Below are 55,672 nucleotides of genomic sequence, written 5' to 3'. Positions count from 1 at the left end.
GCCCGGCTGGCACCGGCTGGGACAGGACAACCGGGCCTTCCTCGACACGCTTTATGCGCGACTGGAGGCGAGCTATCCGCAGGCCGGGCAGCCTTTTTACGCGGTGCGGCTATGGACCAATCTCACCTGGCAGCCGGCCTATCTGGCGGTGATCGCGGTGCACCTGCATGGCGCGCTGCCCGAAGTGTCGCAGCTCTCGCAAGCGCTGCACAACATCTATGTCGATGATTATCGCCTGGAGCCGGGGCCGCAATATCGGGCCGATATTGAAGCGATGATCGCGCGGGCGGGACCGGAATTACGCGCCCATGCCGATGCGGTCTTTGCCGAGATCAATGCGCTGACCAAGCTCAAGCGGGTTCCGGCGCTGCAATTGCTCGCCGAGCGAATGCTGACCCTGATGGTGCGTTTGCAGCATTTCAAGCCGCAGACCAGCCTTGCCGAGCAGCAATATTTCTGTGGCCTATGGCTGGAGGCCATGGGGCTGACCGGCCAGGGCGGACTCGAAACGATCGAGCTGCCCGATGGAAGGCAGACGGCCATCGTGGCGCGCAAGGGCTGCTGCCTCGACTACCTGGCCACGCCCGGCAGTTACTGCGCCTCCTGCCCCAAACAGAAAAAACCGGTGCGCATCGCCCGGCAGCGGGACAATGCCTGGGCGGAACTGGAGATGCTGGAGGGAGAGAGCGGTTCAGCCTAGCTCGAACCGCCTCCCCCGCCGGGGAGAGCTGAGGCCCCGCGCTATTCGGCCGCCTGTTTTTCCCGTTCGGTCCGCTGGTCGGTGATCGCCAGGGGTTCGTCGGCATCATCCTTCTTGCGGCGAATGCGCAGGCGCTTGATGCGGCGGCTGTCGGCAGCGAGAATCTCGAATTCGAAGCCGTCGAGCCCCTTGACCCGTTCGCCGCGCTTGGGCACGTGGCCGGCCAGCACGAAAACCAGGCCGCCAATGGTGTCGACATCCTCGCCGGATTCACCGGGGTCGAAATCCGGGCCGACCATGGCGCGGACGTCGTCGAGTTCGGCCCGGGCATTGGCGACGAAAAGATCGTCCCCGACCTTGCGGATCAGCGCCGCGGCGGTGACGTCGTGCTCGTCCTCGATCTCGCCGACCACCGCTTCGAGCAGGTCCTCGATGGTGACCAGGCCATCGGTGCCGCCATATTCGTCGACCACGATGGCCATGTGGGTGCGGCTGGCGCGCATCTGCTGCAGGAGGTCGGCCGCCGGCATGAAGGTGGGCACGAACATGGCCGGGCGGGTAATGCCCAGCTTGCCCAGCTTCTGGCGCAAAGCGGCGGAGAGCAGCTTGACCGGAACGTCCTTTTCCGGATCGTTGACCGGCTCGGTGATCTTGGCCAGCGCGTCCTTGATGTGGATGAAGCCCTTGATGTCGTCGAGCCCGTCATCATAGACCGGCAGGCGCGAATGGCCGACCTGGCGGAACTTGGCCAGGAGCGTGCCGAGATTGATGTCGGACTGCACCGCCTGGATGTCGGACCGCTCGACCATGACGTCGTCGACCGACACCTGGGACAATTTCAGCACGTTTTGCAGGATGACGCGCTCGCTCTCGGAGAAATCCCCCGGCTCGGCGCTGCCGTTTTCTTCCAGCGCCTCTTGCAGATCGTCGCGCAGGGACACCGTCCGCAAGGTCATCAGGCCCTTGAGGCGGCTCCACAGGCTCGGCCCCCGCGATGACGCGGGGGCGGGACTAGAGGGAGGTTCGGGGTTTTCGGCCACCCTTGGGGCCATGGAATCGCTGTCGCTCATTCATCTCGCGCCGCAAACGCGCGGCTCTGTTGTCCAATGGGACGAAAATGCTCCGCCATGATGGGAGTTCCCGGCGGAATTCAATCGGCATAGGGATCGTCTATCCCCAACCTTGCCAATATCTGGGTTTCAAGACCCTCCATTTGAAGGGCCTGGTCTTCCTCGAGATGATCATAACCCAGAATATGGAGAAATCCATGCACGACGAGGTGGGTGAAATGATCATCGAGGCTCTTGCCAAGTTCGGCGGCCTCGCGCTCGAGGGTTTCGTGGGCCAGCGTGATGTCGCCGAGCAGCCCCATGACTGGGCCGAAGGGCTCGATCTGGGGAAAGCTCAGCACATTGGTGGCCGAATCCTTGCCGCGCCATTGCCCGTTAAGCTGGCGCTGCTCCTCGTCGTCGGTGAGCAGCACCGAAATTTCGGCGACGCCCCTGACCTTGGCATTGGCGCCCGCCAAAGCCGCCAGCACCGCCTTTTCCGCCAAAGCGTCGAAACGATCGGGCCAGCCCGCCGCATTGCGGATGACGGCGATTTCCAGCGGCAGCTTGGTCAGTTGGCACTTCCTTCGGCGGCATGCTGCCGGGCGAGACGGCGGGCCGTATCCTGCTCATAGGCCCGCACGATCCGCCCCACAAGGGCGTGGCGCACCACGTCCTTGTCGCCGAAGCGCAGGACATGCACACCCTCGACGCCATCGAGCAGATTGACCGCTTCCACCAGCCCCGATTTCTCGCCGCGCGGCAGATCGACCTGGGTGGGGTCGCCGGTGACGATCATCTTGGAATTCTCGCCCAGGCGGGTGAGGAACATCTTCATCTGCATGGAGGTGGTGTTCTGCGCCTCGTCGAGGATGACCACGGCATTGGCCAGGGTCCGGCCGCGCATGAAGGCGAGCGGGGCGACCTCGATAATGCCCGAGGTGATGCAGCGCTCGACATTTTCCGGCTTCATCATGTCGTAAAGCGCGTCATAGAGCGGGCGCAGATAGGGATCGACCTTTTCCTTCATATCGCCGGGCAGAAAGCCCAGGCGCTCGCCGGCCTCGACCGCCGGGCGGCTGAGGATGATGCGGTTGATGTCGCCGCGTTCGAGGAGCGAGGCGGCATGGGCCACCGCCAGATAGGTCTTGCCGGTGCCGGCCGGACCGATGCCGAAAACCAGCTCGCTCCGCTCCATGGCCCGCATATAGGCGTCCTGGGCCGGGGTGCGGGCGACAATGGTGGATTTGCGCGTGGCGATCCGGGCCATGCGCACCTTGCCCTTGCGCTCCAGCGTCGGCAGGGTCAGCTGGCTGTCCTCGGTCTCGATCATGCGGATCACCGCATCGACATCGGCGATGTCCATGGCGCGGCCTTCTTCCAGCCCCGCATAGAGCGATTCCAGCACCCGCCGCGCCTGATCGACCTTGCTGGCCGCGCCCTTGAGCAGCACGTGATTGCCGCGCGGCGTGGCGGTGACGGCAAGCCGCTGCTCGATAAGCGCAAGGTTCTGATCGAAATCGCCATAGAGCTGGGCAGCCAGGCGATTGTCTTCAAAGGCGAGTTCGAGTTGCGATGCGAGGGCGTTATCGGCGGTCGGTGGCAAGTGCCTGCTCAAACTTTCTCGGCTCCCGAAGGGACGCGCGGACTGCGCTGTCTATGCGAAACGAGGCTAGGATGATTTGGGTTCGTTGTCTGTAGATATTTTGTGACACTCCGCCCCGGCGCCAAGCACGAGGTCCATGGGCAGGCGGCCGGCATTGGCGTCAGGCCGCCACCGCCTGTTTCAGCCGTCCGACCAGCGAATTGGTGCTCGTCCCGATGATCTCGACCTCGTGGATGGCGCCGATCAGCTCATTGGGGCCATCGAGATGCACGGCCTGCAAATAAGGCGAGCGGCCGCCGACCTGGCCCGGCATGCGGCCGACGCGCTCGATCAGCACCGGCAGAGTCTTGCCAACACAGGAAGCGTGGAAAGCGGTGGTCTGCGCATTGACCAGTTCCTGCAATCGATGAAGCCGCTCGGTCTTGACCTCTTCGGCGACCTGATTGGCAAGGTTGGCGCCGGGCGTACCGGGGCGGGTCGAATATTTGAAGGAATAGGCCGAGGCATAGCCGGTTTCGCGGATGATGGTCAGCGTATCCTCGAAATCCTGGTCGGTTTCGCCGGGAAAGCCGACGATGAAATCGCCTGACAGCGCCATGTCGGGCCGCGCCTGCTTGATGCGCTCGATCAGCGTCAGATATTCGGCGCTGGTATGCTTGCGGTTCATGGCTTTCAGAATGCGGTCGGAACCGGACTGCACCGGCAGGTGCAGATAGGGCATGAGCAGAGGCAGGTCGCGATGGGCGGCGATCAGGGCCTCGTCCATGTCGCGGGGATGGCTGGTCGTGTAGCGCAGCCGTTCCAGCCCGGCGATCTCGGCGAGTAGATAGGCCAGCTCGCCCAGGCCGACGCTGCGGCCGGCGGCATCCCGGCCGTGATAGGCGTTGACGTTCTGCCCGAGCAGGGTGATTTCCTTGACCCCGGCATCGACCAGCCGGCGCGCTTCATCCAGCACCTGGGAGACCGGGCGGCTGACCTCGGCGCCGCGGGTATAGGGCACGACGCAAAACGAGCAGAACTTGTCGCAGCCTTCCTGGACGGTGAGGAAAGCGGTGAGCCCGCGGGCCAGGATAACCTCTTTTTTGGCCGCCGGCAGATGGGCGAATTTGTCCTCTTCGGGAAAATCGGTATCGATCACCGGTTTCTTCAGGCTGGGATGCATGTGCCGCTGGCCCTCGGCCCGGGCCAGCATGTCGGGCAGGCGGTGATAGGCCTGCGGGCCGAAGACCAGATCGACCACCGGCGCGCGGCGGGCGATTTCCTCGCCCTCCGCCTGAGCCACGCAGCCGGCGACCCCGATCATCATGTCGCCGCCCAGGGCGCGGCGCTCGCCCTGCAATTCCTTGAGCCGCCCCAGTTCAGAAAACACCTTTTCCGAGGCCTTTTCGCGGATATGGCAGGTATTGAGCAGGACCAGATCGGCCTCGGCGACATCCTGGGTCGGCATATAGCCGTGCGGAGCCAGGGCATCGGCCATGCGGTCGCTGTCATAGACGTTCATCTGACAGCCATAGGTCTTGATGAACACGCGCTTGGGCGGGGTGAGAGGCGGAGTTTCCATTTCGGTCATGGCGGCTTATTTACCAGACGCAAAGCCGTGATGCTATTCCCTGCAACCACGATCCTTCTTGTGTGTTGTACGACACTGGAGGATCTAGACCATGTCTGAGCATAAAACCAAAGCCTCGGATGCCGCCGCGGCCATGCGCGGCGGAAAAAAGCCGGGGCCGAGGGACGCCCCGGTGCAGGTGCGCCCCGCCGGACCCGAGGGAATGGCCGAGCGGCCGGAAAAATGGGATGACATCGACGAAGCGGTAGACGAAAGTTTCCCGGCAAGCGACGCCAGCGCCAAATATTGATTGGCGAAAGGGCCGTACCGCGAAGGGATTGGGGCATGGCGGACACGAAGGTCCGAGACGAGAACACGCTTCACGTGACGGATCGTTCGCGCCCGGTCGCCTTCTATCTCATCGCGCTGATGCTGGCGATCCTGATCCCGGCCTTCGCGGTCACGCTGGTGCTGCTCAACCGCACCAACGACGCCCAGCAGGACGTGTTGCGCGGCCTGACCCAGACAACGGTGCAGGCCATGGGCCATTCGGTGGACCGCGAGATTGCCGGCATGGCCACCACATTGCGGGTGCTGTCCACCTCCGCTTTCCTGCGCAATGGCGATCTGTCGGAATTCAACGACCGGGCCGTGCTGGCCCTGGCCGGCACCGGCGCCTATCTCCTCGCGGTGGACGGGGAAATGCGGCAATTGCTCAATACCCGGGTCGCCTATGGCAGCGAGCTCAGCCTGACCTCGGACCCGGAAACCGTCGCCCTGGCGCTGGAGCGCGGCGCGCCTACCATTTCGGGCCTGTTTTTCGGGCAGACCGCGCGCAGCTATGTGTTCAATGTCTGGCTGCCGGTGGAGGATAGTGGCGAGGTGAAGGCGATCGCCCTGACGCAGAACGCCCGCAATCTGGTACCGGCGCTGCAATCGCGGCAATTGCCGTCCGGCTGGCATGCCGCCCTTATCGATCGAAGCAATATGGTGCTGGCCGCCACCCCGGATACCGGCCTCGATATCGGTGAAACGCTGCCGCTGCGCCAATTGCAGCAGACCGGCACCGGCGAGTGGACCGAGGAGGATTTCGACGGCGAGGCGGTGGTAACGGCCGAATGGCGCTCGAATCTTACCGGCTGGCGCATCGTTGCCTGGGCCGCGGCATCCCAGGTGCAGAAGCCCCTGCAGGAATCGCTGCTGCAATTGGCCGCCTGGGGACTGATGATCGCCCTTGCGGCATCGGCGGTGTCCTTCCTGATCGCCCAGCGCATCGGCCGCTCGGTCAAGGGATTGCAGCTGGACGCCGCCCGCATGGGCCGCGGGGAGGCGGTCTATCCGCGCTCCTACCCGGTCCTCGAAATCGCCGAAGTCTCCAAGGCGCTGGCCGAAGCCTCCGAGCAGCGGCAGATCGCCGAGCGCGATATCCGCTTCCTCATGCGCGAATTGGCGCATCGCTCCAAGAACCAGATGGCGGTGATCGCGGCCATGGCCAAGCAGACGGCACGCGGCGCCACCGACGTGCCCTCCTATGCCCAGGCACTCGAGCACCGCATCATGGGACTGGCGCGTTCCACCGACCTGCTGCTGGCTCATGGTCGCGCCGGCGTCATGCTGCGCGACCTGATCGCGGAGCAGCTGGCGCCTTTCCGCCCTCCCGACGAGCGGGACCGGATCGAGGGGCCGGACCTGCGCATCAATCCGCAGGGCGCGCAGATTCTGGGCATGGCGCTGCATGAACTGGCCACCAATGCCACCCGTTTCGGCGCCTTTGCCGATCCGCAAGGCCGGCTGGCGCTGACCTGGACAACCCACCAGGACGAGTTGGAAATACGCTGGCGCGAGACGCTGGGCGGCAAGCTGGTGGACAGCAACCGCTCCGGCTTCGGCACTATCGTGCTCCGCACCATGGTGGGCGGGGCGCTGGGCGCGCAAGTGGACCGCACCGTCCACGACGATGGCGTCGAATGGGTTTTTATCGTGCCGCTGACGGCGCTCGATCCGGCCTTCGCCGCTCCCCGGCCGGACGAGCAGGTCCCGAATCAATAAATTCTGGCTTTCGCGGCGGGTTTGCCCTATAGCAGCGCCTGCTGGCAGGCCGGGCCTTTCCCGTTCCTGCCCGCCTTACATGGCCCCACCTGGACGACATCCCGGCTGGGGCGGCCAACATCCTCGTTTTCGAAAGGATATGCCCGATGTCGATTACTGCGGAACGCAAGACCGAACTCATCCAGGAATATGCGACCAAGGCCAATGATACCGGCTCGCCGGAAGTCCAGGTCGCCATCCTGTCCGAACGGATTGCCAACCTCACCGAGCACTTCAAGGACCACAACAAGGACAACCATTCCCGCCGTGGTCTGCTGAAGCTGGTTTCGACCCGCCGCAGCCTGCTCGACTACCTCAAGAAGGTGGACGAGAACCGCTACAAGGTGCTGATCGAAAAGCTCGGCCTGCGTCGTTAGGACGTCAAAGTTTCCGGCGCGGGAGAGCCTCTTCCGCGCCGGTTGCCCTTTTTGGGGGCAGCCATGGGCCGGCGGCGCCGGAGCATGGCAGGATTATCGGCCTCTTCCGCGGCGGAGAGGCTCATTGTCTTGTCCATGTTCTGTCCCGCCACAGATGCAACCGTGCCTGATTTTGAGCCGGCGCGCACATGGGGTGCGAGGCCGTGTGCGGGCACACCGGACGAGTTCGTGGGGCCCTGCCCTGCCCGCGTTCCTGCTCCTCCGGCAGAATGGAAAGACGAAATACATGTCGATCAAGTTTGATCATCACAAGGTCGAGCTCAATTGGGGCGGCCAGCCGCTGACCCTCGAAACCGGCAAGATCGCCCGCCAGGCCGACGGCGCCGTGCTCGCCACGCTGGGCGAGACCGTCGTGCTGGCCACCGTGGTCAGCGCCAAGACCGCCAAGCCGGGCCAGGACTTTTTCCCGCTGACCGTCAATTACCAGGAAAAATACTTCGCCGCCGGCAAGATTCCGGGCGGCTATTTCAAGCGCGAAGGCCGCCCGAGCGAGAACGAGACCCTGGTCTCGCGCCTCATCGACCGCCCGATCCGCCCGCTATTTCCCGATGGCTACAAGAACGAGACCCAGGTGGTCATCACCGTTCTCCAGCACGACATGGAGAATAATCCCGACGTGCTCTCCATGGTCGCGGCCTCGGCGGCCCTGACCATTTCCGGCGTACCCTTCATGGGCCCGATCGGCGCGGCCCGCGTCGGCTATGTCGATGGCGAATATGTCTTGAACCTGCCGGTCGACCGCCGTTCCGACAGCAAGCTCGACCTAGTCATGGCCGGCACCCAGGACGCGGTGCTGATGGTTGAATCGGAAGCGCAAGAGCTGTCCGAGGACGTGATGCTGGGCGCCGTGATGTTCGGCCACAAGGCATCGGCCCAGGTGATCGAAGCGATCATCCAACTGGCCGAGCTGGCCGCCAAGGAGCCGCGCGAATTTGCCGCCCCGGACCTCTCGGCGCTGGAAACCGAAGTGCTGGCAATTGCCGAAGCCGATCTGCGCGCCGCCTATCAGAACACCGAAAAGGCCGCCCGCTACGCTGCGGTCGATGCCGCCAATGCCAGGGTCAAGGAAGCCTTTGCCGCCAAGATCGAAGCCGGCGAAATCTCCAAGGAAGACCTCGGCGAGGTGGTGCACAGCCTCCAGGCCAAGATCGTGCGCTGGAATATCCTGGATACCGGCAACCGTATCGACGGCCGCGATCTGAAGACCGTGCGCCCGATCACCTCGGAAGTCGGCGTGCTGCCGCGCACCCATGGCTCGGCCATCTTCACCCGCGGCGAGACCCAGGCGCTGGTCGTCGCCACGCTGGGCACCGGCGAGGACGAGCAGTTCATCGACTCGCTCGAAGGCACCCGCAAGGAAAACTTCCTGCTGCACTACAACTTCCCGCCCTATTCGGTCGGTGAAGCCGGACGCATGGGCTCGCCCGGGCGCCGCGAGATCGGCCATGGCAAGCTCGCCTGGCGCGCCATCAACCCGATCCGGCCCTCGATCGAGGAATTCCCCTATACGATCCGCATCGTCTCCGAGATCACCGAATCCAACGGTTCGTCCTCGATGGCGACGGTCTGCGGCACCAGCCTGGCGCTGATGGATGCCGGTGTGCCGATGAAGCGGCCGGTGGCCGGCATCGCCATGGGGCTGATCCTGGAAGGCGAGAAATTCGCCGTTCTGTCGGACATCCTGGGCGATGAAGATCACCTGGGCGACATGGACTTCAAGGTGGCCGGCACCGAAGCGGGCGTTACCAGCCTGCAGATGGACATCAAGATCGCCGGCATCACCGAGGAGATCATGAAGATCGCCCTGGCGCAGGCCAAGGATGGCCGTATCCATATCCTGGGCGAGATGGCCAAGGCGCTGTCGACGTCGCGCGGCGAAGTGGGCGAGTTCGCTCCCCGCATCGAGACCCTCAAGATCCCCACCGACAAGATCCGCGAAGTGATCGGCACCGGCGGCAAGATCATCCGCGAAATCGTCGAAAAGACCGGCGCCAAGGTCAATATCGAGGATGACGGCACGGTGAAGGTCTCGTCCTCGGACGGTTCGCAGATCGAGGCCGCCATCAAGTGGATCCGCTCGATCACCGACGAGCCGGAAGTGGGAGCCATCTATCAGGGCACTGTGGTCAAGACCGCCGATTTCGGCGCCTTCGTGAACTTCTTCGGCGCCAAGGATGGCCTGGTCCACATTTCTCAGCTGGCCGACCAGCGCGTCGCCAAGACCACCGACGTGGTCAATGAGGGCGACAAGGTCTGGGTCAAGCTCCTGGGCTTCGACGAGCGGGGCAAGGTTCGCCTGTCGATGAAAGTGCTGGACCAAGCGACCGGCAAGGAAATCACCAAGGAAGACGGCGCCGAATAAGGCAGCCGCCTACGACAGATTTGAGAAGGCCGGGTTCGCCCGGCCTTTTCTTTGCCCGGCAAAGCAGCTGTCGCTATTTTACCACAGTCCAGGCGGCGATCAAATTGTGGCGAGGAACTGCCGCATTCGCGCCACGTTAAGGATGACAAGCGTATCCAGGAAGCAGCTGCGCGGCAGAAACTGCGTCCGGCTTCCCTAAATGCCTGCCCCGAGGTTCCTGTATTGATTTCCCGCCGCCTGTTCCTGCTTGGCATTTCCGCCACCGCATTGTCGGCCTGTTCCACCACGCGGCGGCCCGCCGTGCAGGAACCGGTCATCGATCCCTATTATCTGCGCATGTATGGCGCCGTGCCCGGCGAGCCCTATATGGTCGCCGCCATGGACCTGCGGTACGTCGATCCGCAATGGTGGCGCCAGGAAGTGCCCTATTTCACCAATGAGCGTCCCGGCACTATCGTGGTCGATACGCCGGCGCATTATCTCTACCTGGTCATGGAGAACAACCGCGCGCTGCGCTACGGCATCGGGGTGGGCAAGGACGAGGCCCTGGTATTCCGCGGCGACGCCACGATCGGCCGCAAGGCGCACTGGCCGCGCTGGACGCCAACCCGGTCGATGATCGCCCGCGAGCCGGACCGCTATGGCCCCTATGCCGGCGGCATGCCGCCCGGCCCGGAAAATCCGCTTGGCCCGCGCGCCCTCTATCTTTACAAGAATGGTGCCGACACGCTGTTCCGCATCCATGGCACCACCGAACCCTATACGATCGGCACCAATGTTTCCTCGGGCTGTATCCGCCTGATGAACCAGGACATCATCGACCTCTATGCCCGCGTGCCCATCGGCGCCCGCGTCACGGTGATCAACTAAGGCCCGATTTCTTATTGCCGGCGGCGGACCATACCGTAGTCACCCGCTTCCGGCATCAAAAAGGCCCGTTCCGCAAGGAGCGGGCCTTTTCATTGACCTGGCAGGGCCGGCGACGGTTTCCCGGCGCTTCATCCTTCGGCAGGCTCAGGATGCGACAGGCTCAGGATGAGGCCGGCAAACAGAAAGGGGCGCGGCTCATGCCGCGCCCCTTGCCGATTTCGTCCCGCCAAGACCTTACAGCGTCCGCTGCACCGTCTCGACGCGGAAGCATTCGATGACGTCGCCGGCGCGGATGTCTTCGTAATTCTCGAAGGCCATGCCGCATTCCTGGCCCATCTGAACGTCCTTGACCTCGTCCTTGAAGCGCTTGAGCGTCTTGAGCTTGCCTTCGTGGATGACAACGTTGTCGCGCAGCAAGCGCACCCCGGCGCCGCGTTCGACAATGCCTTCGGTGACCCGGCAGCCGGCGACCCTGCCGACCTTGGTGATCTGGAAGACTTCGAGGATTTCGGCGTAACCGATAAAGGTTTCGCGGCGTTCGGGCGCCAGCAGGCCGCTCATCGCACCCTTCACGTCCTCGATGAGGTCGTAAATGATGTTGTAATAGCGGATTTCGATGCCGTCGCGATTGGCCAGTTCGGCCGCCTGCTTGTTGGCGCGGACATTGAAGCCGATGATGATGGCGTCGCTGGCCGAGGCCAGGGTCACATCGGATTCAGTGATGCCGCCGACGCCTGAGAACAGGATCTGGGCCGAGACTTCATCGGTCGAGAGCTTGTTGAGCGAAGCCACGATCGCTTCCACCGAACCCTGCACGTCACCCTTGATGATCAGCGGGAACTTGGAGATGCCTGAGGCCTTGAGCTGATTCATCATCTGCTCGAGGCTGGTGGCGCCGCCGCCAGCGGTCTTCTCGCGGATGGCGCGCTGGCGATATTCGGTGACCTCACGGGCCCGCGCATCGGACTCGACCACCGAGAAGCGGTCGCCCGCGCTCGGCACACCATTGAAGCCGAGCACCTCCACCGGCACGGAAGGGCCGGCTTCCTTGACCTGATCGCCCTTGTCGTTGATCAGGGCGCGAACCCTGGCGAATTCGGTGCCGGCGACGAGAATGTCGCCGATGGCCAGCGTGCCACGCTGCACCAGAACCGTGGCCACCGGGCCGCGGCCGCGATCGAGCTTGGCTTCGATGACCAGACCCTCGGCACGCCCGTCGCGGGCGACCTTGAGCTCGAGCACTTCGGCCTGCAGCAGGATGGTTTCGAGCAATTTGTCGAGACCTTCGCCGGTCTTGGCCGAGACCTCGACGTCGAGCACGTCGCCGCCCATGGTTTCCACGAACACTTCGTGCTGCAGCAATTCGGTGCGGACCTTCTGCGGATCGGCAGCAGGCTTGTCCATCTTGGTGATGGCCACGATGATCGGAACCCCGGCCGCCTTGGCATGCTTGATGGATTCGATGGTCTGCGGCATGACGCTGTCGTCGGAGGCCACCACCAGAACCGCGATATCGGTCGCCTGGGCACCGCGCGCACGCATGGCGGTGAACGCCTCGTGGCCCGGAGTGTCGAGGAAGGTGATCTTGGCCCCGTTCCGCTCAACCTGATAGGCGCCGATATGCTGGGTGATGCCACCGGCTTCGCCGGACACCACATTGGCATTGCGGATGGCGTCGAGCAGGCTGGTCTTGCCGTGGTCGACGTGCCCCATAATGGTCACCACCGGGGCGCGATCGGTCAGGTCCTCGGCCTTGTCGTCGGCCGGCAGGTCAAAGAGGCCCGCCTCGACGTCGGCTTCGGAGACGCGCTTGACCGTATGGCCCAGTTCCGTGGCGATCAATTCGGCGGTATCGGCGTCGAGCACATCGTTGATCGTCGCCATCTGGCCCTGCTGCATCAGCATCTTGATGACGGTGACCGAGCGCTCGGCCATGCGGTTGGCCAATTCCTGCACCGTGATGGCTTCGGGAATGGTCACTTCACGGCTGAGCTTGGGTGCATCCTGCTGACTGCGGCCCATCTTCTTGTCACGGCGGCGGCGCATGGCCGCCAGCGAGGGACCGCGATCCCGATCGTTTTCGGTGGTCGCGCTAGAAACTGTGAGGCGGCCACGGGCATTGGTGTCCTGACCCGAACGACGGGTCGGGCGCTCGGGCTGGGCGCGACTGGCGCGGCGCGCATTTTCCAGTTCCGCCGCAGTGGTCGGACGGTGCTGGGGCGCGCCGGTGCGAATCTTGCGGCCATCGGCCTCGCTGGGCGGGGCCGGCGGCATATTGCCGATCGGCGCCATGCCGGTGCCGGGACGGCGCTCGCCAGCCGGGCGGCCGGCAGTTCCAGCAGGACGGCGTTCGCCGGCCGGGCGGGCGCCGGCGGCGGGACGCTCGCCCTCGCCGGGGCGGCCGGTGGGGCGCTCATTGCGCTGCGGGCGGGGCGGCTGGCCGGGCCGGCCGGCCACGGTGCGCACACTGGTCGGGCCAGGATTGCGCTGGCTGGCCGGCACGAATTCCTCGCGCGGCGCCTCGGGCTCGGCCTCGCGGAACGTCGCTGCCTCGGCGCGGTGCGCCTCTTCGGCCTGGCGGCGTTCTTCTTCCTGACGCGCGGCTTCCTCGCGGATCTGCCGGCGGCGATTGTCTTCTTCGATGCGGCGCGCCTCTTCAGCGGCGAAGCGCTGGCTGTCCTCGGCCTGGCGGGCGCCGGCCAGGGCCAGAGCCTGACGCCGCGCCTCGGCTTCGGCCGCGCTCAAGCCGAGCGGCGCCCGGTTCTGCTGCTGCATCGGCCGGCCCTGACCGGGGCGACCGCCCTGGCCGGAACCCGGACCACCGGGACGTCCGCCGCCGCCTGCGCCCATATTGGGCTTGGGCACGATGCGGGTGCGCTTTTCCACGACCACCGTCGAGCGCGACGGTCCGCGCGACATCCCGCCGGGGCGGTTGCCCAGGCCAGCGCCGCCCTTGAGGGTCAGCGTCTTCTTGGCGCCGGTGTCGTCGGTGCGCTTGTCGTCGTTATCAGCCATACTTCCTATCGTCTTTCGTCCTGATCCGCGGGCAAAAGCACACCGGACGCCGCATTGCGGTCGGTGCACCCTTCCATCGGTTGGGCGCTGTATCGGGCCAGTCTCATGGCCTTGTCCACCGCCGATTGGGCTGCCGCCCCAGTCGTCAGGGCAGCATGTATCACATTTTCCAGTCCAAGTGCCAAATCCATTTCAGCACTTTGGAGCAATTCGAAATGCGGCAGGTCCGGGCCGGGGAGGCCGGCCTCGCGCCGCGCATGGTTGAGGGCCCGCAAGGAGCCCAGCATCTTGTTGCGTCCGTCCTCGGCCGCATCCTTCGCCGTCAGCAGCGCGATGGCCTGCCCGCTTTGCAGTACGCCCTTGACCTTGGTGGCGCCGGTGACGAACTGGCCGGCCTTGCGCGCCATGCCCAAAGCCGACAGCAGCCTTTGCCTGAGCCGCAATTCGGTCAGTTCGGCCAGATCTTCCGCCACCGTTACCGGCCCCTTGAGGCTGCGGGCGAAAGCCTTTTTCCTCACCGCCTCGGAAACCGCCTCATGGCTCAGCGTGATCCAGACGCCGCGCCCTCCGGCGCGAGCCTCGACATCGGGCACCAGCACGTCGTCCGGGCCGACGGCGAAGCGCACCAATGCCTCGACCGGCTTTTCAGTCCGGGTCAAGGCACAAGTCCTTATCATGTCCACGCGCCGGGCCAAAGCCGGGTGCTCCCAGAAGGCGGTCCTTAGACCGCCTCCTCCTCGGAATAGCCCTCTTCGCCCTCATCGGCGTGGGGCAGGTCCTCGGCGCTGATCCAGCCAGCCCTGATGCGGGCCTGCATGATCATGTCCTCGGCTTCCTCGCGGGAAACGGGGAAATCCTTGAAGGCGCCGTCATAGCGCTTGGTCTCGCCATCCTTACGTTCGGTCCAGCCGACCAGATCGTCGGCAGCGCAGCCGGCAAAATCCTCGACATTCTTGATGTCGTCACGGCCCAGGGCTGCCAGCATGGCGGCATTGAGCCCGGCAATCTCGTACAATTCATCGGAGACGCCGAGCGCGATGCGCTCCTCGTCGAACTTGCGGTCAATCTCGGCCAGATATTCGGCGGCGCGATTCTGGATTTCGGCGGCGGTCTCCTCGTCGAAGCCCTCGATCGAGGCGATTTCATTGCTCTCGATATAGGCCAGTTCCTCGACCGAGGAGAAGCCTTCCGAAGCCAATAGCTGGGCAACCATCTCGTCGACGTCAAGGGCCTGCATGAACAGGCTGGAGCGTTCGGTGAATTCCTTCTGCCGGCGTTCGCTTTCTTCCTGCTCGGTCAGAATGTCGATATCCCAGCCGATGAGCTGACTGGCGAGGCGCACATTCTGGCCGCGGCGGCCGATGGCCAGCGACAATTGCTCGTCGGGCACCACCACTTCGATGCGCTCGGCCTGCTCGTCCAGCACCACCTTGGCGACATCGGCCGGCTGCAACGCCGAAACCACGAGATCGGCAATGGAATCGGTCCAGGGAATGATGTCGATCTTTTCGCCCTGCAATTCGGCGACGACCGCCTGGACGCGAGAGCCGCGCATACCAACGCAGGCGCCGACCGGATCGATCGAGCTGTCATTGGACGTCACGGCGATCTTGGCGCGACTGCCCGGATCGCGGGCGATCGAGCGGATGGTGATGACGCCGTCATAGATTTCCGGCACTTCCTGCATGAACAGCTTGGCCATGAATTGCGGATGGGTGCGGCTGAGGAAGATCTGCGGGCCGCGCTGTTCGCGGCGCACGTCGTAGATATAGGCGCGGACGCGGTCGCCATAGCGGAACATTTCGCGCGGGATCAGTTCGTCGCGACGAATAATGGCTTCGCCCCGGCCCAGATCGACGATGACATTGCCATATTCGACGCGCTTGACCGAGCCATTGACGATCTCGCCGACGCGGCCGGTATATTCCTCGAACATGCGGTCGCGCTCGGCATCGCGCACCTTCTGCACGATGACCTGCTTGGCCGACTGGGCGGCGATGCGGCCGAATTCCATCGGCGGCAGCGGCTCGGTGAGGAAGTCGCCGACCTTGGCCTGGGGCGACTTGACCTGAGCGAATTGGAGATTGACCTGGCGGGACGGCTCTTCGACCTCGTCGACGATTTCCAGCAGGCGCCACATGCGGGTTTCGCCGGAGCGCGGATTGATCTCGACCTTGATCTCGGTCTCGGCGCCATAGCGGCCCTTGGCGGCCTTTTCCATGGCATCCTGCATCGCCTCGATCACCACCATGCGGTCGATGGACTTTTCGCGGGCGACGGCGTCGGCAATCTGCAACAGCTCAAGGCGGTTCGCGCTAACGGCCATTATCTTGTCTCCTTGGGAGCAATCGTTTCCGCCGCATCCTCGACCGTTCCGGTCTCCGGCTCGTCGGATGGGGAGATGTTTTCGTCGTCATTTTCGGCGCCGGCATATTCGACCGTTTCGGTCTCGTCGTCGTCGATTCTATGCAGCTCCTGGTCGGCGCGGGCCATATCCATGAGCTTGTCGGTCATGACCAGCTTGGCTTCGGCGATATTGACGAAGCCGAGCTTGTGGTCGGGGTCGGCGCCGCCCGGAGCATCAGGTAGGCGAATGGTGACGCCCTCGTCGTCCACGGCGGCGATATCGCCCCGGAAACGTTTGCGACCATTGATCATGTCCGCCAGTTCCACCTTGGCCTCGTGGCCGATATAGCGCTCGTAATCGCGCTTGCGCACCAATGGCCGGTCAATGCCGGGGGACGAGACTTCCAGGTGATATTCGCGGTCGATCGGATCTTCCACGTCCAGCGCCGGAGACAGGTCCTTGGACAGGGCCTCGCAATCGGTGATGGTGAAGCGGCCATGGGCGTCTTCGGCCATGATCTGCAAGGTGCAACCATTCTCCGGGGTGACCTTCACCCGCACCAGCGCAAAACCCAGATCATTGGCCACCGGCTCGACAATGCGGGCGATGCGGGCTTCGAGGCCCGTTTCCTTGATATAGCGCTTTTCCGCGAGATCAAAAGCCATGAGGTCCAGATAAACAAAAAGAGCGGGGGCCGGTCAGGGCACCCACTCTCGACATGAGAGCAATGATGTTGGCGTTCATATAGCGCCATGGCGCGGGAAAAGCAAGGGAAGAGCGGCCGCGCTACTTCTCCCAGGTCACATTGCCGACATCGGCGCCCGCCGCTTCCAGCAGGCCGCGTATGTCGCCGACCATCGCATCGGGACCGCAGAGATAGAAATTCCGTTGCAGGTCGGGGACATGGCGCCGGGTGAAATCGGCATCGATCCGTTCCTGCAGCAGCCGGGAGCGGGAATCGCCGGTGACGGTCCAGAGCACGTCCAGTCCGTCCATGGCCTCGAATTCGTCGCGCAGGATGATGTCCTTTTCGGTGCGGTTGGAGACAATGAGGCGATTACCCTTGAGCTTCCCGGTCGCCTGAAGCTGGCGCAGGATGGCGATGAACGGGGTCACCCCGGCGCCGCCGGCGATGAAGGTGCCCGGCCCCTTATACTGGATCGTCCCCCAGACGTCGCGCAGAATCAGCCCGTCACCGGGGCCCAGCGACCAGAGTTCGTTGGTGACGCCGGAATGGTCGAAATAGCTCTTGATGGTGAATTCGAGCCATTCGGCACCGGGCAGGCAGGTGAAGGTGAACGGGTGCTTCTCGTCCCGCCAGCCCTCGCGGTCGATACTGACTTCGGTAGCCTGGCCGGGTGAGAAATTGTAGCCTTTGGGCCGTTCGACCCGATAATGGCGGACATTGTGGGTGACGGGGATGGTGTCGAGAATCCTGACGCTGATCTGCATGACGAATGTTCCTTTTCGCCAATCAACGAGGGGCCGGGCAGCCGGTTGCATGGAGCGGATTCGCACAGTGCTTACAGTTTCCACAAGGAAACCAAGTGTCCTCGAACGCTGTTGATTTCCTCGGTCAAACCCTTGGACCGCCCCAGACGATTTCAAGTCCAAAAAAGCAATTAAGCGGCCTTGCAGCTTGGCCTGGGCGGGAGCATTTGCCTGTCATCACCACAAACAGAAAGGCTCCTCTCATGATCAAGAATAGTGTTGTCGCCCTGGTTACAGCTGCCGCCCTGGCCGGCATCGCCGTGCCCGCCATGGCCGAAGCCGCGCCGCTGTCCCCGCCGGCGCCGGTCGAAAGCGAAACAAGCTCTTTCAACGCCGATTATGTGCTCTATCAGCTGCAATCGCAGGGCGTGAACGCCAGTTCGGTTGAGCAATGGGGTTCCTATGTCCGCGCCTTCGTCACCGAAGATGGCCGCCAGGTCATGCGTCTTTTCGATGCCGATACGCTGAACCCGGCCAATATCTGACCGGACGAACCCGGCGCCGCCAGCCATGGCGGCGCCTGAACCTAGAACAGCGCGCTTTCATCGCTGTCGAAGCGCTGCCTGGCCGCTTCCACCGCAGGCCGATTACGCCGGGCGAAATTCTGCCAATCCTCGGCCAGGGCTAGCAATTCCCGGCCCAGATCGGTGAGATCATATTCAACGCGGGGCGGAATGGTCGCATAGGCCCGGCGCGAAACGAAGCCATTGCGCTCCAGTTCCCGCAGCGTCTGGCTCAACGATTTCTGCGGCACGCCCCCCATATTGCGGCGCAGTTCGTTGAACCGCATCGTGCCTTGGCGCAGCTGCACGATCACCACCAGCATCCACTTGCTCGGCCGCACCACGAGCAGGTCATTTTCGGGGGCGGACATGAGGCTTCTCCGGCAGGCATAAAGGTCGCATATGGGTCGCCTCTGCCCCAGGTCCAGAGAGGGGGCAACTTAAACCTTGTTAAGGTTGCGCCTCGGCCACACTGCGCTCGAAACGGAAATAGAAGCTGGTCATTCGCCCTTCACGGCGCGCCTTCTGCTCGTAGCGGGTCGGCTGCCAGCCCGGATAAGGCAGGTGCCAGCTGCCCGGCGCGTCCGGATTGAACGCGAATTCGGGAGCCCGCACGATATGGGCCAGGGTCCAGTTGGCGTAATCCTCGATATCGGTGGCGAAGTAAAACAGGCCGCCGGGCCGGATTACCCGCGCCAGCTCCGCCAGCGTGGTGGGTGAAACAAAGCGCCTTTTATGGTGGCGCGTCTTGGGCCAGGGATCGGGATAGAGCAGATAGACCGCGTCGATGGAGCCAGCGGGCAGAACGGTCAGCAGCTTCAGCGCATCGTCGGTGAAGAGCCGCACATTGGCCAGCGCGCCCGCCTCGATGGCCCCGACCATCTTGCCGATGCCGCCGGTAAAGACCTCGCAGCCGATAAAGCCGGTTTCCGGTTCTTCCGCCGCCTTGCGCGCCAGATGCTCGCCACCGCCATAGCCGATCTCGATGACGAAGCGCCGGGCATCGGGAAACAGCGTTTTCGGATCGAGTTCGCCCTCGAGCCTGATCTCCACCTGCGGCAGCAGATCGTCCACCAGGGCCCGCTGTCCGCCATGCAGCGTCTTGCCGGAGCGGCGCCCGAAAAAGGCGCGCGGCTCGCCGGAGCGGGTTTTGGGAAGTTCGTGGTCGGACATTGTCATCTGCTCGAAAAGATAAGGGCCTCTCCCCCGCTTTTGCGGAAAAGAGGCCCTCGGTCAATCGGCTTGTCGATCAGGCCACGGCGGCCTTGAGCGCCTTCACCAGATCGGTCTTTTCCCACGAGAACGAGCCGTCGCGGCCCGCCTTGCGGCCGAAATGGCCATAGGCGGCGGTCTTGGCATAGATGGGCTTGTTGAGATCGAGATGGGTGCGGATGCCGCGCGGCGTCAGGTCCATGACCTGGGCCAGGGCCGTTTCGAGCCGCGTTTCGTCCACTTTGCCGGTGCCGTGCAGGTCGACATAGATCGAGAGCGGCTCGGCGACGCCGATGGCGTAGGACAGCTGGATGGTGGCGCGATCGGCCAGGCCCGCGGCAACCACGTTCTTGGCGAGATAGCGCGCCGCATAGGCGGCCGAGCGGTCGACCTTGGTGGGATCCTTGCCCGAAAAAGCGCCGCCGCCATGCGGGGCCGCGCCGCCATAGGTGTCGACGATGATCTTGCGGCCGGTCATGCCGGCATCGCCATCGGGGCCGCCGACGACGAATTTTCCGGTTGGATTGACATGCCAGACCGTATCGCCGTCGATCCAGCTCTCGGGCAGCGCGGCGCGAATATAGGGCTCGACGATTTTCCGCACATCGGCGGAGGTCAGGCTTTCATCCAGATGCTGGGTGGACAGCACGATCTGGGTCACGCCCACCGGCTTGCCGTCCTCATAGCGCACCGTCACCTGGCTCTTGGCATCGGGACCAAGCACGGCGGCCGGGCCCTGGCCCGACTTGCGGGCCTCGGTCAGGGCCTCGAGGATCTTGTGGGCGTAATAAATCGGCGCAGGCAGCAATTCGGGAGTCTCGCGGCTGGCATAGCCGAACATAATGCCCTGGTCGCCGGCGCCGACATCCTTATTGCCGCTTTCATCCACGCCCTGGGCGATATCGGCCGATTGGCCATGCAGCAGCACGTCGATCCTGGCGGTCTTCCAGTGAAAGCCCGATTGTTCATAGCCGATGGCCCTGATCGCCTTGCGGGCGGCCGATTTGAACCTGGACGGATTGACCACCGGAGCGCCGGCAGCATCGGTAACGATCTTGCCGTCCTTGCCCTTCTTGAGCAGAGTTTCGGGCACGCGCACTTCCCCGGCGATGATGACCCGATTGGTGGTGGCCAGCGTTTCGCAGGCAATGCGCACCTGGCCCGGGTCCATGCCGGTCTTCTTGGCTTCCTTGAAAACTAGGTCGACGATCTCGTCGGATATGCGGTCGCAGACTTTATCAGGATGACCTTCGGAAACCGATTCCGAAGTGAACAGATAGGAGGATCGGGCCACGTTAAACCTCTTTGCAAGTGGCGAGGGCGCACGCGGTAGTGCGCGTGTGGAGACACTTTCCCCACACTTTCAGGCCCGTTTCTCGCAGGTCCATTCCAGGAAAGCAAGGGCCATATAAAGAAGGCTTTATATCGAAGCCGGGGCAACGCCGGCGGTGCCCCGGCAATTCCGGCCGCGGAGACGGGACGCCTTTCCTTGGCTCTCGCTCTGTGCCAAGGAAAGGCTGGATATCATTGCTGGACGAGATTATGGCCATCAGAGTGCATCGCGGCGACCTGCCCGATCTTTCCAATTACGGTCGCGAAGTGGCGATCGATACCGAGACCATGGGCCTGCACCCCCATCGCGACCGGCTCTGCGTGGTGCAACTTTCGCCCGGCGACGGCAGCGCTGACGTGGTGCAGATTCCCCAGGATGCGATCGAGGCGCCCAATCTGGTGAAGCTGCTCTCCGATCCCGGCGTGACCAAGATTTTCCATTATGCCCGCTTCGACGTGGCGGTGTTGCAGCACCGTTTCGGGGTGGTGACCGGCCCGGTCTATTGCACCAAGATCGCGTCCAAGCTGGTGCGCACCTATACCGACCGCCACGGCCTCAAGGACCTGGCGCGCGAGCTTCTCAATGTCGACATGTCCAAGCAGCAGCAGAGCTCGGACTGGGGGGCGGAGAAGCTGAGCGATGCCCAGCTCGACTATGCCGCTTCGGACGTTCTCTACCTGCACGACCTCAAGCGCCATCTCGACCGCATGCTGGCGCGGGAGGGGCGGACCGAACTGGCCCGGTCCTGCTTCGAATTCCTCAAGACGCGTTGCGCGCTGGACCTGCTGGGCTGGGAAGAAACCGACATTTTCGCCCATAGCTGAGCCGGATCATCCCCATGGCAGGCGCGACGGCACAATTGCAGATGTACCAGCGCCTCGCGCGGCGCAACCGGTTCGTCGCCATGCTGCGCCTCGGCATTCCGGCCATGGGCCTCGTGGTGCTGGCCGGGCTGATGGTGCAGATCTATCTCGCCAGCTTTACCGGACGGTTCGGGGTGGGGCGCATCGAAGTGACGCCGGAAACCATCATCGTCGACGCGCCCGAATATGCCGGCATATTGTCCGACGGCTCGGCTTATAGGGTGTGGGCGGAAACGGCACAGGCGCACCGGGCGCGCACCGATCTCATCGCTCTCAGCGGCGCGCATCTGGTCATCGACCGGGTGGACGGGGTGCAATTGCAGATCGATGCCGCAGCGGCGCAGCTGGACATGGCTGGTCAGATCACCACCATACCGGAACTGGCCGATATTGCCGATTCCACCGGCATGACCGGAACGCTCACCGATTCGGTGTTCGACTGGGAGGCACAGACGCTCAATACCAAGGGCGCCGTCAGCATCGACAATGCCGATGGCTCCACCGTTCGGGCCGAAGGCTTGGTCTATGACGCCGAAGCCGTGGTCTGGACTTTTTCGCGCGCCGTCGTCACCCTGCCCATCGCGACCGGAGAAAAATCCATTTCCGGTCCAGGAGATTGAGCCCATGCGCCTAATGCGGCCCGTTTTTGCCCTTCTCGCCGTCCTGCTGCTGACGCCTGGCGCGCAGGCGCAGCGGCTGGTGGAAATCACCTCGGATCTGTTCGTCATGAACGAGGCGGCGCGCGAAGCCGTGTTTACCGGCAATGTCGTGGTGGTCCATCCCAGTGTCACGGTGTGGGCGCCCAGAGTCGTGGCCACCTATGGCGACGGCGGCACCAGCGATATCCGCACCTTCGAGGCGCTGGGCGGCGAGGTGCGCCTGAAGACCCCGGACCAGGATGCAATCGGCGACCATGCCGTTTTCACCCCCGCCGACCAGCTTTTGCGCCTGACCGGCAATGTGAAGGTCACCAATGCCAGCGGCGTCGTCGATGCCAGCGAATTGGTCGTGAACCTTGAGACCAATATCTCGACCTTCACCAGCCCCGATGGCGGGCGCGTGACCGGTATCTTCAACTCGCAATGAGCGCCGAACCCGCCCGTCCACGCATCGATCAGAAAGGCTGGCTGGTGGCGCATGGCCTGGCCAAGAGCTTCGGCAAGCGCGCCGTGGTCCGCGACGTGTCGCTGGCGGTGCGGCGCGGCGAGGCGGTTGGCCTGCTTGGGCCCAATGGCGCCGGCAAGACCACGGTCTTCACCATGATCATGGGCCTGGTCAAACCCGATGCCGGCAAGATCCTGCTCGATGGACAGGTGATCACCCATCTGCCGCTGTTCCAGCGCGGGCAGTTGGGCATCGGCTACCTGCCGCAGGAGCCCTCCATCTTTCGCGGGCTGACCGTCAGAGGCAATATCATGGCGGTGCTGGAAAATGCGGTGAGCGGGCGCGCGGAGCGCAAGCGAAAGCTGCAATCGCTGCTGGAAGAATTCTCCATCACCCACCTGGCCAAATCCAACGCGCTGGCCCTGTCCGGCGGCGAACGCCGCCGCGTCGAGATCGCCCGGGCACTGGCCGCCGACCCCGCCTTCATGCTGCTCGACGAACCCTTTGCCGGCGTCGACCCGATCGCCGTGGCCGAGGTGAAAGGACTGGTGCGGCAATTGACCCAGCGCGGCATCGGTGTGCTGGTCACCGACCATGCCGTGCGCGAGACCCTGGGCCTGGTGGACCGGGCCTATCTCATCCATGGCGGCAAGGTGATGATCCAGGGCCGGCCCGAAACCATCTCCGCCGACCCGGAGGCGCGGCGCGTCTATCTGGGTGAGAGTTTTTCGATCTAGGCTGGCGCCGGGCAATTGGCACGAAACTTGCTCAAAACTTGCTGTCGATCGCGAAGCGGGGCATGGTACGCGCGGAAAGCAGCCGGAAACGGCTGGAAATTCGCACCAGAGACCGACGCATGGCGCTGACGCCGCGGCTGGAATTCCGCCAGTCCCAAAGCCTGACATTGACGCCGCAATTGATGCAGTCGATCCGGCTGCTGCAATTGAGCCATCTCGAACTCAACGATTTCGTCGACGCCGAATTGCTGCGCAATCCGCTGCTCGAGCGCGAAGAAGGCGGCGGAGAGGATGGCGGGCCGGCCGAGGCACCCGAACGGCAGACGGAAATGAGCGCCTATGAGGACACCTATACCTCCGGCGAGCGCGTCAAGGATGCCGACGAGATCGCCGAAAGCTATGACACGGCAGTGGAGAACGTCTTTCCCGATGCCATTGCCCAGGATCTGGGCCAGAGTGGCGGACCAGACCGCAATGGCCGTTTCGAGGCCGGCGAAGCCCCCGATATCGACCAGTTCGTCGCCAGCCGCCCGCACCTTGCCGATCATCTCGAAGCCCAGGCCAATATGCTGCTGCGCATGCAGGCCGACCGGCTGATCGCCCGGCATCTGATCGACGGGCTCAACGAGGCGGGTTACCTCGTTGTTGAAACCAGCGCCGTGGCCGAATTGCTCGGGGCCGAAATCGAGGATGTCGAAGCGGTGCTCGCGGTGTTGCAGACCTGCGAGCCGGCCGGTCTCTTTGCCCGCAATGTCGCCGAATGCCTGGCCATGCAATTGCGCGAGCGCGACCGGCTGGACCCGATGATGCAGCGGCTGATCGACAATCTGCATCTGTTGGCCGAGCACAATATGCCGGCGCTGCTGAAAGTGCTGGGCTGTGACCGCGAGGACCTGGCGGACATGCTGGCCGAATTGCGCCGGCTCGATCCCAGGCCGGGCTTCGCCTTCGACAGCGCCCCGGTCGAAGCGGTGGTGCCCGATGTCTTCGTGCGGCCCGGCCCCGATGGCGGCTGGCAGGTCGAACTCAATTCCGACGTGCTGCCGCGGGTGCTGGTGAATCGGGTCTATTATGCGACGGTGACCAGGAAGACGCGCAATGGGGCCGAGAAGACATTCCTTTCCGACTGCCTCGCCAATGCCAACTGGCTGACCAAGAGCCTCGACCAGCGGGCCCAGACCATCACCAAGGTCGCCGCCGAGATCGTGCGCCAGCAGGATGGCTTCCTCACCCATGGCGTGGCACATCTCAAACCCATGACGCTCAAAATGATCGCCGAGGCGATCGAGATGCATGAATCCACCGTGTCACGGGTGACGGCGCAGAAATACCTGGCCACGCCGCGCGGCCTGTTCGAGATGAAGTATTTCTTCACCACCGCCATCGCATCCTCCGATGGCGGCAGCGATCATTCGGCCGAAGCGGTGCGCCACCGCATCAGGCAATTGATCGATGCGGAGCCGGCCAACGCCATCCTCTCCGACGACAATATCGCCGAATTGCTGCGCCAGGAGCAGGGCATCGAACTGGCCCGCCGCACCGTGGCCAAATATCGCGAGGGCATGAATATCCCCTCTTCGGTGATCCGGCGGCGGCAGAAGAAGGATCTGGCCGCGCTCGCGTGACTCTCCGGACAATCCGGTCCCGCCAACCCCTTTCCTGGCTTAAGAAGCGCCCTCCACCGGGCTTCGGCAGAGCGCACCGGCCAAGATGCACAAGCGCTTGATCGGCGGAAGGCAATGGGGTTAACCTGCCATCATTGCCCACAAATTCTCGCGCTGGCCATGACCTCGCCTGCAAAACGGTTCGTGCACGAACAGCTCTCGCGGGCCGGCATCATTGTCGGCTCTTCCAATGCCGATGTAACGATCACCGACGAGCGGCTCTATGAGCGCATCCTGCGCCAAGGCACGCTGGGCCTGGGTGAAAGTTACATGGATGGCTGGTGGGAGGCCGAGCGGCTCGATGCCTTCCTCTTCAAACTCGCCAAGGCCCGCATCCAGGACGCCTTTCCGCGCGACCTGCCGCTGCTCTGGAGCATTTTGCGGGCGCGGCTTTTCAATCTCCAGCGCCTCAGGGCCCGCGAAGTGGGCGAAAAGCATTACGATATCGGCAACGATCTCTATAGCGCCATGCTGGACAGGCGGATGGTCTATTCCTGCGGCTATTGGGCCGAAGCCACCACGCTCGACGCAGCGCAGGAAGCCAAGCTCGACCTTATCTGCCGCAAGATCGGGCTGCGGCCGGGCATGAAAGTGCTCGATATCGGTTCGGGCTGGGGCGGATTTCTGCAATTCGCCGCCGAGCGCTACGGCATTTTGGGACTTGGGGTTACCGTCAGCCAGGAACAGGCGGCACTGGCCAATCAGCGCAGCAACGGCCTGCCCATCGAAACCCGGGTGATGGATTATGCCGCTCTGGAGGGCCAGTTCGACCGCATCGTCTCCATCGGCATGTTCGAACATGTGGGCTACAAGAATTATCGGTTTTACCTGGAGAAGGTGCGCCGGCTCCTCAAGCCCGAGGGATTGTTCCTGCTGCATTCGATCGGCGGCAATCATTCCAGCACGCATGGCGATCCCTGGGCAGAAAAATATATTTTTCCCAATGGGATGCTGCCCTCCATCGCGCAGATCGGCGCGGCCATGGAAGGCCTGTTCGTCATGGAGGACTGGCACAATTTCGGCGCCGATTATGATCGGACCCTGCTGGCCTGGCGGGACAATTTCGATGCGGCCTGGCCGACGCTTTCGACCCAATATGACGAACGCTTTCGCCGCATGTGGCGCTTTTATCTCTCGGTGTTCGCGGCTCTGTTCCGGGCGCGGCAGATCAATCTCTGGCAGATCGTGCTGTCGCCCGAAGGCGTTGCTGGCGGCTATAGGCGGGTGAGTTGAGCACAGGCCGGGATTCACGTGAAACCTTCGGCCAGCCGAAGCGTGACTCGCCCCATCCCGGCCAGACCCCGGCGGGCGTCAAAAGATCGAGCGGCGCAATGGCAGCTTGATCGGGTGCGCAAATCCCCCTTCGAGATCGGACCAGAAGCGGCCGCGCAGCACTTCGGGGAAAATGTGACCCTCCGGGAGCGCCTTGCGCGAGAACCAGCCCGCTTCGCTGATCGCCTCGCCCTCGGCTGGATTGGCGCTGACATCGATCGATCCAGAGAGGTAGTCGGCGAGGAACCAGAATTTGACGATCCGCCCCCAATCGTCGACCAATTCATCGATATAGGCCATTGGCCCCGTTCGCACACGAATGCCGGCCTCCTCGAAAGTCTCCCGCTCGGCGGCTTCGCGCAGTTCCTCGGCACCCTCCGCGCCGCCGCCGGGACCCGCCCAGAAATCATGGATGCCGGGCCGGCAATGGCGCACCAACAGGATATTGCCCTCCCGCAAGGTCAGGGCGCCGGCGGAAATGCGGTGTTTCACGAGGGTTCTCCGGCTCTGTCAGGCGGCACCGAATCTGAGCCTGTAGCTCAGGGCTTCGGCTATATGCGGGCGCGCCACTTTATCGGACCCGGCAAGGTCGGCAAGGGTGCGCGCGACTTTCAGGACGCGATGATAGGCGCGGGCCGAAAGATTGAACCGTTCGGCCGCTTGCAGCAGGAGGACCTGGCTTTCGCGATCCGGCTCGACCAGCTTTTCGATCAGCGCGGCCCCCGCCGTGGCATTGGTCGATATATCGGGATGACCGGCATCGGCGAAGCGGCGACGCTGGCATTCGCGGGCGGCGGCGACGCGCCTGGCCACGGAGGCCGAGGATTCGGCAGGGGCCGCAGGCGCGATCATGTCGGTGGCCGAAACCGCCGGCAGATCGACACGGATATCGATGCGATCCAAAAAGGGGCCGGAAATGCGCCCCTGATAGTCGGTGACGCAGGCAGCGCCGCGCCGGCAGACATGGCCCGGCGTGCCCGCCATGCCGCATTTGCAGGGATTCATCGCCGCGACCAGTTGGAAGCGGCTGGGATAGGAGACGCGCGCATTGGCGCGGGCGATCACCGTCTCGCCACTTTCCAGCGGCTGGCGGAGACTATCGAGGACGCTGGGCGAGAATTCGGGCAATTCATCGAGAAACAGCACACCATTATGGGCTAGGCTTACCTCCCCCGGACGCACTTTGAGCCCGCCGCCCACCAGCGCGGCCATGGACGCGGAATGGTGCGGGGCGCGGAACGGACGCCGGTCGGAAAGCGCCCCGCCGGCCAGTTCGCCGGCAATGGACTGGATCATGGAGACATCGAGCAATTCCCTTGGGCCGAGGGGCGGCAATATCGAGGGCAATCGCATCGCCAGCATGGACTTTCCTGCGCCCGGGGGGCCGATCATCAGCAGATTGTGGCCGCCGGCCGCCGCCACTTCGAGCGCGCGCCGGGCCAAGGCCTGTCCCCGCACCTCGGCAAGATCGGGCAATTCGCCCGCCGCCCGCAAATCCCGCCCGGGCCGGGGGCGGGCCTGCAATTGACGACCGGTGAGATGATTGGCCAGAGCCAGCAGGGTATCGGCGGCGAGAATGTCGATCTCCTCCCCGGCCCAGGCCGCTTCGGGGCCGGAGGCGGCCGGACAGATGATGCCGCGATTCCGGCCTTGTGCCGCGATGGCGGCGGGTAGTACGCCGCCGACATGGGCCAGCCTGCCATCAAGGCCCAATTCGCCCAAAGCCAGAAAGCCGTCCAGGCCATCCTGGGGGATGACACCGAGCGCCGCCATCAGGCCCAAGGCGATGGGCAGGTCGTAATGGCTACCCTCCTTAGGCAGGTCGGCAGGGGCGAGATTGATGGTAATGCGCTTGGGCGGCAGGCCCAGCCCCGAAGCGACCAGGGCGGCACGCACCCGCTCGCCGCTTTCCTTTACCGCCTTGTCCGGCAGACCGACGAGAATGAAGGCGGGAATGCCCGGCGCAATCTGCACCTGCACGTCGACGGGCACCGCCTCTATGCCCTGAAAAGCCACTGTCGCAACGCGCGTGACCATGTCGCCTGTCCCCGATCCCTATCGGAAGCTAGCAAAACAAACCGGACCTCGCAAGAACGTATGGCGAACGCAATAGGGCGCGTTAACCATGCCCGCTGCCACAATGCTTAACCTAAAGCTCCGTTAACCTGGCCATGTTGAATGAAATGCCAGGTTTTGTTCTGCGTACCGAGTGTTCTGATCGATGGCCGCCGCCCGGATTTCCCGTTCCGCTTCTACTTTTTCCCGCGGCCTGATCGCCGGGCTGGTTGCTGTCGCCCTGGCGGCCTGCGCCAGCGGCGGCGGGCTCTATGGCGCCATTCCCGGCGACAACAGACCCCATTCCGGCGTCGACCGAGCGCGCGCCATGCCCATTCAGGGCATCGATGTGGCGCGCTATCAGGAGAATGTGGATTTCCCCAAGGCACGCGCCGCCGGCATCCATTTCGTCTTCATGAAGGCCACCGAGGGCAAGGATTATATCGATCCCGATTTCCAGCGGAACTGGATCAGGGCGCGCGATGCCGGCATGCCACGCGGCGCCTATCATTTCATGACCTGGTGCTCGCTGGCCTCGGAACAGGCCGCCTGGTTCGTCCGGAACGTGCCCGCCGATCCCAGCGCCCTGCCGCCGGTCCTCGACCTGGAATGGAACAATCACTCCAGCTGCAAGACCAAGCCGAACCGGGCCGACGCGCTGGAAAAGATCCGGCTGATGCTGGAGGTCATGGAACGCCATACCGGCAAGCTGCCGATCATCTATACCGACATGAATTTCCATCGCGACATCCTGGAAGGCGAGTATTTCCCCAATGCCTTCTGGCTGCGCTCCACCGCCGCCGAGCCGCATGAGCGCTACAAGAACCGTCCCTGGACCTTCTGGCAATATAGCCAGACCGGCGTGGTGCCGGGCGTACGCGGCGAGGTGGATCGCAACGTGTTCTACGGCAATAGCAACGACTGGCTGATGTTCCTCTCGACCGGCTGCGATCCCCGCGCCATCGCAGCGCTGCAAGCCAGCGGCAGATGTCAATTCGCCAAATAGATCGGTCATGCGGGATTGCTGAACACGCCTATCCAATGATGAGCACGGCAATCGTTCGTTAACCATAAAATGAAAGGATCGCGGCAAGACCCCCCAAGGGCCATGGCCGGCCAACCCCGATGCCGCCGGCTTTCTCGCGGAGCAGGCTGTGGCCGGACGAAATTGGACATTGCTGCTCTTTGCCACCATCGGGCTGCTTCCCGCGGGCGTCGTCTTGGCCGACCCGCCGGGGCCGGACGGGCCGGAATATGACAGCGAGCGGCTGCAACCGGGCCTCTATCCGGTCGCGCCGGGAAGCGGCACCTTCAGCGCTGGAAGCGAGCCGGCCCATCCGCCCTTTCACTTCGACTGGTCCGTCGGCCTCAAGGGCGCCTATACCAGCAGCAGCACCGAGGGCGGCAGCTTCCTCACCACACTCAACCCGGCCTTCACGGCCAAGCATGACGGGCGACGCGCGGATCTTGTCATCGAAGGGACCGCCGAGATGGCGCGGCCTTGGGACGATAGCGAAACCTTGGGCCTCACCGCGCTTCGCCTCGGTCTTTCGGCGAATATGGCGCTGGATAAGAGCACCAGCCTCAGCGGCGCGGCCGCGCTCGATCTCCGTCAGCCATTGCCAAACACGCCGGGGCTCGACCCGCTAATCGCCCAACCGCCCCAGATATTGAGCGGCTCGGCGGGACTTGGCGTCGACCGGTCTTTCGGCAAGGTCAATCTGGGGCTCAAGACCAATCTCGAACGGACAATCCATGGCCCCACGATCCGCACCGATACCGGCTCCACCGACAATTCGGATCAAAATCTGTGGCAGGCCGATACCAGCCTGCGCGCCGGCGTCCAGATCACGCCGATTTTCGAGGTTTTCGGCGAGGCCGCGCTGGGCCGCGACATGTTCGACGCCGCCTCGCCTGCCCTGGGCGTCAGGACCGATGCGACCAGCACGGCCCTGCGCGGCGGCATAGCCGGCAGCTGGAACGGCGTTATCAGCGCCAGCGCCTCGATCGGATTGGGTCACCATAATTTCGACGCCGCGGGCCTGGCCGATATCACCGCCCAGCTCTACGATGCGAGCCTGGTCTATTCACCGAACTCGACCGTCAATCTCGCCGCTTCGCTCGCCACCAATATCGAGCCGACCGGCGCCGATGCCAAGGGCACGGCGCGGGTAACGCATGTCGCGACCGCCAAGCTGGACTATACGGTCAATTCCTGGCTGCGCCTGCGCGCCTCGACCGATTGGGGGCTGTCGGTATTGGAAGGCAATGGGGAAATCGAGCACCGGCGCGGCTTTGGCGCCGGCGCCGATTATGTCGTCAACGCGCATACGGCCCTGTCGGCGGAATATGCCTTTGCCCACCGCGACAACAGCAATAGCGGTCTGCTCGATACCCATAGCATCGGCGTCGGGATCACGCTCAAGCGCTAGGCTAGAGCCGGTCCTCCAGATCGAGCTTGCGCAATTCCCGCACGAAACCGGACCGGATATCGTCGCGATCCAGGGCATAGACGACATTGGCGGTGAGAAAACCGATCTTGGAGCCGCAATCGAAGCTCTGGCCCTGATATTTGACGCCGGTAAAGCGCTGCCGGGTCATCAGTGTCTGCATGCCGTCGGTCAGCTGGATTTCGCCACCGGCGCCGCGCGGCTGATCGGCCAGAAGCGCAAAGATTTCTGGCTGCAGGATGTAGCGTCCCGAAATGATCAGATTTGAAGGGGCATCCTCGCGCCTGGGCTTTTCCACCATGCCATCGATGACAAAGCCGTGGTCCGGGCCCTCGCCCCTGGCCACGACACCATAGGAGGAGATTTCGCTTTCCGGCACCTCTTCGACGGCGACGACATTGCCGCCGGTTTGCTCGTAGCTGTCCATCATCTGCTTGAGCACGCCCGGCTCGCCCTTGAACAGCATATCGGGCAGCAGCAGGGCGAAAGGATTGTCGCCGACAATATGGCGGGCGCACCAGACGGCATGGCCAAGCCCCAAAGGTTCCTGCTGGCGGGTGAAGCTGGTGCGGCCGGCCGAGGGCAGGTCCTGCTGCAATTCCCTGAGCGCGGCGTTCTTGCCACGGGCTTCCAGCGTGGTTTCCAGTTCGAACTGGCGATCGAAATGATCCTCGATCACGCCCTTGTTGCGGCCAGTGACGAAGACGAAGTGCTCGATGCCGGCCTCGCGGGCCTCATCCACCGCATATTGGATCAGCGGGCGATCCACCACGGTCAGCATTTCCTTGGGCATCGCCTTGGTTGCAGGCAGGAAGCGGGTTCCCAGCCCGGCAACGGGGAAGACGGCGGTGCGGACGCGTTTGGACACGTGAATTTCTCCCTTGTGGACGCATGACTGGCGTAAAGCTAAATCAACGCCTGACAGATATCGTTGCGTTCAGTTAGCATTTCTATTGCGGAGAGCAAAAGCATGACCGTTCTGGTAACCGGCGGCGCCGGCTATATCGGCAGCCATATGGTGCTCAACCTGGCCGATAGCGGCGAAGACGTGGTCGTGCTCGACAATCTCGTCACCGGCTTTGACTGGGCCGTGGATGGCCGGGCGCGGTTCGAGCGGGGCAATGCCGGCGATATCGAATTGGTGCTGCGGCTCATCGAGAAGCACAAGATCACCGAAATCGTGCATTTCGCCGGCTCGATCGTGGTGCCCGAATCGGTTGCCGATCCGCTCAAATATTACGCCAACAATACCGCCACCTCGCGCAATCTGATCGAGGCGGCCGTCAAGGGCGGGGTGAAGAACTTCATTTTCTCGTCCACCGCCGCGGTCTATGGCATGACTGGGCTGGCGCCGGTGGTCGAGAATACCCCCCTCAATCCCATGTCGCCCTATGGCCGCTCCAAGCTGATGACCGAATGGATGCTGGCCGATGTGGCCGCCGCCCACCCGATCACCTATGGAATATTGCGCTATTTCAACGTTGCCGGGGCTGATCCGGGCCGACGCTCGGGCCAGTCCACGCCCGAAGCCACCCATCTCATCAAGGTCGCCTGCCAGACCGCCCTCGGCCAGCGCGAGAAGATGAGCATTTTCGGCACCGATTACGAGACGCCGGACGGCACCTGCATCCGCGATTATATTCACGTCACCGATCTCATCGACGCCCATGCACTGCTGCTCGAGCACCTGCGCAAGGGCGGCACCAGCACGACGCTCAACTGTGCCTATGGGCGGGGTTTTTCGGTACGGGAGGTGGTCGATACGGTACGCAAGGTGACCGGTGCCGAATTGCGCGCCGACGAAGCCCCGCGCCGCGAGGGCGATCCGGCCTCGATCACCGCGACGGGGGAGAAAGTGCGGAAATTGCTCGGCTGGGTTCCCCGGCACGACGATCTGGAGGAAATCGTCGAAACGGCCTATAATTGGGAACGCCATTTGATGACCCGCAATCGCTGAGCGGATCGAGGCCATCCGGGTGTCGACCGGCCGCGTAACCACATGTCACGCGCGCGCGTGCGGCGTGGTCTTGCATCGGCCGGGATGCTAAAAGGCGGCAGAAGGTCCGGACATATCGATGAAGCGGCTCGTCCTTTTTCTGCTGATTGCCGTTATGGCGCTTGCCGAGACCGGCCCGGCGTTCGCGCAAATGCAGGCCGGCGACCGCATGCTCGTCGCCCAGCAGGAAGCGCCCCGGCGCCGTACATTGTTCGACCTGCTGTTCGGTGAGCAACCGGCACCCGCCGCTCCGGTACAGCAGCCCCAGCCGCGCCAAAGCGCGCCGAGGGCGACCCTGCCGCCGGCGCCGGTCCAGCCGGCCATCGACAAGGCCCCCGATGCGACCCGGCTGGCCGTCTTCGGCGATTCGCTGGCCATCGATCTGTCGCGCGCCCTGGAGCGTTTCTACGCCGAAGACCCGAACCTGGTGGTTATCGGGCAGGGCGTCAGTTCGTCGGGCTTCGTTCGGGACGATTATTTCGACTGGAACAAGGCTCTGGCCGAACAAATCGCGGCCGATAATTTCGACATCGCCGTCGTCATTATCGGCATCAATGACCGGCAGGAAATCCGCGCCAACGGCCAGACCTATCCGGCGCTCAGCGATGGCTGGATTTCGGCCTATCAGGGCAGGCTCAATGCCTTTCTCGGCCAATTGCGGGCGGCGCGGAAACCGGTGGTCTGGCTGGGTCTTCCACCGATGTCGCGCTCGGAATATTCCGCGGCCATCAGCCAGATCAGCGCCCTGCACAAAATGGCGGCCTTTTCCGGAGGAGCGGAATTTCTCGACATCTATGACCGCTTCGTGGGCGAGGACGGGCGCTATTCCTCTCATGGCCCCGACGTCAACGGGCAGAACGCGTTGATGCGCAAGGATGACGGCATCCATTTTTCTAGCGCCGGCTCGGACAAGCTGGCTTTCTATATCAGCCAGGCAATCCGCAGCTTCTATCGCGGTGGCGGCGTCAGCATCGCCATTGCCGATCCGCTTCTGGGCACCGACGCCGCAGCCATGCTGCGCCCCCCCTATCAGGGGCTGGGTCAGGACCGGCTGCTGGAAGTGGCGGGCGCCGTCATGCCCTTGAGCCGGGCGCCGCAGCGGGCGGATGATCTGGTCCTGGCGGTCAATCCGCAGGAATCGGGACCGGGCTTCACGCTCGACCAGCTCGTCCGGGCGCCGAATGGCCGCGTCGACGCTTTCGGGGTCGGTGTCGAGCCGCAAGCCGATGGAGAAGAAGCCGGATTTCAGTAATCCGGCGGCAGCGCCGACATCGGGTTCGGCATTTCCGAGCGCACGGCGCTGACGGCGGAGACATTGGCCGACAACATGGCGAAGATCAGAAATAGCAGGGCCGCGGCCAGGCGCATCGACTGTCCTCCAGAGCAACGGGCTCTGGTGTGCGCTCCTGCCCCGACCAGGTCAAGGACAGCGTTAAGACTTGCTTAATGCCGCAATTTTGATTGAAATTGCCAGTCAGACGCTACTCAGCAGACCGCTTGACTGGATGCCGTCGAAGACGAATTGCACGGCAAGGGCGGCCAGCAGAATTCCAACAACGCGTGACACCACCGACAGGCCGGTGAGGCCCAGCAGGCGCTGGATCGGGATGGCGATGAGCAGGGTCAGCCAGGCCAGCGCCAAGGTCACAACGATAGCCGCCAGCACCAGCCAGAATTCGAGATCGGATTTGGCGCCAGTGGTCAGCAGGATGACGGCGCTGATGGCGCCGGGACCGGCCATGAGCGGCATGGCCAGCGGAAATACCGAAATATCGTGGCTCTGGCGGGCTTCGACCTCTTCTTCATCAGTGGTGCCGGTGCCGCCCGAATGCCGGGCGAACACCATGTCGATGGCGATCAAAAATAACAGGATGCCGCCGGCGGTGCGCAGGGCGGGAATGGTGATGCCAAATATGTCGAGGATGGCGTGGCCCAGGACGGCGAAGAACAACAGGATCGCCAAAGCCACCAGCACGCCGCGCGTGGCGAAGGTGCGGCGTTGCGCTGCCGTATTGTCCTTGGTCAGGGCGGCAAAGATGAAGGCGATGTCGGCCACGCCCACCGTGGCGAACAAGGTGGCGAATGCGACAAGGAATGAATTCATGCCCGTTCCCCGGCCCAAAGCCAAGGATTAGGGCATTTGTGCCTTGCCGCCAAGCCCGGTTCAGCCGCGCCGCCGCTCGATGGCATCCCAGATCAAGACCGCAATGTCAGGCCCGCCGAAACGCTTGATCTCCCGGATACCGGTGGGGGAGGTGACGTTGATCTCGGTAAGGTAGCCGCCGATGACGTCGATGCCGACAAAGATCATGTCGCGCTCCTTGAGCGCCGGGCCGATGGCGGCACAGATTTCGTGCTCGCGCTCGGTCAGGGCGGAGAGCTCGGGCCGTCCGCCCACATGCATGTTGGACCGCGCTTCGCCAGCGGCGGGAATGCGGTTGAGGCCCATGACCGGCTCGCCATCGATGATGATGATGCGCTTGTCGCCCTTGCGCACATCCGGCAGGTAGCGCTGCACCATGAAGGGCTCGCGATAATTGACCTCGAAGAGTTCGAGGAGGCTGACGAGATTATGGTCGCCTTCCTGGATGAAGAAGACCCCGGCTCCGCCATTGCCGTAGAGCGGCTTGACGATGATGTTGCCATGCTCCTTGCGGAAGGCATGAATCTCGTCCCGGTCGCGCGTCACCAGCGTCGGAGGCATCAGGTCGGGAAATTCGGTGACCAGGATTTTTTCCGGCGCATTGCGCACGGCGGCGGGCGGATTGACCACCAAGGTCTTGGGATGGATGCGCTCCAGCATGTGGGTGAGCGTGATATAATTCATGTCGAAGGGCGGGTCCTGACGCATCAGCACCACGTCCTGGGTGGAAAGATCCACCCGGCTGGCCGCGCCCAGGCTGAAATGGGCGCCCTTTTCAGCATCGGTGACGGTGACCGGCTGGGCCAGGGCGCTCACCAGATTGTCCCGGAGGGACAGGGTATCGGGCGTATAATGCAGCAGTTCATGACCGCGTGCCTGGGCCTCCAGCATCATGGCGAAGGTGGAATCGCCGCCAGGATTGATAGAGGCGATATGGTCCATCTGGACAGCGACTTTGAGCGACATGGAACTTCTCAGATAGCGGGAAAGGCGTTGATGAGATGGCGCGGCCAGCGCCGGGACGCAAGGAAAATTACGTCGAAGCGGATATCCTTCCCGCTTTCGCCGGGATGGCGGGCCAACCAATATTGCGCGGCGCGGGTGATGCGCGATCGATTGACCGCGCCCAGCGCCAGCGCCTCGTCGGTATAGCGGCCGCGCGCCTTGACCTCGACGAAGACAATGGTGCCGCCCTTTTCGGTCACCAGGTCAAGTTCGCCGACCGGCGTTTTGAAGCGGCGATCGCGCAGGCGGTAGAATTTTGCCTGCAGGAACAGGGCCGCCAGGGCCTCGCCGCGATGGCCGTGGCGCTCGGCGTTTTTACGCCGCTCAGTCCTCGTGCTTGAGCGCCAGCGCCGCATCGTAAACGTCCTTGCGTTTGAGATTGAAGCGGGTGGCGATCTCGTCCACCGCCGCCCTAAGCGGCTGATTCTGCATCGCATCTAGGAGGGCCGCCTGCCAGTCCGCGGCGTCGGGAATGGTGGGTTCGGCGGCGCCGGCAACAACAATCACCGCCTCACCTTTCGTTGTCGCGCCGGCAAAAGCCGCAGCGAGTTCGGCGAGCGTGCCGCGATGGCTGCGCTCGAACCTTTTGGTCAGCTCCAACGCGACCATGGCCTGCCTGTCGCCGAGGATTTCGGCCATGGCGGCAAGCGTGCCGGCGAGGCGGCGGGGCGATTCGTAGAAGATCAATGTTTCACGTGAATCGGCGTGTTTTTTCAAGGCATTGGCCCGCTGCCCGGCTTTGTTGGGCAGGAAGCCATGAAAGGCGAAGGCGTCGGTGGGCAGGCCGGCAATAACCAGGGCCGAGAGCAGGGCGGACGCGCCGGGGAGGGGAAAGATCGGCAGGTCCTGTTCCGCCAGCGCCCGGATCAGCGGGAAACCTGGATCGGAGAGCAGGGGGGTTCCGGCATCGGAGATCAAGGCGATGGCGGCGCCGGCAGCGATGCGGCTGGCGATGTCCGCAGCGCGCTCGCGTTCGTTATGTTCATGAAAAGACTGCTTTTTTGCCTGGATGCCATAATGATCGAGCAGGCGAGAAGAGGTGCGGGTATCCTCGCAGAGCACCAGATCGGCGGCAGCCAGGGTCTCGAGGGCGCGCAGGGTGATGTCGCGCAGATTGCCGATCGGTGTCGCCACGACATAAAGGCCCGGCGCCAGCGAGGGGGCGAAAAAACGGGTGCCGGCGATGAAATAGTCCCGAGTGTCGCCTGCCATTCGCCCCATCCGTATTTTTCAATCCTTGATTAACCAATTGGGGGGAGTTTGTTAACAGATTGTGCACTTTGAGGCCTCTTGTGGTGAAAGACGCGATGGCGGCAGCCTGGACCCGCCGCTCGGTGATGATCGGGCTGGCCGCGACTCTGGCGGGCTGTTCGGGAGGCACCTTCCAGCTCGGCTCCCGCAGCCTGACCCTGCCCTGGGGCGAACCGGGCCCGGGTGGAGGCACTGCTGCGCCGCTGGCGCCGGCGGTTAGCGGCAATGCCGAGCGTTTCGGGCGCGGACCGGTCAATGTGGCGCTATTGCTGCCGCTGTCCGGTGAGCAGGCCCTGACGCAATTGGGCACGGCGCTCGCCAATGCGGCCAAGCTGGCCATCGGCTTCATCGAGGCGAGCCCTAATATCGGGGAAAACATCACCATCACGCTGCGCGATACCGGCACCAATGCGGCCGGCGCGGTCAATGCCGCCCAAGCGGCTGTCGCCGACGGAGCCAGGCTAGTGCTGGGGCCGGTGAGTGCCGAGCAGATCAGCGCCGCCGCGCAAGTGACGCGCGCGGCCAATATTCCACTGATCGGCTTTGCCAATAACGGCAATGTGGCGGGGCCAGGCGTCTATGTGCTCAATGTGCTGCCCGAGACGGAAATGAAGCGGGCAGTCACTTTCCTGCGCGAACAGGGGCGGCGCGGGCCGGCGGGAATCTTTCCGGCGACCCCCTATGGCGAGGCGCTGGCCATGGCCTTCCGCACCCAGGCGATCGCCGCGGGGTTCTCGCCCAGTGCGGTCTATACCTTTGCCGATATCGGCGAGGCGCAAGGGATCGTCAACCAGGCCAAGCCGATGACCGAAACCGGTATGATCGATGCACTGTTCATTCCCGACCGGGCCAGCGCCGCCACGTTTGCGGAACTGCTGGCGCAGGCCGGCATCGGCAAGGACGACGTGCAATTGGTGGGCTCGGCCGATTGGGCCAATGATCGCGGCCTGCTCGCCAATCCGGCTTTGGCCGGCGCCATCTATCCGGCGGTGGACGAAGCCGGCCTCAACGCCATCCGCGCCGATTACCAGGCGCGGTTCGGCAGCGCGCCGCCGCAAATGTCGACCATTGCCTATACGGCGGTGATTCTGGCCAATGTGAACACGCTGTCACTGGCCAATCCGCCTTATGACGCGGCGCTGTTAACCAATCCAGCGGGATTTTCCGGGCGGGACGGGCTGTTCCGGTTCCATGGCAACGGCAAAAGCGATTATGCGCTGGTGATCCGGCAGATCGGGGCAGGGGGAATGCTCACGACGCTGGACGGGGCGAAGCTTTAGGCGTTTCAATTTCCGGTGGAAGCGGTTCCTCGCGGTTCGACAGGCTCATTGTGAGGTCTGCCAGGGGTTCCGCCCTGTCAGGCCGCCAGGTCGGCGACGACGGCGTCGAGGACGGGAAAGCCCTTGTCGGTGACGCGGATATTGCCGTTGGGCAGGGTCTCGACGAAACCGTAGCCCTTGAGCGCCTCGATCTGCTTTGCGGCAATGGCGCGGCCGGAAATCGACATGAAACGGGAGGGGGAAATGCCTTCCTTGAGGCGCAGGCCCATGACCAGAAATTCGTCGCCCTGTTCCTCCCAGGTGAGGACATCGTCGGTGATCATGCCGTGGCCGGTCTCGTTGACGCGCTTCAGCCAGTCGAAGGGCAGTTTTTCCGTGGCGGTGGCGTGGCGCTGGTGATTGAGCATGAGCCTTCCATGGGCGCCGGGGCCGATGCCGACATATTCGCCATAGCGCCAATAGAGCATATTGTGGCGGCTTTCCTGGCCGGGCACGGCGTGATTGGAAATCTCATAGGCCGGCATTCCGGCCTCAGCGGTCAATTCCTGGGTCAATTCGTAGAAATCGGCACCCAGATCCTCATCGGGCATTTTGAGTTTGCCGGCCTTGAACAGGTCGAAATAGCGCGTGCCCTGCTCGATGGTCAGCTGGTAGAGACTCAGATGGCCGCGCGCCAGCCACAGCGCTTCCTTGAGCTCGTCCTCCCAGTCCTCCAGCGTTTGCTTGGGCCGGGCATAGATGAGGTCGAAACTGCTGCGCTCGAACACCGATTGGGCGATGCGCACCGCGGTAACGGCTTCATCGACGCTGTGGCGGCGGCCCAGTTCGGCCAGCGGCCCCTCGCGCAGCGATTGCACCCCGAGCGAGACCCGATTGATGCCGGCGGCGCGAAAGCCGCGAAAACGCTCGACCTCCACGCTGGTAGGATTGGCTTCCAGAGTGATCTCGGCATGGCGGTCGATCTGCCATTCCTCGGCAATGGCGTCGAGAATGGCGCCGACCGCTTTGGGCGACATCAGCGAGGGCGTACCGCCGCCGAAAAAGATCGACTGCACCAGCCGCCCGGGCGAGAGCGCCGCCATATGGGCGATCTCGCGCTTATAGCCCTCGACAAAGGCGTCCTCGTCGAAGGGGCCGCGATGCACGTGGGAATTGAAGTCGCAATAGGGGCACTTGGCGGCGCAGAAGGGCCAGTGGACGTAGATGCCGAAGAGATCGTTGCTCATGGGTGACCTCGATCCGTCATCAGCCCGAAGGCGCATCCGCCAAAAGGGAGGGAGGCGATGGGCGATGGTTCCGCACAAACCTGCCGCCACCATTCGCGCATAGCGCTCATGGCCCTGACGGCTTGAAAGGCTCTACTGGAGCTTTTCATCGGTTGCACCGAGCGCTGGTCAAGCATGTTCAAGTTGGTTCTCCACGAATTGGGAGAAGGCGCGGGCGCGATGGGAAAGGCCGGTCTGGCCCGGAATCCAGGAATGTTTCACCTCGGGCGGCATTTCGCCGAAGGTGAGGTCATGACCATCGGGCATGAACATGGGGTCGTAGCCATGGCCCTGATCGCCGCGCGGCGGCCAGACCAGCGTGCCATAGCATTGGCCGACATAGAGCATATCGCGGCCATCGGGATGGGCGAGGCAGAGCGTGGCATTGAAAAAGGCGCGGCGCTGGCCGGGCGAAATGGCGCCCGCCGCCTGCAGCGCGTCTTCCACCCGCTTCATGGCACGGTTGAAATCGCGCGGCATGCCGGCCCAGTCGGCGGTATAGACACCGGGCTCGCCATTGAGCGCATCGACGCAGAGGCCGCTATCGTCGCTGAGCGCCAGCATATTGGCGCCCCGGGCAGCGGCATGGGCCTTGGTGCGGGCATTTTCGGCGAAACTGGTGCCGGTCTCTTCCGGCTCGGGCAGGCCGAGCTCGCCGGCCGAAACCAATTCGAGGCCGAAGGGCTCGAACAGCTCGCGAAATTCGCGCAGCTTGCCGGCATTATGGGTGGCGATGCAGAGCCGGGCACCGGGACGAAGACGCGGAATATTCATGGCTTCTCTCCATCGAGAGCGCGTTCGATGTCGTTCCAGATGGGGCAATTATCTTGCCGGAAAACTCCCTTACCCGCCCCTCGGGCACCCTCTCCCCGAGGGGAAGAGGAACCAGAGGCGCGCGCCGAACCATTCTTCGCCCCCTCGGGGAGAAGGTGGCGCGCAGCGCCGGATGAGGGGGATTTGCGCCAAAATCTCATCCGCCCAAAGCCGCTTTCTGCATCAGCGCCAATTCGCCGATGCCCTGTTCGGCCAGCCCCATCAGCGCGTCGAGCTCGGCCCGGTCGAAAGGGGCGCCTTCGGCGGTGCCCTGGATTTCGACGAACTTGCCGGCGCCGGTCATGACGAAATTGGCGTCGGTCTCGGCCTCGACGTCTTCGAGATAATCGAGATCGAGCACCGGGGTGCCGCGATAGATGCCGCAGGAAATGGCGGCAACATTGTCCTTGAGCGCCACGCCCCTGGTGAGCTTGCGCTCCTCCATCCAGCGGATCGCATCGGCCAGGGCCACATAGGCGCCGGTGATCGCGGCGGTGCGGGTGCCACCATCGGCCTCGAGCACATCACAATCGAGTGTGACCTGCACCTCGCCCAGGGCTTCGAGGTCGACCACGGCGCGCAGCGAGCGACCGATGAGGCGCTGGATTTCCTGGGTGCGGCCCGTTTGCTTGCCGGCGCTGGCCTCGCGGCGGGTGCGCGAGCCGGTGGCGCGGGGCAGCATGCCATATTCGGCGGTGACCCAGCCCTGGCCCTTGCCGCGCAGCCAGGAGGGGACGCTGGTTTCCACCGAAGCGGTGCACAGGACCCGGGTATCGCCGAAAGCCACGAGGCACGAACCCTCGGCTTTCTTGGCAATATTGCGTTCGAGGGTCACGGCCCGCATTTGGGCAGGCTGACGTCCGGATGGCCGCATCATGGTTCCAGTCTATTATAGCGTTAACCGCCTCTTAACTCTCAACGGAGCGGCCCACAAGCGCCAGACGCTTGGCGGCTGGGGAGGAAGGGCTTAAATGAAGTGGCAAGGTTAAAGCCGAAGACTTTATTAGAAAACCAGATGACCCGAGTTGCCGAAGACTTCCTTTCCGTGCTCAACAGCCGCAGCCAGGATATTTTCCGGCGGCTGGTGGAGCGCTATCTCGATACCGGCCTGCCGGTGGGATCGCGCGATCTCAGCCGGCTATTGCAGGTGGAATTGTCGCCGGCCTCGGTACGCAATGTCATGGCCGACCTGGAAGATCTCGGCCTGATCGCGGCGCCCCATACCTCGGCGGGCCGCGCCCCGACCCAGCAGGGCCTGCGCTTTTTCGTCGATGCGATGCTGGAACTGGGCAGCGTCGATGAAAGCGAGCGTCACCAGATTTCCCGCCATATCGAGGGCAGTGCCGGGCATGGGCAGGTGGAGGATTTCCTGACCGAAGCCTCCTCGCTGCTGTCGGGACTGAGCCAGGGGGCGGGCGTCGTCATCGCCGCCAAGGCCGATATGGTGCTCAAGCATATCGAATTCGTGCGGCTGGACGCGGCGCGGGCCATGGCCATCCTGGTGGGCGAGGACGGACAGGTGGAAAACCGCATTCTCGAATTGCCGCCGGGCTATACGGCCAGCGCGCTCAGCCAGGCGGGCAATTATCTTAGCCATTATGTAGTGGGGCGGACCCTGGCGGAAGCGCGGCGCGTACTCAATGAGAAGCGGTCCGAGCAACGGGCGGAACTGGACGAGCTGACGCAGAAACTGGTCGATGCCGGCATCGCAACGCTGGCCGAGCCAGCGGGCAGCGACGCACCGACGGTGATCGTGCGCGGTCGGGCCAATCTCATCAACGACGCCATGGCCAGCGACGAATTGATGCGGATGCGGCAATTATTCGATGAGCTGGAAAGCAAGGACGGCCTGCTCGACCTCCTGGGCGATGCGGAGCGGGGACAGGGCGTGCGCATCTTCATCGGCTCGGAGAACAAGCTGTTCTCGCTGTCGGGTTCTTCGGTGATCCTCAGCCCCTATAAGGACGCCAACGACAAAATCGTCGGGGTGCTGGGGGTGATCGGGCCGACGCGGCTCAATTACGCCCGCATCGTGCCGGTGGTGGATTATACCGCCAATGTCATTTCGGCGATGATGGCGCGTCAACGCGGCAAGGCTTGAATTGCGCGCCCGCTTGGACGATATGCGGTGAAGATTTTTTACGCATACGGATGAAGATCAGATGAGCGACGAAAACGCCGCCCAGGGCGAAGGACCGGAAACCGAAATCCCTGTGACCGAAACGCCCGAAGTCGATCCCATCGAGGCCCTGACGGCCGAAAATGCCGACCTCAAGGACAAGCTGCTGCGCAGTGTCGCGGAGATGGAAAATCTGCGCAAGCGCAATGAGCGCGATGTCGCCGATACCCGCTCCTATGCCATTGCCGGCTTTGCCCGCGACATGCTGAGCGCCACCGACGCGCTGAATCGGGCGCTGCTGGTGGTGCCGGCGGAAACCCGCGAGAACGCCGACGGCACGCTCAAGAGCCTGATCGAGGGGATCGAGCTGGCCGAACGCGAGACCCAGCGGCTGCTGGCCAAGCACGGCGTCAAGCAGATTGAGGCGGCGGGGCAGAAATTCGATCCCCATAAACATCAGGCCATGTTCGAAGTGCCCAACCCGCAAGTGCCGGAAGGCATTGTGGTGCAGGTGGTGCAGGAAGGCTTCATCATCGGCGATCGCGTATTGCGCCCGGCCATGGTCGGCGTAGCCAAGGGCGGGGCAGCCGCGCCCGTGGCTTCCGAGGCCCCCGAAGAAGGGGCAGAGGGCGTCGACAAGAGCGCCTGAATAGACGCAGGCCCCTCATCGACGGCACCTCTCCCCGGAGGGAGAGGTGCGGGACTTCCGGTCCTAGCCCAATATGTCGCGGCTCATTATCCTTTGCACGCCGGCCGCATCGAGATCGGCCCAGGCCTGCGCCAATGAGCCATTGGTATCGATGGCGCGGGTCGCGTCTTCGATCACGGTGACGCCGAAGCCGCCGGCAGCGCCGTCCAAAGCCGTCCAGGCGACGCAGAAATCGGCGGCAAGGCCCACCACATAGATCCGGCCGGTATCGCGCTCGTTGAGATAACCGGCCAGCCCGGTCAGGGTCTGGCGATCCGCCTCCTGGAAGCCCGAATAGGAATCGATGCCCCGGTTATAGCCCTTGCGCAGCACGAGCTGGGCATGGGGGATGTGGATGTCGCGGCTGATCTCGGCGCCATGGCTGTTCCACACGCAATGGTCGGGCCAGAGCACCTGGATGCCGTAGTCGAGCTCGATGGTCTCGAAGGGCGCCTTGCCCCGGTGCTGGCTGGCAAAGGAGATATGATCGGCGGGGTGCCAGTCCTGGGTGAGCACGACATTGGCGAACTTTTTGGCCAGGGCATTGATCAGCGGCACGATCTCATCGCCGCCGGCCACCGCCAGGCTGCCGCCCGGCAGGAAGTCATATTGCATATCGACGACGACGAGGATGTCTTCGCGCTGGATTTCGATCATGGTCAGTCCTTTATCCATTCGGCGGGCACGAGGCCACGCACGGAATTGCCGAGCCAGATTGCCTCGGCGGCATCGAGATCGGCAAGGGTGAGGCGGCGTTCCTCGGCCTTGCCCCGGGCAATGAGGTCGGCCCGCAAAGTGCCCGGCAAGAGGCCCGAGGCCAGGGGCGGGGTGAACAGCCGGCCGCCCCGTTCGATGAAAAGATTGGTGAAGGAGCCTTCGGTCAGCTCGTCGCGCTCGTTGCGGAACACCACCTCATCGAGGCCAAGCCGCTCATGGGCGCGCTGGCGCGGCTGGTCGTAAAAGGCGCGATTGGTGGTTTTGTGGGCCAGCCAGAGGGACGTCGAATCGAGACGCTCCTCGGCGATGGCGAAACGGAATTTCTCCGGACTGGGCGGCAGCGGCGTGGCGGTGAGGTCGAGCCCGGAAGCGGACAGGGTCAGCCGGACGCGCATCGGACCGGCCCAATCCCCGGCGCTTGCCGCCAGATAAGCGGCGGCCTCGCCGCGGGTGACCGGCAGGGCGAAATAGGCGGCCGAAGCCAGCAGGCGATCCAGATGCCGGTCGAGCAGGGCATAGCCCTCTCCCGGCGTCCATTTGAAGGTTTCGATCAGCACCACCGGCGGGGCGGGGTCGGAGAGGAATTTCAATTTGAGCAGCGCCTCCTGATATTCGTCCTCAGCGGTCGAATCAGCGACGATACCGCCGCCAATGCCGATTTCGCCTGTGCCATCCGCGTGGATCAAGGCGGTGCGGATGGCGACGTTGAAGGCGAAATCGCCATTGGGGGCGATATAGCCGATCGAGCCGGTATAGAGCCCGCGCGGCATGGCTTCGACCGCGTGGATGATTTCCATGGCCCGCAATTTGGGGGCGCCGGTGACCGAGCCGCAGGGGAACAGGTTTTCGAGCACCTCGCCCAGGCCGATAGCCGGCTTTTTGCGCGCCTTTATGCCCGAGGTCATGGTGTGCAGGCTGCGATAGGTCTCGACGGTGAAGAGATCGGTGACCTGGACAGAGCCGATCTCGGCGATGCGCCCCAGATCGTTGCGCAGCAGATCGACGATCATCAGGTTTTCAGCGCGGTTCTTGGGATCGGCGGCCAGGGCGGCGCGCCCCGCCGCGTCCTCGGCTACGGTATGGCCGCGCCGCAGCGTGCCCTTCATCGGCCGCGCCTTGACCCTATCGCCATGAACCGCGACGAACAGTTCGGGCGAGCGGGACAGCACCTGGTGATCGCCGGCATTTATATAGGCGCCATAGGCGACGGGCTGGCTCTCGGCGAGAATCGAGTAGAGCCCGAGGGGATCGCCATCGAGGCGAAAGCGCGCCTTGAGGGTGAGATTGACCTGATAGACGTCGCCGGCGGCGATCAGGGCCTGTACGCGCTCGAAAGCCTGGCGATAGGTCGCGAAATCGAGAATCGGGGCCAGCTCCGTCGCGCGGCCCGGCTGCGCCGCCGCCAGCAGCCGGGCGATGGCCTCGCCATCGGGGCGCTGCGGCGCATCGTAAAGGCCGAACCAGAGCAGCGGCGTCCGGCTGCGCCGCGGCAACAGCCGTTCGAGCCGCTCCTCGAACAGCAGACCGAGGTCATAGGCCAGATAGCCGGCGGCCCAGAGGCCGCGCCGGCCGGCTTCGGCGAGGCGGGCCAGGGCCGCCCGCGCCCCGGCCGCGTCATGGGCCACCAGCACTTCACGCGGCGCGGTGAACAGCAGGTTTTGGCCTTGGGAAGCAAGATTGTCGTGCAGAAGCACGGTGCCGGGAATGAACATGGGACTCGATTTAGGAAATTTCCGCGCCGGGCGAAATCACCAAGCGCGACAAAGAGCCGAAAATCTCGCCAATGCCCCGCTTGAAGCCCTCGGCGCACCCCCCTATATACGCCCCGAGGCCCGGCAACGGGCGGTTTGAAACCTACGAGGGACCCGACCCGAGAGGGGCACGGAGCTGCCGCAAGGGGCTTCGACCCGGGTTCGCTGAAAGAGAGGCAAAAGTAATGGCAAAAGTTATCGGCATCGACCTCGGTACGACCAATAGCTGCGTCGCCGTGATGGACGGCAGCAATCCCAAGGTCATCGAAAATGCGGAAGGCGCGCGCACCACGCCCTCCATGGTCGCCTTTTCCAAGGACGGCGAGCGCCTGGTCGGCCAGCCGGCCAAGCGCCAGGCGGTCACCAATCCGGAAGGCACCCTGTTCGCCTTCAAGCGCCTGATCGGGCGCCGCTATGACGACAAGGTGGTGGCCAAGGACAAGGATCTGGTGCCGTTCAAGATCGTCGCCGCCGATAATGGCGATGCGTGGGTCGAGGCATCGGGCGACAAATATTCGCCCAGCCAGGTCTCGGCCATGATCCTGCAGAAGATGAAGGAAACCGCCGAAGCCTATCTCGGCGAAAATGTCACCCAGGCGGTGATCACCGTTCCGGCCTATTTCAACGACAGCCAGCGTCAGGCCACCAAGGATGCCGGCAAGATCGCCGGGCTGGAAGTGCTGCGCATCATCAACGAGCCCACCGCCGCGGCGCTGGCCTATGGCCTCGACAAGAAGAACCACGGCACCATCGCGGTCTATGACCTGGGCGGCGGCACGTTCGACGTGTCGATCCTCGAGATCGGCGATGGCGTGTTCGAGGTGAAGTCCACCAATGGCGACACCTTCCTGGGCGGCGAAGACTTCGACATGCGCCTGGTCGATTACCTGGCCGACGAGTTCAAGAAGGAACAGGGCATCGATCTGCGCAACGACAAGCTGGCGCTGCAACGCCTCAAGGAGGCCGCCGAAAAGGCCAAGATCGAGCTGTCGAGCGCCACGCAGACCGAAATCAACCTGCCCTTCATCACCGCCGATGCCTCCGGTCCCAAGCACCTGACGCTGAAGCTCAGCCGGTCCAAGCTCGAATCGCTGGTCGACGACCTGATCGCCCGCACCATCGAGCCCTGCAAGCAGGCGATGAAGGATGCCGGACTCTCGGCCAACCAGATCGAGGAGGTCGTCCTGGTGGGCGGCATGAGCCGCATGCCCAAAGTGCAGGAAGCGGTGAAGCAATTGTTCGGCAAGGAGCCGCATAAGGGCGTCAATCCGGACGAAGTGGTGGCGCTGGGCGCCGCGATCCAGGGCGGCGTGCTGCAGGGCGACGTCAAGGACGTGCTGCTGCTCGACGTGACCCCGCTGAGCCTGGGCATCGAAACCCTGGGCGGTGTCTTTACCCGCCTGATCGACCGCAACACCACCATTCCGACCAAGAAGAGCCAGACCTTCTCGACCGCCGAGGACAACCAGAGCGCGGTGACCATCCGCGTGTTCCAGGGCGAACGCGAAATGGCCGCCGACAACAAGCTCCTGGGCAATTTCGACCTGGCCGGCATTCCGTCGGCGCCGCGCGGCGTGCCGCAGATCGAAGTGACCTTCGATATCGACGCCAACGGCATCGTCAACGTTTCGGCCAAGGACAAGGGCACCGGCAAGGAGCAGCAGATCCGCATCCAGGCCTCGGGCGGTCTTTCGGACGCCGATATCGAGAAGATGGTCAAGGACGCCGAAGCCAATGCCGAAGCCGACAAGAGCAAGCGCGAGGCGGTAGAAGCCCGCAACCAGGCCGAATCGCTGGTCCATTCGACCGAGAAATCGGTGAAGGATTACGGCGACAAGGTCTCGGCCGAGGACAAGGAAGCCATCGAAGCCGCCCTTGCCGATGTGAAATCGGTTCTGGACGGCGACGATGCCGAAGCCATCAAGACCAAGACCGCCGCGCTGGCGGAAGTTTCGATGAAGCTGGGCGAAGCCATGTACAAGGCCAGCCAGGAAGAGGCGGAAGCCAAGGCCTCCGGCGCGGCTGAAGAAGACGACGACGACGTGGTCGATGCCGATTTCGAAGAGGTCAAGGACGATGACGACGACAAGCGCTCGGCCTAAGCCTGAGATGTAGCGAATGGAAAGGCCCGGTGGTGACGCCGGGCCTTTTTTGTTGGGAGGATGCGGCGGGGCGGCTCTGCCATTCGAGCGTAGCTCTCATGGCCTTCTTGCCTAAAATGCTTCCACCGGAAGCATTTTGCGGCAGAGCCGCCGGCGAGAAGTTTCACGTGAATCCGAAGCGGTTGAACGGGACATTCACCCTTGCTAAGACGCCCGCGCCTGCCCATATGCGGGACAAAGATGCCGGCGGTGCCGGCTTTGTTCGTTTTATTCCAGCGCGACGCTTGTTGACCGGCGCGATCCAGGAGAGAGTTTACCTTGGCCAAACGCGACTTTTACGAGGTGCTCGGCTGCCAGAAGGGCGCCGATGACAAGGCCCTCAAGAGCGCCTATCGCAAGCTCGCCATGCAGTTTCATCCCGACCGCAATCCGGGCGATGCGGAAGCGGAAGCCAAGTTCAAGGAAATCAGCGAGGCCTATGACACGCTCAAGGACGGCCAGAAACGCGCCGCCTATGACCGCTTCGGCCATGCCGCCTTCCAGAATGGCGGACGCGGGCCGGGCGGGTTCGGGCCGGAATTCACCTCCTCGATGTCCGACATCTTCGAGGATATTTTCGGCGACTTCATGGGCGGCGGCCGCCGGAGCGGCGGTGGCGGCGCGGCGCGGATGCGCGGCTCCGACCTGCGCTATAATCTCGAAATCGAGCTTGAGGAAAGCTTCGAGGGCAGCACGGTCGAAATCGACGTGCCGACGTTGGCCGGCTGCGATACCTGCGACGGCACTGGCGCCAAGCCGGGCACCGGCACCCATGCCTGCCGGCAATGCAATGGCCATGGCAAGGTGCGGGCGGCGCAGGGCTTCTTCACCATCGAACGCACCTGCCCGGTCTGCCAGGGTCGCGGGCAGATGATGGACCAGCCCTGCACCGATTGCGGCGGACAGGGGCGGCGGCAGCAGAATCGCAAGCTCTCGGTGGATATTCCCCAAGGGATCGAGGACGGCACCCGCATCCGCCTCGCCAATGAGGGCGAGGCCGGTCTGCGTGGCGGCCCGCCGGGCGATCTTTATATTTTCGTCTCGATCCGGCCGCATCAATTGTTCCAGCGCGACGGCGCCGACCTTTATGCCCGCGTGCCCATTTCCATGACCACGGCGGCTTTGGGCGGGGAATTCGAAGTGCCGACGCTCGACAATGGACGGGCCAAGGTCAAGGTGCCGGTCGGCACCCAGCCGGGACAACGGGTGCGCCTCAAGGGCAAGGGCATGCCGGTGCTGCGTTCGAAGGATGTCGGCGACCTCTATGTGCAGCTCGATATCGAGACGCCGCAAAGCCTGTCCAAGCGGCAGCGGGAATTGCTGGAGGAATTCGCGCGGCTGGAAACCGAAGAAAACAGCCCCGAATCGGGCGGCTTTTTCGACAGGCTCAAGAAAATGTTCGAGGCTTGAGGCGGAAGAGAAATCGCCCCGGTGGGGCGATTTTCCGCCTCAAAGCCATGAGAGCTATGCTCGCATGGCGGGCAAGCCGAGCCTCACGATGCCGGCATGGCGTTCATATCCATCCACATATATTCCCAGACATGGCCATCCACATCGGCGATGGAGCGGGAATACATGAAGCCCATATCCTGGGCTTCGCGGATTTCGCGGCCACCGGCGGCGAGGCCGGCCGCGGCAATGGCGTCGACCGCTGCGCGGCTGTCGCGCGACAGGGCGTAGAGCGCCTGGGTCTGGCTGTGGGGATCGGGGATGGGATTGACCGAGAATTCCTTGAATTTGGCATGGGTCAGCACCATGACGAAAATGGTGTCGCTGATGACGATGCAGGCGGCGGTCTCGTCGGTGAAATCGGGATTATGGTCGAAACCCAGCGCCTGGTAATAGGCCATGGAGGCCGCCAGGTCGCGGACGGGGATATTGACGAAGATCATCGGATTAGACATCGGGGGAAACTCCAAAATTGCCTGTTCGTGGACGCAAGGACGATTGGCACCGCGCGCGGATTGGCCGATGCTGCTGACTAGACGAATGGGCCATCGGCATTTCGACAGCCGCCCCGCAACGGAGTCAACATGAAGACGGCGCTGACGCTTTCGGGATCGATCCGGCAGGGATCGTTCAACCGCCTCCTGCAATTGCATATGGGCCACAAGCTGGAAGCGGCGGGGGTTGCGGTGACCGAACTCGATCTCGGCGATTTTCCCATGCCGATCTTCAATGAGGACCTGGAGCCGGACCAGGTGCCCGAGGCGGCGGCGGAACTGGCCGAATTGTGGCGCAGCCACGATATCGTCTTCATCGCCAGTCCCGAATATAATGGCGGGGTGCCGCCGCTGCTGGTCAATACGGTGACCTGGCTGTCGCGCCAGCGACCGAGCCCGTTCCGCCAGGCCATATTCGGCATTGGCGGCGTCAGCTCGGGCAAATACGGCACGATCTGGTCGCTCAGCCATCTGCGCGATTCGCTCACCAAGGCGGGCGCGCTGATCGTGCCGACGCTGCTGGGCATCGGGCCGGCCGAATTCGCTTTCGACGAGCAGGGTAGTCCGGTCGAGCCGGCGATCATCCGCAAGGTCGAGCAGATGGTGCATGAACTCACCCATTTCAGCCGGGGCTAGGTTTGCGCGCGCTCTATCTCACCCATCCCCAGGTCAGGATCGACGCCAATGTGCCGGTGCCGCTGTGGGGCCTTTCCGAGGTCGGGCGGGCGCGGGCCGAGGCCCTGATTGCCCGCAATATCGTGCCGGGTGGGGCCGTGGTCTTTTCCAGCCGCGAGGCCAAGGCGCTGGAACTGGCTGAAATCATCGCCAGGGCGACGGGCACGCCGATCCTGACCGATCACGGCATGGGCGAGAATGATCGCAGCGCCACCGGCTTCCTGCCATCGGCGCTGTTCGAGGCGCATGCGGACCGTTTCTTCGCCCAGCCGCATGAGAGCATCAATGGCTGGGAAAAGGCGATCGACGCGCAGAAGCGGATCGTGAGCAGCGTGACCACTGCGCTCAATAGCGTGCCGTCCGACGCCCAGGTGATTTTCTGCGGCCATGGCGCGGTGGGCACGCTGCTCAAATGCCATGTCGCGGGCCGGGTCATAAGCCGGGACGAGGACCAGAGCCGGTGGGCCGATAAAGGCGGGGGCAATGGCTTTCTGTTCGATCTGGCAGCGGAAAAATTGCTGAGCGAATGGGTGCCGATGGAAGAGATCGGCCCGGACTGGTTCGGGTGATGCCGCTTGCCGGAACAGGTGAATTGGTCTAGGGCGAAACAATCATCGACATCGCGGGAGAACAAGCATGGCTGGCCGATTGATCGTGGGTCTCGACGTTGCGACGCGCGGCCGGGCCGAGGAGATCGTTGCGCTGCTCGGCGATACGGTGGATTGCTACAAGATCGGCTATCAATGCTTTTATGGCGCCGATGGCTTCGCTCTGGGCAAGGCGCTGCTGGCGGCGGGCAAGCAGGTGTTTTTCGACCTCAAATTGCTCGATATCGACAATACGATCGAAAAAGGCGTGGCCGCTATCGCTGAGACCGGCGCGACCATGCTGACCATCCATGCCTATCCCAAGACCATGCGGGCAGCGCAGAAGGCCGCCGCCGGCTCCGGGCTCTGCGTCCTGGGCGTTACCGTCCTCACCTCGATGGACGACGCCGATGTCAAGGAAGCCGGCTATGAGCGCGACGCCGCCGGGCTGGTGGCCCTGCGCGCCCAGCAGGCGCGGGAGGCCGGCATAGGCGGCATTGTCGCGTCGCCGCAGGAAGCGGAAATGGTGCGCACCATTGTGGGGCCGAAAATGGCCATCGTCACCCCGGGCATCCGGCCGGCCGGCAGCGCCAGGGGCGACCAGAAACGGGTGATGGGCCCGGCCGAGGCGCTGGCCGCCGGCGCCAGCCATCTGGTGGTGGCGCGGCCGATCATCGAGGCCCCCGATCCGGCGGCGGCAGCGCGGGCGATATTGGCCGAGATGGAGGGGAAAAGGGTGAGCTTCGCCTGATAATCCCACCCATTTGAGAGACTGCCCACCCCATCGGTTAGCGTCGAAGGCCGAGGTCGATAGTCCCGATTTCCGGCGAATCCGAATATCGTCGAACCGCGCTCAGCCCGCCAAACCATGCTGGCGGCTGAGGTCTTCGAGATCGAGCAATGGCCTGGCGCCGATATGGGTGATGACCTCGGCGGCGGCGAGGCAGCCGGTTTTCAAGGCCGCATCGATATTCTGGCCACGGGCCAGGCCGAGCAGGAAGCCGGAGGCGAAAAGATCGCCGGCGCCGGTGGCATCCACCACCTTGTCCACCGGGAAAGCCGGCACCGAAACCACTTCGCCATTGAACACCGCCATGGCGCCATCGGCGCCCATGGTGATGGCCGCCACTTCGGCATCCTTGGCGATTTCGCGTACCGCCTCGCCCAGATCGTCGGTCTGGTAGAGCGATTTCAGCTCATGCACATTGGCCAGAACGTAATCGACGGTCTTGGAGCGGATCAGGTCGAGAAATTCGACGCGGTAGCGGTCGACGCAGAAGGGATCGGACAGGGTGAAGGCGGCGGCGCGCTCCTCGCGATGGGCATAATGGGCGGCCAGCACAAAGGCCTTCTTGGCTTCCACGGGGTCCCAGAGAAAGCCTTCCATATAGGTGATGGCGGCGGCGCCGATCTCGTCGGGGCGGATATCGCGCTCGGTCAATTCGTGGCAGGCGCCCAGATAGGTGTTCATGGTCCGCTCGCCATCCTCGGAGAGGAAGATCATCGACCGCGCCGTGAGCGCGCCGTTCTTGAGGCGGGACGTGGCGTAATGGACGCCGAGATCGCTCAGATCGGCTTCGAATACGTCGCCCAGCGGATCGTCGGCCACCTTGCCGATAAAGGCGGCGCGGCCGCCCAGCGAGGCTACGCCGGCGGCGGTATTGGCGGCCGAGCCGCCGGAAATCTGCTGCCGCGATGGCGGCATCTTGCCGTAAAGGTCCTCCGCCCGATCGGTGTCGATCAGGTGCATGATGCCTTCCTGCATGCCTTCGCGCTCGATAAAACCGGGTTCCACCGGGGCGATGATGTCGACGATCGCATTACCAATAGTGAGGACGTCGAAGCGGGTCTGGGTCATGGAGGGGAAGTTCCGGCGGTCGTTACGAAAAGGCCGGCTGCCGGTGTAAAGCATAAGGCGGAAGCGGGCAATCTCCACCATTCCGGTCAGTGCCCGCAGAAGCTACAGCCCGCCGATGATTTCGGCGAGAAGCGCCTCGCTGTCCTCGCCGGCGCGAATGGCGATCTGGCCATCGAGCAGCAGCACCGCCAGGCCATGCACCTTGGCCCAGGCAGCCAGCGCCCTTATGCGGCCGCCGCCCCGCGGGTCGTCGCCGGCGACCTGACGCAGGGTATCGAAGGCCATGTCGGCGGCCATGCGCAGGCCGGGGCGCGCCTCCTTGCTCAATTGCGGCGAGAACATCAGGCGGAAAAGATTGGGATTCTGCAGGGCAAAGACCACATAGGTCTTGCCCATGGCCGCCATGGGATCGCCAGGCTGGCTGGCCGCCACCGCCTGCATGCGGGCGGTGAACCGCTGAAAGCCAGTGACGGCCAGGGCTTCCAGCAGCGCCGCCCGGTTGTCGAAATGCCGGTAAGGCGCCGCCGGGGACACGCCCACCGCCCGCGCCAGATCGCGCAGGCCAAGGCCGGCCTCGCCGTGCTGTTCCAGAATCAGCAGCGCCGCCTCAAGCAAAGCCTGGCGCAAGTTGCCGTGGTGATAGGGGGCATTTGAGGGAGATGTTGACATTGTTCACATGTTGTCAAATAATGTGAGCGATGTCAACATAGGATATGGAACATGGATTGGGACCTGATCCTGGCTTCGGCCCATCACCTAATGGTCTTCACGCTGGTGGCACTGTTCGCCGCCGAATTCGCGCTGTTGCGGCCGGGCCTGTCCGGCGGCCGGCTGGGGCAATTGGCGCGGCTCGATGCCGGCTATGGCGCCGTTGCCGGGCTCGTCATCGTGGTGGGACTGCTGCGCATTTTCTTCGGCTCGGTCGATGCGTCCTATTATTGGGGCAATCACGCCTTTTGGGGCAAGATGGCGGCCTTCGCCGTCATGGGCCTGCTCACCATCCCGCCGACATTGGCCATTCGCCGCTGGGTCAAGGCAGGGCAGGGCCATGCCGGCTATGCGCCGCCGGCCGACGAGATCAAGGCCAACCGGCGCTTCGTGCATCTGCAGGCCGGGGCGCTGCTGCTGATCCCGATTTTCGCCGCTGCCATGGCGCGGGGTTACGGGAGTTAGCGCGGCTCGCAACATTGCGTGGATGAGATTGCGGTCATGGTGCTAACGACCTCGTCCTTCGACAAGCTCAGGATGAGGTCTTCGACGGGTCTGCTGACGGAGTGGCGCCGTTTGCTAGGCGCCGCGCGGCAGTGGCGTCTTGGGTTCGAAGCGGCACCATTGGGCAATCGGGCAGCGCCAGCATTCGGGTTTCCGGGCCTTGCAGATATAGCGGCCATGCAGGATCAGCCAATGATGGGCATGGAGCATGAAACGCTCCGGCACCTGCTTGTGCAAGACTTTCTCGACCTCGAGCGGGGTCTTGCCGGGGGCCAGTCCGGTGCGGTTGCCGACGCGGAAAAGATGGGTATCTACCGCAATGGTGGGCTGTTTGAACCAGATATTGAGCACGACATTGGCGGTCTTGCGCCCGACGCCGGGCAGCGCCTCCAAAGCCTGCCGATCCCCGGGCACGTCGCCGCCATGCCGCTCGAGCAGGAGCTGGCTGAGGGCGAAAACGTTTTTCGCCTTGCCGCGGAATAGCCCGATGGTGCGAATGTGCCGCTCGATGCCCTCCACGCCCAGCGCCACCATGGCGGCGGGGCTGGGCGCCAGTTCGAAGAGCTTTTTCGTCGCCTTGTTGACGCCGATATCGGTGGCCTGGGCCGACAGCACCACGGCCACCAACAGGGTGAAGGCATTGATATAATCGAGTTCGCCTTTGGGTTCGGGGTCGATCTCATGGAAACGGGTGAAGATCGCCGCGGCATCGGCCCGATTCAGGGGTTTAATTTTTTTCGCCGCTGCCATTCTCTCGCCCTCAATTCTCTGCCAGTATTTCGAGCAAGAGAGACGATGATGCAAGCCACCACCACCATCCCCCTGTTCGCGGCCACGCTGCGGCCGGACCGGTCCCTTGGAGCGGCTGGCGGCTGGGTGGCATTGACGCTTGCCGCCATTGTAGGCGCGCCCTTCCTCATCGCCATTCCGCAATTCCTGCTGCCCGGCCTCGCCGCCTTCGGCCTGGCCGGCGGCGGATTGGTGGCGTTCAGCATCCGCCGGGCGCGGCGTGGCAGGCAATATCAGCAGGTGACGCTGTGGCCGGACCAGCTGGAAGTGACGGATGTGACGCCCGGCCAGGAGCGAAGATTGCGGCGCTTCGAACCCAAAAAAGTGCGGCTGCGGCTGCAACGCGATGGCTTCGAGCGGACCATCGGCATCTTTCTGCGCCATGACGAGGGCGAGTTGGAACTGGGCCGGTTCCTGTCGCGGGACGACAAGACCGGCTTTGCCCGCGCCTTCCGCACGGCCCTGCGCCAGGCGCGGCGGGGCGTCTAGAAATCAGTTTGCCGTCAAATCCGGGTCGCCATGGCGCGTTCTCGTGCCTAGATAGAGGCGATTGCAGCAGAAAGACCCGGACATGAACCAGCTGAGCGCGCTCGCCCCCGACAGCGATTACGACATTATCCGCGCCGCCATCCGCTATCTCAGCGAAAACGGCCCCGACCAGACCGATCTGGCGGCCTTCGCCCGGGCGCTGGGCCTGAGCGAGCGGCAATTGACCGAGCTGTTCCGCCGCTG

Annotated in this window: 57 protein-coding genes (2 of these 57 cut by a window edge); 28 read left to right on the top strand and 29 right to left on the bottom strand. The window is 63.8% G+C overall.

What is annotated here, in order from left to right:
* A protein-coding gene (locus tag O9Z70_RS15845) for a siderophore ferric iron reductase (protein ID WP_286020404.1) crosses the window boundary here: on the top strand, positions 1-700 show its 3' portion. 116 nt of this gene lie to the left of the window's left edge; only the last 700 of its 816 coding nucleotides appear in the window; its start codon lies off the left edge, out of view; its stop codon occupies positions 698-700.
* Between the two features lie 41 nt (positions 701-741).
* Here the strand turns inward: O9Z70_RS15845 and O9Z70_RS15840 are convergent, their stop codons facing one another.
* The 4 genes from O9Z70_RS15840 to miaB form a co-directional block, all read right to left on the bottom strand.
* Positions 742-1,656, bottom strand: a complete 915-nt coding sequence (locus tag O9Z70_RS15840) for a hemolysin family protein (RefSeq protein ID WP_286020403.1) — start codon at positions 1,654-1,656, stop codon at positions 742-744.
* 194 nt (positions 1,657-1,850) lie between these two features.
* Positions 1,851-2,324 carry an rRNA maturation RNase YbeY gene (gene ybeY / locus O9Z70_RS15835; RefSeq protein ID WP_502870205.1) on the bottom strand — a complete coding sequence of 158 codons (474 nt, stop codon included), beginning with the start codon at positions 2,322-2,324 and terminating at the stop codon, positions 1,851-1,853.
* Entirely contained in the window at positions 2,321-3,355 is a 1,035-nt protein-coding gene (locus tag O9Z70_RS15830; protein ID WP_286020401.1) for a PhoH family protein, read from the bottom strand. The genes ybeY and O9Z70_RS15830 overlap by 4 nt, the downstream gene beginning before the upstream one ends.
* 160 nt (positions 3,356-3,515) lie before the next feature.
* Positions 3,516-4,925: a tRNA (N6-isopentenyl adenosine(37)-C2)-methylthiotransferase MiaB gene (gene miaB, locus O9Z70_RS15825; protein ID WP_286020400.1), complete on the bottom strand. Its 1,410-nt coding sequence runs from the start codon at positions 4,923-4,925 to the stop codon at positions 3,516-3,518.
* 91 nt (positions 4,926-5,016) lie between these two features.
* Here miaB and O9Z70_RS15820 point away from each other — a divergent pair, with 91 nt between their 5' ends.
* From O9Z70_RS15820 to O9Z70_RS15800, 5 genes are all read left to right on the top strand, one after another.
* Positions 5,017-5,214: a hypothetical protein gene (locus O9Z70_RS15820; RefSeq protein WP_286020399.1), complete on the top strand. Its 198-nt coding sequence runs from the start codon at positions 5,017-5,019 to the stop codon at positions 5,212-5,214.
* Between the two features lie 35 nt (positions 5,215-5,249).
* Positions 5,250-6,953 (top strand): sensor histidine kinase, encoded by a 1,704-nt coding sequence (locus O9Z70_RS15815; protein ID WP_286020398.1) that lies wholly within the window; start codon positions 5,250-5,252, stop codon positions 6,951-6,953.
* A gap of 146 nt (positions 6,954-7,099) precedes the next feature.
* On the top strand, positions 7,100-7,369 hold the full coding sequence (gene rpsO / locus O9Z70_RS15810; RefSeq protein WP_286020397.1) for a 30S ribosomal protein S15: 270 nt from the start codon (positions 7,100-7,102) through the stop codon (positions 7,367-7,369).
* Between the two features lie 286 nt (positions 7,370-7,655).
* Positions 7,656-9,791, top strand: coding sequence for a polyribonucleotide nucleotidyltransferase (pnp, locus tag O9Z70_RS15805; RefSeq protein ID WP_286020396.1), 2,136 nt, complete (start codon positions 7,656-7,658; stop codon positions 9,789-9,791).
* A gap of 222 nt (positions 9,792-10,013) precedes the next feature.
* A complete protein-coding gene (locus O9Z70_RS15800) occupies positions 10,014-10,661 on the top strand; it encodes a L,D-transpeptidase (RefSeq protein WP_286020395.1) in 648 nt (215 codons plus the stop codon).
* 234 nt (positions 10,662-10,895) lie between these two features.
* On the opposite strand, the gene infB is transcribed toward O9Z70_RS15800, so the two are convergent.
* The 5 genes from infB to O9Z70_RS15775 all read right to left on the bottom strand — a co-directional run bounded on the left by infB (position 10,896) and on the right by O9Z70_RS15775 (position 17,475).
* Entirely contained in the window at positions 10,896-13,676 is a 2,781-nt protein-coding gene (infB, locus tag O9Z70_RS15795) for a translation initiation factor IF-2 (protein WP_286020394.1), read from the bottom strand.
* A 5-nt stretch (positions 13,677-13,681) separates the two neighbouring features.
* Positions 13,682-14,335 (bottom strand): RNA-binding protein, encoded by a 654-nt coding sequence (locus O9Z70_RS15790; protein ID WP_502870139.1) that lies wholly within the window; start codon positions 14,333-14,335, stop codon positions 13,682-13,684.
* Between the two features lie 62 nt (positions 14,336-14,397).
* On the bottom strand, positions 14,398-16,002 hold the full coding sequence (nusA, locus tag O9Z70_RS15785) for a transcription termination factor NusA (protein ID WP_286020392.1): 1,605 nt from the start codon (positions 16,000-16,002) through the stop codon (positions 14,398-14,400).
* Entirely contained in the window at positions 16,002-16,688 is a 687-nt protein-coding gene (gene rimP / locus O9Z70_RS15780; RefSeq protein WP_286020391.1) for a ribosome maturation factor RimP, read from the bottom strand. Before rimP ends, nusA begins: the two co-directional genes overlap by 1 nt.
* 121 nt (positions 16,689-16,809) lie before the next feature.
* The gene (locus O9Z70_RS15775) at positions 16,810-17,475 is read right to left on the bottom strand and encodes a ferredoxin reductase domain-containing protein (RefSeq protein WP_286020390.1); all 666 of its coding nucleotides are present in this window, start codon (positions 17,473-17,475) and stop codon (positions 16,810-16,812) included.
* Between the two features lie 242 nt (positions 17,476-17,717).
* On the opposite strand from O9Z70_RS15775, the gene O9Z70_RS15770 reads away from it, so the two are divergent.
* The gene (locus O9Z70_RS15770) at positions 17,718-17,999 is read left to right on the top strand and encodes a hypothetical protein (RefSeq protein ID WP_286020389.1); all 282 of its coding nucleotides are present in this window, start codon (positions 17,718-17,720) and stop codon (positions 17,997-17,999) included.
* A 41-nt stretch (positions 18,000-18,040) separates the two neighbouring features.
* On the opposite strand, the gene O9Z70_RS15765 is transcribed toward O9Z70_RS15770, so the two are convergent.
* From O9Z70_RS15765 to metK, 3 genes are all read right to left on the bottom strand, one after another.
* Positions 18,041-18,388, bottom strand: a complete 348-nt coding sequence (locus O9Z70_RS15765; RefSeq protein ID WP_286020388.1) for a winged helix-turn-helix transcriptional regulator — start codon at positions 18,386-18,388, stop codon at positions 18,041-18,043.
* A 79-nt stretch (positions 18,389-18,467) separates the two neighbouring features.
* Positions 18,468-19,190, bottom strand: a complete 723-nt coding sequence (trmB, locus tag O9Z70_RS15760; RefSeq protein WP_286020387.1) for a tRNA (guanosine(46)-N7)-methyltransferase TrmB — start codon at positions 19,188-19,190, stop codon at positions 18,468-18,470.
* A gap of 76 nt (positions 19,191-19,266) precedes the next feature.
* Positions 19,267-20,523 (bottom strand): methionine adenosyltransferase, encoded by a 1,257-nt coding sequence (metK, locus tag O9Z70_RS15755; RefSeq protein WP_286020386.1) that lies wholly within the window; start codon positions 20,521-20,523, stop codon positions 19,267-19,269.
* A 248-nt stretch (positions 20,524-20,771) separates the two neighbouring features.
* Here metK and O9Z70_RS15750 point away from each other — a divergent pair, with 248 nt between their 5' ends.
* The 6 genes from O9Z70_RS15750 to cfa all read left to right on the top strand — a co-directional run bounded on the left by O9Z70_RS15750 (position 20,772) and on the right by cfa (position 26,163).
* Positions 20,772-21,386, top strand: coding sequence for a ribonuclease D (locus O9Z70_RS15750; protein ID WP_286020385.1), 615 nt, complete (start codon positions 20,772-20,774; stop codon positions 21,384-21,386).
* 14 nt (positions 21,387-21,400) lie between these two features.
* The gene (locus O9Z70_RS15745) at positions 21,401-22,045 is read left to right on the top strand and encodes a hypothetical protein (RefSeq protein ID WP_286020384.1); all 645 of its coding nucleotides are present in this window, start codon (positions 21,401-21,403) and stop codon (positions 22,043-22,045) included.
* Positions 22,046-22,049: 4 nt separating this feature from the next.
* Positions 22,050-22,511, top strand: coding sequence for an LptA/OstA family protein (locus O9Z70_RS15740; RefSeq protein ID WP_286020383.1), 462 nt, complete (start codon positions 22,050-22,052; stop codon positions 22,509-22,511).
* Complete coding sequence (lptB, locus tag O9Z70_RS15735; RefSeq protein ID WP_502870138.1) at positions 22,508-23,266, top strand: LPS export ABC transporter ATP-binding protein; 759 nt, start codon at positions 22,508-22,510, stop codon at positions 23,264-23,266. The genes O9Z70_RS15740 and lptB overlap by 4 nt, the downstream gene beginning before the upstream one ends.
* Positions 23,267-23,385: 119 nt before the next feature.
* A complete protein-coding gene (gene rpoN, locus O9Z70_RS15730) occupies positions 23,386-24,891 on the top strand; it encodes an RNA polymerase factor sigma-54 (RefSeq protein WP_286020382.1) in 1,506 nt (501 codons plus the stop codon).
* Positions 24,892-25,050: 159 nt separating this feature from the next.
* Entirely contained in the window at positions 25,051-26,163 is a 1,113-nt protein-coding gene (gene cfa / locus O9Z70_RS15725; protein WP_286020381.1) for a cyclopropane fatty acyl phospholipid synthase, read from the top strand.
* 78 nt (positions 26,164-26,241) lie between these two features.
* On the opposite strand, the gene O9Z70_RS15720 is transcribed toward cfa, so the two are convergent.
* Together O9Z70_RS15720 and O9Z70_RS15715 are read right to left on the bottom strand one after the other, a co-directional pair.
* The gene (locus O9Z70_RS15720; protein WP_286020380.1) at positions 26,242-26,694 is read right to left on the bottom strand and encodes an NUDIX domain-containing protein; all 453 of its coding nucleotides are present in this window, start codon (positions 26,692-26,694) and stop codon (positions 26,242-26,244) included.
* Positions 26,695-26,712: 18 nt separating this feature from the next.
* A complete protein-coding gene (locus O9Z70_RS15715; protein WP_286020379.1) occupies positions 26,713-28,239 on the bottom strand; it encodes a YifB family Mg chelatase-like AAA ATPase in 1,527 nt (508 codons plus the stop codon).
* A gap of 184 nt (positions 28,240-28,423) precedes the next feature.
* On the opposite strand from O9Z70_RS15715, the gene O9Z70_RS15710 reads away from it, so the two are divergent.
* Positions 28,424-29,263, top strand: coding sequence for a glycoside hydrolase family 25 protein (locus O9Z70_RS15710; protein ID WP_286020378.1), 840 nt, complete (start codon positions 28,424-28,426; stop codon positions 29,261-29,263).
* Between the two features lie 148 nt (positions 29,264-29,411).
* A complete protein-coding gene (locus tag O9Z70_RS15705) occupies positions 29,412-30,689 on the top strand; it encodes an outer membrane beta-barrel protein (protein WP_286020377.1) in 1,278 nt (425 codons plus the stop codon).
* Between the two features lies 1 nt (position 30,690).
* Here the strand turns inward: O9Z70_RS15705 and galU are convergent, their stop codons facing one another.
* On the bottom strand, positions 30,691-31,575 hold the full coding sequence (galU, locus tag O9Z70_RS15700) for a UTP--glucose-1-phosphate uridylyltransferase GalU (protein WP_286020376.1): 885 nt from the start codon (positions 31,573-31,575) through the stop codon (positions 30,691-30,693).
* A gap of 102 nt (positions 31,576-31,677) precedes the next feature.
* Here galU and galE point away from each other — a divergent pair, with 102 nt between their 5' ends.
* Complete coding sequence (gene galE, locus O9Z70_RS15695) at positions 31,678-32,664, top strand: UDP-glucose 4-epimerase GalE (RefSeq protein ID WP_286020375.1); 987 nt, start codon at positions 31,678-31,680, stop codon at positions 32,662-32,664.
* 118 nt (positions 32,665-32,782) lie between these two features.
* Complete coding sequence (locus O9Z70_RS15690) at positions 32,783-33,955, top strand: DUF459 domain-containing protein (protein WP_286020374.1); 1,173 nt, start codon at positions 32,783-32,785, stop codon at positions 33,953-33,955.
* Here O9Z70_RS15690 and O9Z70_RS15685 read toward each other — a convergent pair.
* From O9Z70_RS15685 to rsmI, 5 genes are all read right to left on the bottom strand, one after another.
* A complete protein-coding gene (locus O9Z70_RS15685; protein ID WP_286020373.1) occupies positions 33,949-34,071 on the bottom strand; it encodes a hypothetical protein in 123 nt (40 codons plus the stop codon). The genes O9Z70_RS15690 and O9Z70_RS15685 overlap by 7 nt on opposite strands.
* 106 nt (positions 34,072-34,177) lie before the next feature.
* Complete coding sequence (locus O9Z70_RS15680; protein ID WP_286020372.1) at positions 34,178-34,807, bottom strand: MarC family protein; 630 nt, start codon at positions 34,805-34,807, stop codon at positions 34,178-34,180.
* A 60-nt stretch (positions 34,808-34,867) separates the two neighbouring features.
* Positions 34,868-35,812, bottom strand: a complete 945-nt coding sequence (gene gshB / locus O9Z70_RS15675; protein ID WP_286020371.1) for a glutathione synthase — start codon at positions 35,810-35,812, stop codon at positions 34,868-34,870.
* Between the two features lie 8 nt (positions 35,813-35,820).
* Positions 35,821-36,207, bottom strand: a complete 387-nt coding sequence (locus O9Z70_RS15670; RefSeq protein WP_286020370.1) for a YraN family protein — start codon at positions 36,205-36,207, stop codon at positions 35,821-35,823.
* Positions 36,176-37,063, bottom strand: a complete 888-nt coding sequence (gene rsmI / locus O9Z70_RS15665; protein ID WP_286020369.1) for a 16S rRNA (cytidine(1402)-2'-O)-methyltransferase — start codon at positions 37,061-37,063, stop codon at positions 36,176-36,178. The genes O9Z70_RS15670 and rsmI overlap by 32 nt, the downstream gene beginning before the upstream one ends.
* Positions 37,064-37,158: 95 nt before the next feature.
* Between rsmI and O9Z70_RS15660 the strand changes: the two genes are divergently transcribed.
* Positions 37,159-38,382: a penicillin-binding protein activator gene (locus O9Z70_RS15660; RefSeq protein WP_286020368.1), complete on the top strand. Its 1,224-nt coding sequence runs from the start codon at positions 37,159-37,161 to the stop codon at positions 38,380-38,382.
* A 77-nt stretch (positions 38,383-38,459) separates the two neighbouring features.
* Here the strand turns inward: O9Z70_RS15660 and hemW are convergent, their stop codons facing one another.
* From hemW to rph, 3 genes are all read right to left on the bottom strand, one after another.
* Positions 38,460-39,608 (bottom strand): radical SAM family heme chaperone HemW, encoded by a 1,149-nt coding sequence (hemW, locus tag O9Z70_RS15655; protein ID WP_286020367.1) that lies wholly within the window; start codon positions 39,606-39,608, stop codon positions 38,460-38,462.
* Between the two features lie 168 nt (positions 39,609-39,776).
* Positions 39,777-40,421, bottom strand: a complete 645-nt coding sequence (locus O9Z70_RS15650) for a non-canonical purine NTP pyrophosphatase (protein WP_286020366.1) — start codon at positions 40,419-40,421, stop codon at positions 39,777-39,779.
* A gap of 196 nt (positions 40,422-40,617) precedes the next feature.
* Entirely contained in the window at positions 40,618-41,334 is a 717-nt protein-coding gene (rph, locus tag O9Z70_RS15645) for a ribonuclease PH (protein ID WP_286022033.1), read from the bottom strand.
* Between the two features lie 141 nt (positions 41,335-41,475).
* Here rph and hrcA point away from each other — a divergent pair, with 141 nt between their 5' ends.
* On the top strand, positions 41,476-42,561 hold the full coding sequence (gene hrcA / locus O9Z70_RS15640; RefSeq protein ID WP_286020365.1) for a heat-inducible transcriptional repressor HrcA: 1,086 nt from the start codon (positions 41,476-41,478) through the stop codon (positions 42,559-42,561).
* A gap of 61 nt (positions 42,562-42,622) precedes the next feature.
* On the top strand, positions 42,623-43,228 hold the full coding sequence (gene grpE / locus O9Z70_RS15635) for a nucleotide exchange factor GrpE (RefSeq protein WP_286020364.1): 606 nt from the start codon (positions 42,623-42,625) through the stop codon (positions 43,226-43,228).
* A 63-nt stretch (positions 43,229-43,291) separates the two neighbouring features.
* Here grpE and O9Z70_RS15630 read toward each other — a convergent pair whose 3' ends face one another.
* Both O9Z70_RS15630 and O9Z70_RS15625 read right to left on the bottom strand, forming a co-directional pair.
* On the bottom strand, positions 43,292-43,924 hold the full coding sequence (locus O9Z70_RS15630) for a nicotinamidase (protein ID WP_286020363.1): 633 nt from the start codon (positions 43,922-43,924) through the stop codon (positions 43,292-43,294).
* 2 nt (positions 43,925-43,926) lie between these two features.
* The gene (locus O9Z70_RS15625) at positions 43,927-45,696 is read right to left on the bottom strand and encodes an aminodeoxychorismate synthase component I (protein ID WP_286020362.1); all 1,770 of its coding nucleotides are present in this window, start codon (positions 45,694-45,696) and stop codon (positions 43,927-43,929) included.
* A 224-nt stretch (positions 45,697-45,920) separates the two neighbouring features.
* Here O9Z70_RS15625 and dnaK point away from each other — a divergent pair, with 224 nt between their 5' ends.
* Together dnaK and dnaJ are read left to right on the top strand one after the other, a co-directional pair.
* Positions 45,921-47,837 (top strand): molecular chaperone DnaK, encoded by a 1,917-nt coding sequence (gene dnaK, locus O9Z70_RS15620; protein ID WP_286020361.1) that lies wholly within the window; start codon positions 45,921-45,923, stop codon positions 47,835-47,837.
* Positions 47,838-48,155: 318 nt separating this feature from the next.
* Entirely contained in the window at positions 48,156-49,286 is a 1,131-nt protein-coding gene (dnaJ, locus tag O9Z70_RS15615; protein ID WP_286020360.1) for a molecular chaperone DnaJ, read from the top strand.
* An 83-nt stretch (positions 49,287-49,369) separates the two neighbouring features.
* Here the strand turns inward: dnaJ and O9Z70_RS15610 are convergent, their stop codons facing one another.
* Positions 49,370-49,780: a VOC family protein gene (locus O9Z70_RS15610; RefSeq protein WP_286020359.1), complete on the bottom strand. Its 411-nt coding sequence runs from the start codon at positions 49,778-49,780 to the stop codon at positions 49,370-49,372.
* A 129-nt stretch (positions 49,781-49,909) separates the two neighbouring features.
* On the opposite strand from O9Z70_RS15610, the gene O9Z70_RS15605 reads away from it, so the two are divergent.
* The 3 genes from O9Z70_RS15605 (at position 49,910) to pyrF (ending at position 51,832) form a co-directional block, all read left to right on the top strand.
* Positions 49,910-50,455: an NADPH-dependent FMN reductase gene (locus O9Z70_RS15605; RefSeq protein ID WP_286020358.1), complete on the top strand. Its 546-nt coding sequence runs from the start codon at positions 49,910-49,912 to the stop codon at positions 50,453-50,455.
* A 2-nt stretch (positions 50,456-50,457) separates the two neighbouring features.
* The gene (locus O9Z70_RS15600) at positions 50,458-51,063 is read left to right on the top strand and encodes a histidine phosphatase family protein (protein ID WP_286020357.1); all 606 of its coding nucleotides are present in this window, start codon (positions 50,458-50,460) and stop codon (positions 51,061-51,063) included.
* A 67-nt stretch (positions 51,064-51,130) separates the two neighbouring features.
* Positions 51,131-51,832, top strand: a complete 702-nt coding sequence (gene pyrF / locus O9Z70_RS15595; RefSeq protein WP_286020356.1) for an orotidine-5'-phosphate decarboxylase — start codon at positions 51,131-51,133, stop codon at positions 51,830-51,832.
* 102 nt (positions 51,833-51,934) lie between these two features.
* Here the strand turns inward: pyrF and O9Z70_RS15590 are convergent, their stop codons facing one another.
* Both O9Z70_RS15590 and O9Z70_RS15585 read right to left on the bottom strand, forming a co-directional pair.
* Entirely contained in the window at positions 51,935-52,939 is a 1,005-nt protein-coding gene (locus O9Z70_RS15590) for an adenosine kinase (RefSeq protein WP_286020355.1), read from the bottom strand.
* A 102-nt stretch (positions 52,940-53,041) separates the two neighbouring features.
* Positions 53,042-53,608 (bottom strand): TetR/AcrR family transcriptional regulator, encoded by a 567-nt coding sequence (locus tag O9Z70_RS15585; RefSeq protein WP_286020354.1) that lies wholly within the window; start codon positions 53,606-53,608, stop codon positions 53,042-53,044.
* 51 nt (positions 53,609-53,659) lie between these two features.
* Here O9Z70_RS15585 and O9Z70_RS15580 point away from each other — a divergent pair, with 51 nt between their 5' ends.
* Positions 53,660-54,112 (top strand): DUF2214 family protein, encoded by a 453-nt coding sequence (locus tag O9Z70_RS15580; protein ID WP_286020353.1) that lies wholly within the window; start codon positions 53,660-53,662, stop codon positions 54,110-54,112.
* Between the two features lie 114 nt (positions 54,113-54,226).
* On the opposite strand, the gene nth is transcribed toward O9Z70_RS15580, so the two are convergent.
* Positions 54,227-54,901 carry an endonuclease III gene (gene nth, locus O9Z70_RS15575; protein WP_286020352.1) on the bottom strand — a complete coding sequence of 225 codons (675 nt, stop codon included), beginning with the start codon at positions 54,899-54,901 and terminating at the stop codon, positions 54,227-54,229.
* 45 nt (positions 54,902-54,946) lie between these two features.
* On the opposite strand from nth, the gene O9Z70_RS15570 reads away from it, so the two are divergent.
* Together O9Z70_RS15570 and O9Z70_RS15565 are read left to right on the top strand one after the other, a co-directional pair.
* Positions 54,947-55,429 carry a DUF2244 domain-containing protein gene (locus O9Z70_RS15570; protein WP_286020351.1) on the top strand — a complete coding sequence of 161 codons (483 nt, stop codon included), beginning with the start codon at positions 54,947-54,949 and terminating at the stop codon, positions 55,427-55,429.
* An 82-nt stretch (positions 55,430-55,511) separates the two neighbouring features.
* Positions 55,512-55,672, top strand: partial view of a methylated-DNA--[protein]-cysteine S-methyltransferase gene (locus O9Z70_RS15565; RefSeq protein WP_286020350.1) — the 5' portion only. 709 nt of this gene lie beyond the right edge of the window; the window shows 161 of its 870 coding nt (coding positions 1-161); it begins with the start codon at positions 55,512-55,514; the stop codon falls past the right edge of the window.

It is taken from the genome of Devosia sp. YIM 151766 (assembly GCF_030285925.1).
GTDB lineage: Bacteria > Pseudomonadota > Alphaproteobacteria > Rhizobiales > Devosiaceae > Devosia.
This window is presented reverse-complemented; position numbering and strand designations above follow the sequence as displayed.

Coding starts and splice junctions, on each gene's coding strand:
- O9Z70_RS15840 (WP_286020403.1), bottom strand. CDS start 1,656: ATGACCTTGCGGACGGTGTCCCTGCGCGACGATCTGCAAGAGGCGCTG.
- miaB (WP_286020400.1), bottom strand. CDS start 4,925: ATGACCGAAATGGAAACTCCGCCTCTCACCCCGCCCAAGCGCGTGTTC.
- O9Z70_RS15820 (WP_286020399.1), top strand. CDS start 5,017: ATGTCTGAGCATAAAACCAAAGCCTCGGATGCCGCCGCGGCCATGCGC.
- O9Z70_RS15815 (WP_286020398.1), top strand. CDS start 5,250: ATGGCGGACACGAAGGTCCGAGACGAGAACACGCTTCACGTGACGGAT.
- rpsO (WP_286020397.1), top strand. CDS start 7,100: ATGTCGATTACTGCGGAACGCAAGACCGAACTCATCCAGGAATATGCG.
- pnp (WP_286020396.1), top strand. CDS start 7,656: ATGTCGATCAAGTTTGATCATCACAAGGTCGAGCTCAATTGGGGCGGC.
- infB (WP_286020394.1), bottom strand. CDS start 13,676: ATGGCTGATAACGACGACAAGCGCACCGACGACACCGGCGCCAAGAAG.
- nusA (WP_286020392.1), bottom strand. CDS start 16,002: ATGGCCGTTAGCGCGAACCGCCTTGAGCTGTTGCAGATTGCCGACGCC.
- rimP (WP_286020391.1), bottom strand. CDS start 16,688: ATGGCTTTTGATCTCGCGGAAAAGCGCTATATCAAGGAAACGGGCCTC.
- O9Z70_RS15775 (WP_286020390.1), bottom strand. CDS start 17,475: ATGCAGATCAGCGTCAGGATTCTCGACACCATCCCCGTCACCCACAAT.
- O9Z70_RS15770 (WP_286020389.1), top strand. CDS start 17,718: ATGATCAAGAATAGTGTTGTCGCCCTGGTTACAGCTGCCGCCCTGGCC.
- O9Z70_RS15765 (WP_286020388.1), bottom strand. CDS start 18,388: ATGTCCGCCCCCGAAAATGACCTGCTCGTGGTGCGGCCGAGCAAGTGG.
- trmB (WP_286020387.1), bottom strand. CDS start 19,190: ATGTCCGACCACGAACTTCCCAAAACCCGCTCCGGCGAGCCGCGCGCC.
- O9Z70_RS15750 (WP_286020385.1), top strand. CDS start 20,772: ATGGCCATCAGAGTGCATCGCGGCGACCTGCCCGATCTTTCCAATTAC.
- O9Z70_RS15745 (WP_286020384.1), top strand. CDS start 21,401: ATGGCAGGCGCGACGGCACAATTGCAGATGTACCAGCGCCTCGCGCGG.
- O9Z70_RS15740 (WP_286020383.1), top strand. CDS start 22,050: ATGCGCCTAATGCGGCCCGTTTTTGCCCTTCTCGCCGTCCTGCTGCTG.
- lptB (WP_502870138.1), top strand. CDS start 22,508: ATGAGCGCCGAACCCGCCCGTCCACGCATCGATCAGAAAGGCTGGCTG.
- rpoN (WP_286020382.1), top strand. CDS start 23,386: ATGGCGCTGACGCCGCGGCTGGAATTCCGCCAGTCCCAAAGCCTGACA.
- cfa (WP_286020381.1), top strand. CDS start 25,051: ATGACCTCGCCTGCAAAACGGTTCGTGCACGAACAGCTCTCGCGGGCC.
- O9Z70_RS15715 (WP_286020379.1), bottom strand. CDS start 28,239: ATGGTCACGCGCGTTGCGACAGTGGCTTTTCAGGGCATAGAGGCGGTG.
- O9Z70_RS15710 (WP_286020378.1), top strand. CDS start 28,424: ATGGCCGCCGCCCGGATTTCCCGTTCCGCTTCTACTTTTTCCCGCGGC.
- galE (WP_286020375.1), top strand. CDS start 31,678: ATGACCGTTCTGGTAACCGGCGGCGCCGGCTATATCGGCAGCCATATG.
- O9Z70_RS15690 (WP_286020374.1), top strand. CDS start 32,783: ATGAAGCGGCTCGTCCTTTTTCTGCTGATTGCCGTTATGGCGCTTGCC.
- O9Z70_RS15685 (WP_286020373.1), bottom strand. CDS start 34,071: ATGCGCCTGGCCGCGGCCCTGCTATTTCTGATCTTCGCCATGTTGTCG.
- O9Z70_RS15680 (WP_286020372.1), bottom strand. CDS start 34,807: ATGAATTCATTCCTTGTCGCATTCGCCACCTTGTTCGCCACGGTGGGC.
- gshB (WP_286020371.1), bottom strand. CDS start 35,812: ATGTCGCTCAAAGTCGCTGTCCAGATGGACCATATCGCCTCTATCAAT.
- O9Z70_RS15670 (WP_286020370.1), bottom strand. CDS start 36,207: ATGCGGCGCTGGCGCTCAAGCACGAGGACTGAGCGGCGTAAAAACGCC.
- rsmI (WP_286020369.1), bottom strand. CDS start 37,063: ATGGCAGGCGACACTCGGGACTATTTCATCGCCGGCACCCGTTTTTTC.
- O9Z70_RS15660 (WP_286020368.1), top strand. CDS start 37,159: ATGGCGGCAGCCTGGACCCGCCGCTCGGTGATGATCGGGCTGGCCGCG.
- hemW (WP_286020367.1), bottom strand. CDS start 39,608: ATGAGCAACGATCTCTTCGGCATCTACGTCCACTGGCCCTTCTGCGCC.
- O9Z70_RS15650 (WP_286020366.1), bottom strand. CDS start 40,421: ATGAATATTCCGCGTCTTCGTCCCGGTGCCCGGCTCTGCATCGCCACC.
- rph (WP_286022033.1), bottom strand. CDS start 41,334: ATGCGGCCATCCGGACGTCAGCCTGCCCAAATGCGGGCCGTGACCCTC.
- hrcA (WP_286020365.1), top strand. CDS start 41,476: ATGACCCGAGTTGCCGAAGACTTCCTTTCCGTGCTCAACAGCCGCAGC.
- grpE (WP_286020364.1), top strand. CDS start 42,623: ATGAGCGACGAAAACGCCGCCCAGGGCGAAGGACCGGAAACCGAAATC.
- O9Z70_RS15630 (WP_286020363.1), bottom strand. CDS start 43,924: ATGATCGAAATCCAGCGCGAAGACATCCTCGTCGTCGTCGATATGCAA.
- O9Z70_RS15625 (WP_286020362.1), bottom strand. CDS start 45,696: ATGTTCATTCCCGGCACCGTGCTTCTGCACGACAATCTTGCTTCCCAA.
- dnaK (WP_286020361.1), top strand. CDS start 45,921: ATGGCAAAAGTTATCGGCATCGACCTCGGTACGACCAATAGCTGCGTC.
- O9Z70_RS15610 (WP_286020359.1), bottom strand. CDS start 49,780: ATGTCTAATCCGATGATCTTCGTCAATATCCCCGTCCGCGACCTGGCG.
- O9Z70_RS15605 (WP_286020358.1), top strand. CDS start 49,910: ATGAAGACGGCGCTGACGCTTTCGGGATCGATCCGGCAGGGATCGTTC.
- pyrF (WP_286020356.1), top strand. CDS start 51,131: ATGGCTGGCCGATTGATCGTGGGTCTCGACGTTGCGACGCGCGGCCGG.
- O9Z70_RS15590 (WP_286020355.1), bottom strand. CDS start 52,939: ATGACCCAGACCCGCTTCGACGTCCTCACTATTGGTAATGCGATCGTC.
- O9Z70_RS15585 (WP_286020354.1), bottom strand. CDS start 53,608: ATGTCAACATCTCCCTCAAATGCCCCCTATCACCACGGCAACTTGCGC.
- O9Z70_RS15580 (WP_286020353.1), top strand. CDS start 53,660: ATGGATTGGGACCTGATCCTGGCTTCGGCCCATCACCTAATGGTCTTC.
- nth (WP_286020352.1), bottom strand. CDS start 54,901: ATGGCAGCGGCGAAAAAAATTAAACCCCTGAATCGGGCCGATGCCGCG.
- O9Z70_RS15570 (WP_286020351.1), top strand. CDS start 54,947: ATGATGCAAGCCACCACCACCATCCCCCTGTTCGCGGCCACGCTGCGG.